Raw genomic sequence first — 56,506 nt, 5'->3', positions numbered from 1 at the left:
CGCGTCCACGAAAGTGAACATCGACTACACGGTGATCCCTCGGGAAAGCGCCTAAACTGGTGAAGCCGCGCGACGCCGCGTGCTAACATTGGAAAAATGTTACCGGTAACGAAAAACTGCCGGAGTCGAACGAACGCACTCGATGCGTCGTCGGAAAACAACTCATGGAGATGAGCACGATGTCCCAGCCCAGCACACCGCGCGGCGCCCGGCGCCTGCGCAGCCAGGAATGGTTCGACGATCCCGCCCACGCCGACATGACCGCGCTCTACGTCGAGCGCTTCATGAACTACGGCCTGACGCGTGAGGAATTGCAGTCGGGCCGCCCGATTATCGGCATTGCGCAGACGGGCAGCGATCTCGCGCCGTGCAACCGCCATCACATCGAACTCGCCGCGCGCACGAAGGCGGGCATCCGCGACGCGGGCGGCATCCCGATGGAATTCCCGATGCATCCGCTCGCCGAGCAGAGCCGCCGTCCGACCGCCGCGCTCGATCGCAATCTCGCGTACCTCGGGCTCGTGGAGATTCTGCACGGCTTTCCGCTCGACGGCGTGGTGCTGACCACCGGCTGCGACAAGACCACGCCCGCGTGCCTGATGGCGGCGGCCACCGTTGACATGCCGGCCATCGTGCTCTCGGGCGGTCCGATGCTCGACGGCTGGCATCAGGGCAAGCGCGTCGGCTCGGGCACGGTCATCTGGCACGCGCGCAATCTGCTGGCGACGGGCGAAATCGACTACGAAGGCTTCATGGAACTGACGACGGCCTCGTCGCCTTCCATCGGCCATTGCAACACGATGGGCACCGCGCTTTCGATGAACAGCCTTGCCGAAGCGCTCGGCATGTCGCTGCCCGGATGCGCGAGCATTCCGGCGGCGTATCGCGAACGCGGGCAGATGGCTTACGTAACCGGCAAGCGCATCGTCGACCTCGTGCGCGAGGACGTGCGCCCGTCGCAGATCATGACGAAAGCGGCTTTCGAGAACGCGATCGTGGTGGCGTCGGCGCTCGGCGCGTCGACCAACTGCCCGCCGCATCTGATCGCGATTGCGCGGCACATGGGCATCGAACTGAGTCTCGACGACTGGCAGCACGTTGGCGTCGACGTTCCGCTGATCGTGAACTGCATGCCGGCCGGCGAGTATCTCGGCGAAAGTTTCCACCGTGCGGGCGGCGTGCCGGCCGTGCTGCGCGAACTGGCTAACGCCGGTCTCGTGCATCGCGAATGTCCGACCGTGTCGGGCAAGAGCATCGGTGAGATTGCCGACGCGGCGCCCGAGGCGGACGGCGACGTCATCATGACCGCCGCCGAGCCGCTCAAGCACGGCGCGGGTTTTATCGTGCTGTCGGGCAATTTCTTCGACAGCGCGATCATGAAGATGTCGGTCGTCGGCGAGGCGTTTCAGCAGACTTATCTGAGCGAGCCGGGCGCGGAGAACACCTTCGAAGCGCGCGCCATCGTCTTCGATGGTCCCGAGGACTATCACGCGCGCATCAACGATCCGTCGCTCGACATCGACCAGCACTGCATTCTCGTGATTCGCGGCGTGGGCACGGTCGGCTATCCGGGCAGCGCCGAAGTCGTCAACATGGCGCCGCCCGCCGCGCTCGTGAGAGAGGGCATCACGTCGCTGCCGACGATGGGCGACGGCCGGCAAAGCGGCACGTCCGCGAGTCCGTCGATTCTCAACATGTCGCCGGAAGCGGCCGTCGGCGGCGGGCTGTCGCTGCTGCGCACGAACGACCGCATTCGCGTCGATCTGAACGCGCGCAGCGTGAACGTGCTCATCGACGAAGACGAGCTCGACAAACGGCGCGCCACGATGCACTTCGAGTTTCCGCCTGCGCAGACGCCGTGGCAGGAACTGTACCGGCAGACGGTCGGCCAGCTTTCGACGGGCGGCTGCCTCGAACCCGCGACGCTGTATCTGAAAGTGATCGCCGAGCGCGGCAACCCGCGCCATTCGCACTGAACCCACTTCATCGGAATATCTCTTCATGTCCGCGACATCCGAACCCAGTTTCCTCCCTGACGATCTCGACCAGGCGCTGCTCGTCGGCCGGGTATGGCGCAAGACCGACCGCTTCGAAGGCCCGTGCGTCGTGGCCGTGCGCGGCGGCGAAGTGTTCGACATCACGTCGGCCGTGCCGACCACCGCCGATCTCTTCGAACGCGCGGATGCGGCCCGCGTCGCGCGCACGGCGCCCGGCGAGTCGCTCGGACGCGTCGACGCATTGATGGCCGCAAACGTGCCCGGCGCCGCGACGCCCGCCGTGCGGCTCCTCGCGCCCTGCGACGTGCAGGCGATCAAGGCGTGCGGCGTGACCTTCGCGGTGAGTCTGATCGAGCGCGTGATTGAAGAGCAGGCGGGCGGCGATCCGGCCAAGGCGCGCGAAGTGCGCGAGATGATCGCCGCGACGATCGGCACGGATCTCTCGAAGATCGAGCCCGGCTCCGAAGCGGCAATGAAGCTCAAGGCCGAACTGGAGCGGCGCGGCGCGTGGTCGCAATACATGGAAGTGGGCATCGGTCCGGACGCCGAGGTGTTCTCGAAGTCGCAGCCGATGTCGGCGGTCGGTTTCGGCGCCGATGTCGGTTTGCTCGCGGCATCGACCTGGAACAATCCCGAGCCGGAGATCGTTCTCGCGGTGAACAGCCGAGGCGAGATCGTCGGCGCGACGCTCGGCAACGACGTGAATCTGCGCGACATCGAAGGCCGCTCGGCGCTGCTGCTCGGCAAGTGCAAGGACAACAACGGCTCGTGCGCGATCGGCCCGTTCGTGCGTCTCTTCGACGACACGTTTACGCTCGATACCGTGCGCGCGTCGAGCGTTTCGTTGCGCGTCGAGGGCACGGACGACGACTTCGTGCTCGACGGCGTGAGCCACATGAGCGAGATCAGCCGCGACCCGGCCGACCTCGTCGCGCAGACCTGCGGCGCGCATCATCAGTATCCGGACGGATTCATGCTGTTCCTCGGCACGATGTTCTCGCCGATCAAGGATCGCGACACGGAGGGCGGCGGATTTACGCACCACCTCGGCGACCGCGTCGTCATTTCGACGCCGCAACTAGGCGCGCTCGTCAATACCGTGCGGCTCTCGACCGAGATCGAACCGTGGACGTTCGGCGTGCGCGCGTTGTACGGGAATCTCGCGAAGCGCGGGTTGCTTGGCGTGGGGTGAAGCAACTTCTTTACAGCATTTCGACGGAGCGCACGAACCGGATGCAATCAAACGCACCCGACGCGCGCCCCGTCGTCGCATCATCGCCTAAATGGCCCATCCGCCAAGATAGAACACCGCGAGCACGAGCGCGATCAGCACGGTCCCCACGTTCAGCTTGCGATATTCCCCCGCGACGACCCGCCCGATCACGAGCGTGCTGAAGCCGAGCATGATGCCCGTCACGATGTTCGCCGAGAGCACGATGAACACCGCGCAGACGAGGCCCGACATCGCATCGACGGTATCGTCCATGTGGAGCTTGCTCACGTTGCCGAGCATCAGCAGGCCGACATACATTAGCGCGGGCGCCGTCGCGTAGGAAGGCACGAGTCCCGCGAGCGGCGAGAGGAACATCACCGCCAGAAAGAGCGCGCCGACCACCGCGGCCGCGAGGCCCGTCTTCGCGCCCGCCGCCACGCCCACCGACGACTCGATGTAGGCCGCCGCCGGCGCGCCGCCGAAGCACGCCGAGAAGATCGAGCTGATCGAATCCGCCGTCAGCGCGCGGCCGCCGTTCACGATGCGGCCGTTTTCGTCGATCTGGCCCGCCTGGCCCGCGACCGCGCGGATCGTGCCGGTGGCATCGAAGACCGCTGTCATCACGAGGGCGAGCACGCTCGGCAGCACCGCCATCGACAGCGCGCCCTTGATGTCCATCGCGCCGATCAGCGAAGCATGGCCCGGTGCAGACAGCGAAGGCAGCGCAAAGATGCCGTGAAAGCGCACGGACGGATCGAAGGCGAGGCCGATCGCCGACAGGCCGACCACCACCAGCAAAATGCCGCCCGGCACGCGCCGGCGCTCCAGACCGAAGATCGCGGCGAGCCCGAGAATCGACATCATCACCGGGAACGCGTTGATGTGCCCGAGCGACACCGGCATGCCCGGCGCGGGATTCTTGACGATCAGCCCGACATCGTTCGACGCGATCAACAAAAGGAACAGGCCGATGCCGATGCCCGTGCCATGCGCGACGCCCGTCGGCAGATTGCGCAGGATCCACGAGCGCACGCCGGTGACGGAGATCGCGGTGAACACGAGGCCCATCAGGAATACCGCGCCCAGCGCGACCGCCGGCGAAAGTCCCTTGCCGAGCACGAGGCCGAACGCCGTGAACGCGGTGAGGGAGATCGCGCAGCCGATCGCGATCGGCAGGCGCGCCCAGACGCCCATCAGGAGCGAGCCGAATGCAGTCGTGAGGCACACGGCGACGAACACGGCGCTCGTGTCGAAGCCCGCCTTGCCGAGCATGCCCGGCACGACGAACACCGAATAGACCATCGCAAGAAACGTCGTTATGCCGGCGACGACTTCGCGTCGTTGCGTGCTGCCGCGAGCGGAAATGCCGAAATAGCGGTCGATGAAGCCGCCGCGTTCGGCGGACTCCACGGATTCCTCGCGATCGATTGATGTGATGTCGGCCAGCGGCCGGGCGGGGGATTCCATCATGAGCTGCTCCTTTATCAGCACGCTGAAACGGCTGGTTCCGGGCGCAGACAAGCGCGCGGGGCCGTCGTCAGGGTCGTCTCGTCTGTGTAGTTTTGGGTTCGATCCGCGCCAGCAGCAGGGCTGGACTCGGTCAGGACAGAGACTAGGGGAACACAAGTCACGATCCAATCTCAAAAAAGGCATGCCGCGCATGCCGGCATCCTTATAAGTCTTGCGGGGCGGGCGCTAGCGGCCGATGCCCCCGATGCAAACCCCAATGAAAAAAGGCCAGGCGCGCGGCCTGGCCTTGCTGCGAACGTCGGGGTTTACGTGGACAAAATCACCGGAACACGCGCGATACGCCTCGTCCGCGCGGATCGGACATCGGCTCGGGCGTATCGCCGTCGATGCGGATCGCCTGGATGTCGCCGTTGAATCCCTGCATCGTGAACGTGTAGCCCTTCGCTTCGAGCGCTTTCACCACTTCCGGATCGAGCGCGTGGTACGGCTCCTGATAGATCGTGTTCGGTGGCAAGAGCTGATGATGAAAGCGCGTCGCGCCGACGGCTTCCGGCAGCGGCATCGAGAAGTCGTATACGTTGGAGAGCACCTGGAAGATCGACGTGAAGATGCGCGAACCGCCCGGCGTGCCGATGACCATCGCGACCTTGTCGTCCTTCGTGAGGATGGTCGGCGTCATCGACGAGAGCGGGCGCTTCTTCGGCGCGATGGCGTTGGCATCGCTGCCGACCACGCCGAACATGTTCGCGACGCCCGGCTTCGACGAGAAGTCGTCCATTTCGTCGTTCAGCACGATGCCCGTGCCTTCCGCGACGACGCCCGAGCCGAAGTAGCCGTTGATCGTGTACGTGTTCGATACCGCGTTGCCCCATTTGTCGACGACGGAGTAGTGCGTCGTCTCGGCCTTCTCGGGCATCGTGGTGCCGAGCCCCGGCTGCACGCTCTTGGTGTCGGAAGGCGTGTCGGGATTCACTTCCTGCGCGCGCTTCAGGATGTAGTCGTCGTTGGTGAGCTGCGCGACCGGCACCTTGTAGAAGTCGGGGTCTCCGAGATACTGCGCGCGGTCCGTGAACACGCGCTTCTCGATTTCCGCGACGAGGTGGATGTACTGCGCCGAATCAAGCGGGACGTTCTCGAACTTGTCCTTCAGGTCCGCCTTCATCTTCAGCAACTGCACGAGGCCGATGCCGCCCGAGCTAGGCGGCGGCGCGGTGATGATCCGATAGCCGTTCCAGCTTGCGAGAATCGGCTGGCGCCACACCGCCTTGTAGTCTTTCAGGTCGCGCTCGGTAATGAGGCCGTGGCCCTTCATCGACGCCGCGATCAGTTCGGCCGTCCGGCCTTCATAGAAGCCTTTCGCGCCGTTGTCGGCGACGCGCTGCAAGGTCGCCGCGAGATCCGGCTGCTTGAAGACCGTGCCCTGTTTCATGCCGCCGAAGTAGAGGTCGAAGTTAGTCTTGCCCGCGAACTCCTTCGACGCCTTGTCGCGCCGGTCCTGCAACTGGTCGTCCACTTCGAAGCCGTTCTGCGCATACGCGATCGCGGGCGCGAGCACCTGCTTCCACTTCAGCTTGCCGAAGCGCTTTTGCGCCTCCCACATGCCCGCGACCGTGCCCGGCAGGCCCACCGCGCGATGGCCGTACAGGCTCATGCCCTTGATGACCTCGCCCTTGTCGTCGAGATACATGTTCTTGGTTGCCGTGAGCGGCGCGCGCTCGCGATAGTCGAGAAAGTACGGTCGATGGTCGACGTAGAGCGTCATGAAACCGCCGCCGCCGATGTTGCCCGCTTCCGGATACGTCACGGCGAGCGTGAAGGCGATGGCGACGGCCGCATCGACGGCATTGCCGCCCTGCTTGAAGATTTGCTCGGCGGTTGTCGCCGCGTATTTGTCCGCGACGGCCACCGCCGAAGCGGTGAGTACCGCCGGCTGGGTATCGGCTTTTGCGTAGGCCGGCGTGGTCTCGACGAAGCCCGTCGATACGAAAAGCGCGGCGGCCGCGACCGCGCCGAGCACCGATGAGCGCATGCGTTGTTCCAGTTTCGACGACATCCCTTCTGTCTCCTTGGCTTGCGGTGAAGATGGGCTTATACCATGATCGCGGCCGCCGTCGGAAATGCAGGAGGCTTACGGCATCAGCTGCCCGCCGTTCACGTCGATGATCTGGCCCGTCACGTAGCGCGACATCGTCTCGGAGGCGAGATACAGGAACGCGCCGCTGCAATCGTCGGGCTCGCCGATGAAGCCCATCGGAATCGACTTGCGGAACGCTTCGAGCTGCTCGGGCGACGTGAAGCGGTCCTGGAACGGCGTCTGGATCACGCCGGGCGCCACGCCGTTCACGCGGATCTTGTCGGCCATGAGTTCCTTTGCCATGCCCTTCGTGAGCGTGCTGACGAAGCCTTTCGACGCCGCGTACAGCAGCGCGCCCGGGCCGCCGCCATTGCGTGCCGCGACCGACGTCACGTTGATGATCGAACCGCCGCCATTGGCGCGCAGCGACGGCAGCGCCGAGCGCGTGAATGCCACGACCGAGCGCGCGTTGATGTGCAGGACTTCGTCGAAGAGTTCGTCGGTCACGCTTTCCAGCGGCTCGCGCTTCACGAGGCTGCCCGCGTTGTTGATGAGCACGTCGAGCTTGCCGAATTCGTCGGCGACTTGCGCGACGGCGGCGTCGATCGCCTTCGTGTCGCGCACGTCCGCGCCGACGGTGATCGCGTTCACGCCGAGCGCGCGCACTTCCTGCGCGACGGCGTCGGCGGCTTCCTTCGACTGGTTGTAGTGAATCGCGACGTTCGCGCCGTAGCGGCCGAACGCGCGCGCGGCCGCCGCGCCGATGCCGGTGCTGGCTCCGGTGATCAGGACCGTTTTGCCTTTCAGATCGTGCATGAGTGCTCCCGAGATGCGTGGATGAAGAAAACAGCCCGCCGCGAGAAGCGGACCGCGATGCGCGGACGAGCGATTCGAAAAATCGTCGCTGCCTATTCTGCACGCACATAACGCGTCGGACTATCATTTGCGCCTAAAATTCATCGGCGATCGGGGTTGCGCCGGGCCGTTCGCCTTAGGCAAAAGCGTTATGCTTGATCGTTGAGCAAGGCGTTGCAATGCATCACGCAAGCGATCCGACAACGAACAGGAGACAGCGATGAATGCGAAGGTCGATCCGATTCCCGAGGGCCGCCACGGCGTGACGCCCTACATGACGGTAGCGGGCGGCGCTGCCGCGATCGAGTTCTACACCAAGGTGTTCGGCGCGACCGAAGCGTTCCGGCTCGCTGCGCCGGGCGGGCGGGTCGGGCACGCGGAACTGTCGATCGGCGGCAACGTCGTCTATCTCTCCGACGAGTTTCCCGAAATGGACGTGCGCGGGCCGCTCTCGGTCGGCGGCACGCCCGTCACGCTGCATCTGTACGTGGAGGACGTCGACGCGGTCGCGCAACGCGCCGTCGACGAAGGCGCCACGCTCGTTCGCCCGGTCGCGGACCAGTTCTACGGCGACCGCGGCGGCAAGCTGCGCGACCCGTTCGGCCATCTCTGGTGGATCGCGACGCATATCGAGGACGTGTCGCCGGAAGAGATGCGCGTGCGCGCCGAGAATCTTTTCGGCGACGCAGGCTGACGACGCGCGAGTCGAGCGCTCAGTCGTCGAACGAGTAACGCTCGATGACGCGCAGCACCGACTCCCTGAACGACGCGACCAGATCCGAACGGATGCCGCTGCTCGGATACGAGAGCGCGTACTCGTATTCGATCGCGTAGTCGGCGGGCGTCTCGAACGGCCGCACGACGACGCCGTGCGCGCGCCACACCTTCGCCGCGAACGGCTCGACGATCGACACGCCGAGCCCGCCCGCGACCATCGCATAGCGCGTATGGGCGGTGTCGGTGAGCACCGTGTAGTTCGGGCGTTCCTCGGCGGCGGAAATGGTCGACTGCTCGGCCTCGTAGGCCTGCCGCGAATTCGGCAGCCAGCCGATGATCCGCTCGCCGCGCAGGTCCTGCGCGCGCACCACTTTCTTTTTCGCGAGCCGATGGCCGGCGGGCATCGCGCATAGCGCACGCATGCGCAGCAGCGTCTGCACTTCGATGCCCGCGATAGCCGGAAACGCCTGGCTGATCGCGACATCGGCCTTGTGGTTCTGCAGGCTCACGAGCACTTCGGGCACCTTCACGGAGTCGACGCGAATTGGCACGCCCGGATGACGCTCGACGAAGTCCGCGAGGATCGGCGGCAGGAGCGTGGTCGCGAGCACCGGCATGCACGCGACGGTGAGGCCTTCGGAGGCTTCGTCGCGGATCATGTCGGCGACCTGCTTGAGCCGCTCCAGCCCGAGGAAATTCTCCTCGACCGACTTGTAGAAGCGCAGCCCCGCGGTCGTGGGATTCAGGCGGCCGCCGATTCTACTGAACAGGCTAAAGCCGAGGTCGGCTTCCAGATCGGCGATCAGGCGGCTGATGGCGGGTTGCGTGACGTGCATCTTGCGTGCGGCACCGACACTCGTGCCGGTCATGATGAGACTTCGAAAGGCTTCGATCTGGCGAAAACGGATCATTCTTGACTGAAAGCATGGATTGCAAATTCGGGACTCGAATCTTATAGGAAACAAAGACTTACTGCGCCGCTCAAATGGCGCTAGCACAACGGAATGCGCGATTTGTCAAGAAAACGTCGCAAGTATGCGCAAATCACATGGCCTATAAGCACATGTGAGTGGATTCCGCCTTATTGTTGTTAAATACTCGCCGCCAAACTGAATTACTGCCAGAAGGCGACATCGGCGGAACGTTAGGCAGGCTAAGAATCGATTCGGTCGAGTTTAGCCAGCCAAGGCTAGACGACGTTCCGTCAATATGAATCGGGCCGATTTCGCTCGGCCTGCTACAACAACATGAGACAAGGCAAGAGGATTCCCATGACGCTTTTCGTCGTTCCCGCCATCCAGCCCGCGCATCGCGCGCGCGATTCCCGCTCAGGCAATTCGACACCGCGTCGCCGCGCCATCTCCGCGATACTCGCTGCCTCGTTCGGCGCCGTCGCCCTGTGCGCGCAAGCCGCCACCGTCCCGCCGGGCGTGCAACTCGCGGCGAAACAGGAACTGGTGCGCAACAACGCGGCGGAAGTCGAAACGCTCGATCCGAATTTCGTGGAATCGGTGCCGGCCAACAACGTGTCCGAGGACCTGTTCGAAGGTCTCACCGCCACCGACAACGAAGGCAACGTGCAGCCGGGCGTCGCAGAAAAGTGGGAGCAAAAAGATCCTACGACGTGGATCTTCCATCTGCGCAAGAACGCCAAATGGTCCAATGGCGAGGCCGTCACCGCAAACGATTTCGTGTACGGCTGCCAGCGTCTCGTCGATCCGAAGCTGGCGTCGCCTTCCGCCGGGACGTTCGGCAAGTTCCTGATGAACGGCGCCGAAATCATCGCGGGGAAGAAGCCCGTGAGCGAACTCGGCGTGCGCGCGATCGACGCGAACACGCTCGAAGTGAAGACGCCGTATCCGGTGCCCTTTCTGCCCAGTCTGGTGTCGAACACGACGCTCGGTCCCGTCAACAAGGCCGCCGTCGAAAAGTATGGCCGCGACTGGACGAAGCCCGGCAAGCTCGTGAGCAACGGGGCGTTCGTGCTGAAGGAATGGCAGGTCAACAGCAAGCTCGTGCTGGTCAAGAACCCGAATTACTGGGACGCGTCGCGCGTGCCGCTGACGCAGGTCACGTATTTGCCGATCGAAGATGAGAACAGCGACCTGAAGCTCTTCCAGTCGGGCGAGAACGACTTCATGATGCAGTTGCCGTCGGGCACCTATGCGAAGTACAAGCAGCAATTCCCCGCCGACATCAAGAACTCGCCGATACTCGGCCTGCGCTATTACTCGTTCAACAATAAGGACCCGCTCCTGAAGGACGTGCGCGTGCGCAAGGCGCTTTCGATGGTCATCGACCGCGACCTTCTCGCGCAGCGCGTGACCGCCGACGGCCAGCTTCCCTCCTACGGCGTGATGCCGAAGGGCATCAAGGGTGCTGACGTGACGGCTTACGACTGGTCGTCGTGGCCGATGGCAAAGCGCGTCGAGGAAGCGAAGAAGCTGCTGGCCGAAGCGGGCGTGAAACCCGGCACGAAGCTGCGTTTCGCGATGAACACGAGCGAATATCACAAGAAGATGGCGATTTTCGCGGCATCGGAATGGAAGACGAAGCTCGGATTGGATACCGAGATCGAAGCGATGGAATTCAAGGTGCTGTTGAAGAAGCGTCATTCCGGCGACTATCAGATTGCCCGCAACGGCTGGGTCGCGGACTACAACGACGCCACGACGTTCCTCACGCTCGTGCAGTGCAATTCGGAACAGAATGACAACTTCAGCTGCAATCCGAAGGCCGACGCGCTTATCAAGGAAGCGAACGCGACGACCGATCAGGCGAAGCGCACGCAACTGCAAACCGAGGCGGCCAAGCTTGCAATGGACGACTATCCGATGCTGCCGCTCCTGCAATACACGCTCGTGCGGCTGGTGAAGAGCTATGTCGGCGGATACTCGCTGAAGAATCCGCTGGACCGCTATAACAGCAAGGACCTCTACATCGTCAAGCATTGATGTCGATGGCGCCGCCCGAGTGCGGCGCCATCCGCGAGGAGAAAAAACATGTGGTCTTACACACTGAGGCGCGTACTGCTGACGCTGCCCACGCTGCTGCTCGTCGTCACGGTCTGCTATCTGCTGCTGCACGCGACGCCCGGCGGTCCGTTCGACGGCGAGCGCAAGGTGTCGGCGGAGGTGCTCGCGAACCTGCAGGCGAAATACCATCTCGGCGAGCCGCTCTGGAAGCAGTACCTGCTCTATCTCGACAGCCTTCTGCACGGCGACCTCGGCGCTTCGTTTCGCTACGCAGACTGGAGCGTGAACGAACTCGTGCTGCGGGCGCTGCCGGTATCGCTTGCGATCGGCGGTATCTCGATGCTGCTTGCGATCCTGATCGGCGTGTCGCTTGGGATTTTCGCTGCGCTTTATCGCAACAGTCCCGTGGATTATTTACTGATGCTCGTCTCCAACGCGGGCAGCGCGTTCCCTTCATTCGTGATCGGACCGGTGTTGATCCTCGTCTTCGCGATCCTGCTGAAATGGTTGCCGGCGGGCGGCTGGAATGGCTTCGACATCCGCTACATGGTGCTGCCGGTCACGCTCCTCACGATGATCAGCGTCGCGACCGTCGGCCGCGTCACGCGCGCAAGCCTGATCGAAGTGATGAACACCAACTACATCCGCACGGCGTTCGCGAAGGGCCTGCCGCGACGGACCGTCGTGCTGCGCCATGCGCTGCGCCCGACGCTGATCCCGGTCGTCTCGGTGCTCGGCCCGCTCGCGATCGCGTCGATCACGGCGGCGGTCGTCACCGAGTCGGTGTTCTCGCTGCCGGGCATCGGCAAGCTGATCGTGAACGGCGCGGCCAATCGCGACTACACCCTGGTACTCGGACTCGTCGTGCTCGTCACGGTCGTGGCCGTGCTGCTCAACCTGCTGGTCGATCTCGCCTACGCGTGGCTCGATCCGAAAATTCGCTATTGAGCATCGAACCCATCATGAAATCTTCTCTCGCGCCGATGCTCGAAAAAGCCGCCGCCGCGCCCGTCGAAGGACGCAGCCCCTGGCAGGACGCGCGCATGCGCTTTCGGCGCAACAAGGCGGCCGTCGCGAGCCTCGTGCTGCTCGCGCTCATCACGCTTGCGTGCATCGTCGGTCCGATGCTGCTGCCGAACGCGTTCGATTCCGCCGACTGGAACGCGATGAGCGCCACGCCGACCTTCGCGAACTGGCATCTGTTCGGCACCGACGAAACCGGCCGCGACCTGCTAGTGCGTTGCCTGATCGGAGGCCGCGTGTCGCTTCTGATCGGCGCGCTCGCCACGCTCACGTCGGTGACGCTCGGCATCGTGTGGGGCGCGGTCGCGGGCTTCGTCGGCGGCCGCGTCGACAACGCGATGATGCGCTTCGTCGACATGATGTACGCGATTCCCTATCTGCTGATCGCGATCCTGATGGTCACGCTGCTCGGCCGCGAGTTCTACCTCGTCGTGCTCACGATCACCGTGTTCTCGTGGATGGACATGGCGCGCGTCGTGCGCGGGCAGACGCTCGCGATCCGCTCGAAGGAATACGTGGAGGCGGCGCGCGCGATCGGCGTCTCGACGAGCGGGATCATCGTGCGGCATGTCGTGCCGAACCTGCTCGGCATCGTCGCGATCTACACGACCGTGACAGTGCCGGGCGTGATTCTCACGGAGTCCGTGCTGTCGTTTCTCGGGCTCGGTGTGCAGGAACCGATGACGAGCTGGGGCGTGCTGATCCAGGATGGCGTCGGCGTGATGGAAAGCTCGCCGTGGATTCTGCTGTTCCCGGCGGCGCTCTTGTCGGTCACGCTCTATTGCATCAACTTTGTCGGCGACGGGCTGCGCGATGCGCTCGATCCGAAGGACCGGTGAGCCCATGTCGACTCTGCTCAAGGTAAGCGACCTCGAAGTTGCGTTCACAACGCCCGACGCCACCGTGCGCGCGGTCAACGGCGTGAGTTTCGATCTGCAAGAGGGCGACACGCTCGGCATCGTCGGCGAATCGGGCTCGGGGAAAAGTCAGAGCGTGCTCGCGATGCTCGGTCTGCTCGCGAGCAATGGCCGTGCGAGCGGCCGCGCGATATATCAGGGCGAGAATCTGCTCGCGATGCGGGCGAAGGCGCTGAACCGCATTCGCGGTAATCGTCTCTCGATGATCTTTCAGGACCCGATGACGTCGCTCAATCCGTATCTGACGATCGAGCGGCAGATGACCGAAGTGCTGGAACTGCACAAGAACATGACGCGCCGCGCGGCGAAAACGCGCGCGATCGGCATGCTCGAAGCCGTGCGCATTCCCGAGGCGGCGCATCGCATCGACCAGTATCCGCACGAGTTGTCGGGCGGCATGCGCCAGCGCGTGATGATCGCGATGGCGCTCCTGTGCGAGCCGCAAGTGCTCTTCGCCGACGAGCCGACCACCGCGCTCGATGTCACCGTGCAGGCGCAGATCCTGCAACTGCTGCGCAATCTCCAGCACGACTTCGGCACGGCCATCGTGCTGATCACGCACGATCTCGGCGTGGTCGCGGGCCTGTGCGAGAAGGTGATGGTGATGTACGGCGGCCGCGTGATGGAGCATTGCAGCGCGACTAACCTGTTCGCGCGGCCATCGCATCCGTACACGATCGGGCTGTTGCGCGCGTTGCCGCGTCTCGATCAGAACGGCGCCGCGTTGCAGGGCATTCCCGGCAATCCGCCGAACATGGCGCATCCGCCGCCGGGTTGTCCGTTTCATGAACGCTGCGTCGATGCGAACGCGCGCTGCGGCGAAGGCGCGCCCGCGCTCGAACCGCTGCACGGCGACGCCGCGTGGCTGCGCGCATGTTATCGCCCCATCGAACAGATGAAGTCGCTGCACGAGGAGGCGCGTCATGTCTGAGGCAACCATCCTGTCCGTGCGCGACGTGCAGGTGCATTTCAAGGTGAAGGCCAAGAGCCGGCTGCCGTGGGCGCCGTCGCGCACGCTCAAGGCCGTCGATGGCGTCAGCTTCGATTTGAAGGCGGGCGAAACGCTCGGCGTGGTCGGCGAATCGGGCTGCGGCAAGTCGACGCTTTCGCGCGCGATCCTCAATCTGATTCCCGCGACGCAAGGCGAGATCGTGTGGATGGGCAACACGCTCTCGGGCGCGTCGCCGCGCGCGTGGCACGACGTGCGCCGCGATATCCAGATGATCTTTCAGGACCCGCTCGCGTCGCTCGATCCGCGCATGACGGTCGGGCAGATCATCGCGGAACCGTTGCGCGAGCATCGGCCGGGGAGGTCGAAGGACGAAACCATGCAGCGCGTGCGCGCGATGATGGCGAAGGTCGGTCTGCGCGAACAGATGATCAACCGCTACGCGCACGAGTTTTCCGGCGGACAGTGCCAGCGCATCGGCATTGCGCGGGCGCTGATCGTGGAGCCGAAGCTCGTCGTGTGCGATGAGCCGGTGTCCGCGCTCGATGTGTCGATTCAGGCGCAGATCGTCAATCTGCTGAAGTCGCTGCAATCGGAGATGGGGCTTGCGCTGATCTTCATCGCGCACGATCTCGCGGTGGTCAAGCACATCTCCGATCGCGTGATGGTCATGTATCTCGGCCACGTGATGGAGCTCGCGAACAAGCAGTCACTCTATGCCGAGCCCCGCCATCCGTACACGCGCGCGTTGCTCTCGGCGGTGCCGGTGCCTGATCCGGCAATCGAGCGCCGCAAGGTCGTGCAGATTCTCTCAGGCGATATCCCGAGCCCGATCAGTCCGCCGTCGGGCTGCGTGTTCCATACGCGCTGTCCGATCGCCGAAGCGCGCTGCGCCATCGAAACGCCCGCGCTGCGCACGTTGTCGAACTCGGTTGCGGCCGCGTGCCTCCTTGCCTGATCCCTTCATCACCCGACGACCCGTGAGCGCCATGAACTAAAGAACGACCCGTCTCGAAACATCCGTCCCCTGTCGTCGCCATCGATGCCCCGACCTTCACCGGTCGCCGGGCACGGCATCGTGCATTCCATCGATTAGCAACGGCGCTAAAGCAAGCAGTAGAAACAAAAATAAGTGGAGATCATTCGTGAAAAAACAAAAGCATTCACTGGCTTTATCGATTTTGCTGTTCAGCGGCTTAATGGCGACGGCGGTTTTCGCGCACGCCGACGAAACCGAAACTGACCCGCCTTCGCGCCATACTGAAGCGCCGCCAAGTTCGCCGCCGAATACGGAAGCCGATGCGCCGATCAGCAATCAGGCGAAATCGAATGGGTTTATCGAAGACTCGCATTTCAAGCTGCTGTTTCGCTCCTATTCGGAGCATTTCGAAATGGAAGGCGCGAAGAAAAAGGATGCATGGGTCATCGGCAATCAGGCGGTGTTCGAATCGGGTTATACGCGAGGATTGTTCGGCGTCGGTTTCGATGCTTCGCTCTTTAGCGCGCTTAAGTTGAATGGCGGGCAGGGCGCGGGAAATCGCGTACATCTGAATGCGGATGGGACGGGACAAAATCAGCTTGCGTGGACCTATCCTGGCGTGTGGGACGTCAAGGCGCGCGTGTCGAATACGGTGGTCAAATATGGTCAGCAGCTTTTCGATAATCCTTTTCTCGTTCCGCACGATAATCGCGCCTTGCCGCCGACTTACCGCGGCTTTTCGCTCGCGAGCGACGAGATCAAAAATCTGACGATGAAGGCGGGCAGCGTCGACGCCGTGCTCGCGCGCGGCATGACGAGCACGTCGTCGCTCTACACGGAATACGGCGGCGTCAAGTTCAGCCGCTTCACCTACGCGGGCGGCGATTACACGATCGGTGACGATACCGCGATCTCGCTTTACGGCAGCCGCGCGGAGAACGTATGGGACCAGTATTACCTCACCGCAACGCACAGCATCGGCAGCCCGTCGACGATTCGCTGGACCGGCGCGCTGAATTATTACTACACGCATGACGTCGGGCAAAGCCGTGAAGGCCCGATCAATAATCATGCATATAGCCTCGCATTGTCGGGACAGCACGGCGCGCATACGGTGCAGGTCGGTTTCCAGCAAATCGCCAGTAATCAGTTCTTCGATTATGTCGGACAGTCTGCCGGCGATTATCTGTCGAACTCGCTCGACGTCGATTACAACGCGCCGCATGAAAAGTCGCTGAGTCTGTCGTATTCGATCAATTTCAACGACTACGGCGCGCCCGGCCTGAAAATGACGATGTGGACGGCCTACGGCTGGGGCGCGGACGCGACGGAATCGGCGAATCGTTATGCCGATCCGGATAGCGCGCTTCACGGTCTGTACTGGAAAAACGGCGAGCCGGTTCACGGCACGCATTACGAATTCGGCGTGATTCCGAGTTACACGGTTGCAACCGGAAAGCTGAAGGACACATCGGTCAAGTTCTATTACATGCATCACCACGGTAGCAAGTACTACTCCGACAGTAGCAGCGACGTCTATCGTCTGATGGTCAATGTGCCGGTGAATGTGTTTTGAGCTTACAGTCCTGAAAGGGGCTTGGAAGCATGCCTCAAACCGCAGCCGGAATCATCCTAGGGAAACCTACAATCACAAACTTTAGCATTACAACAAGCTTTCGACTATAACGTGAGTGCGTGCCGTGGATCGCCATGTCTCGCGTCACGTCTCAGGCCCGTCAGGCTTTCCTGCGGGCCTTTTTTTTCGCCTTGTCGTTTTTGTTAAGCGCTTGCTTTCAAAACCTTACGTTGAGGGGTTTCCTAGTGAAAACCCCATCGATTCTTTCGCTTGACTTACTTGATATATCACATACTGTGTATATCTAATCGCTCAGGAAAATTGGGCAAGACGGAGGGTGCCGGTCGGCATCCCGAACGACAAGGCAATATGCCAAGGAGACAGGCAATGGAAACGGAACGTCAGGCAGGAGCGTCGCGGCTGGCTTCGCCGTGGGTACAACTCGTATTTGGCGTGATCTGCATGGCTATGATCGCGAACATGCAGTACGGCTGGACGCTGTTTGTGAACCCCATCGATGAAAAGTATCACTGGGGACGCGCGGCCATTCAGGTCGCGTTTACGATTTTCGTGGTGACCGAAACCTGGCTGGTTCCGATCGAAGGCTATCTCGTCGACAAGTACGGACCGCGTCCGGTGGTCGTCATAGGCGGCCTCTTGTGCGCGATCGCGTGGGTGATGAACTCCTATGCCTCGTCGCTGCCGATGCTGTATTTCGCGGCAGCCGTCGGCGGCGTAGGCGCGGGCGCGGTGTATGGCACCTGCGTCGGCAACGCGCTCAAGTGGTTCCCGAATCGTCGAGGGCTCGCGGCCGGCATTACCGCGGCGGGCTTCGGCGCGGGATCGGCGGCGACCGTCGTGCCGATCGCGCACATGATCAAGAGCAGCGGCTACGAACAGACGTTCCTCTGGTTCGGCCTCGGCCAGGGCATCATCGTATTCCTGCTCGGCATGGCGCTCTTCGCGCCGCCCGCCAGCATGCTCGCCCCGGCGAAGAATGCGCTCAAGCGCGCCGTCTACAACGCGAGTCCGAAGCAGGTGCTCACGTCGCCGATCTTCTGGGTCATGTACCTGATGTTCGTCATGATGGCGGCAGGTGGCCTGATGGCAACCGCGCAGCTCGGCCCGATCGCCAAGGACTTCGGCCTGCACGATTCGCCGGTGTCGATCCTCGGCCTGACGCTGCCTGCGCTGACTTTCGCGCTCACCATCGACCGCGTGCTCAATGGTCTGACGCGTCCGTTCTTCGGCTGGGTCTCGGATCGGATCGGCCGGGAGAACACGATGTTCATCGCGTTCGCGGTCGAGGCGGTCGGCATCATGATGCTGTCGAAGTACGGGCACAGCCCGGTGGCGTTCGTCGTGCTGACGGGCATCGTGTTCTTCGCCTGGGGTGAAATCTACAGCCTGTTCCCGGCGACTTGCGGCGATACCTTCGGACCGAAGTTCGCCGCGACCAACGCGGGTCTGCTCTACACCGCGAAGGGAACGGCCGCGTTGCTGGTGCCGTTCAGCAGCGTCATCACGACGATGACGGGAAGCTGGCACGCCGTCTTCACGCTGGCTTCGGGGATGGCGGCGCTCTCGGCCCTGCTCGCGATCTTCGTGCTCAAGCCGATGCGCAATGCCCACGTGCAGAAACATTCGCGCGGGGACGTCGACATGACTTACGCCACGACCGTGAAGGACTGACGCGGTTCGCTCTTTCAAGCTTTTCCCCTCGCGGCGGATGCTCACGGCGTCCGCCGTGTTCGTTTACAGCAAGCCTGTCATTGTCGCGAAAACGCGCTCCGCTATTACACTTGGCTTCTGTCCCCGTCAGCCATTCGTGGGCGGTGACGCATGGTTTCGTATGGTTAACCCCGATTTCAACGTAAACGAACAAAAAGGAACATGCTCCTTGTTGTTTTGGGTTCCTTTTTGAAAATCAGGGCCACGAACGCAGCATCGGTGTCCAAATAAAAAACGAACGACACATGGATGAACCCTATGCCCAGCAGCACCTCCAGCCGCCTCTCGCGCGGCTCCTGCGCGCGTCTCGGCCGATTCGTTTCGACCGCCCGTCCGTTCGACTCCTGAGCGCGCCCGACAGCGCCCGGCGCGGGCCGTTTCGATGAACGCCATCTGGCGCCGAGCCGTCGACGATGCGCGCACAGCCATCGGTAGCGACGCGGGCAGCAAAACAGGCATCCACAAGGAGCGGAACTTGGTCTTGGAACTGGAGCGGGTCACCGTCGTTGCAGGCGGACAGACGCATCTGTACGGCGTCGATCTGAGCCTCACGCCGGGCGCGATCAACTTGCTGCTCGGGCCGACGCAGGCCGGCAAGACGACGCTGATGCGCGTAATGGCCGGCCTCGACAAGCCGACGAGCGGCCGCGTGCTCGTCGACGGACGCGACGTGACGGGCGTCGGCGTCAGACAGCGCAATCTCGCGATGGTCTATCAGCAGTTCATCAACTATCCGGCGATGACCGTGTTCGAAAACATCGCGTCGCCGCTCAGGCTGCAAGGCATCGCAGCGAAGGAAGTGAGTGCGCGCGTGAACGAAGTCGCCGCGAAGCTTCATATAGAGCATCTGCTCACGCGCCGTCCGGGCGAGCTGTCGGGCGGCCAGCAGCAACGCTGCGCGCTCGCGCGGGCGCTGGTCAAGCGCTCGTCGCTCGTGCTGCTCGACGAACCGCTCGTGAATCTCGACTACAAGCTGCGCGAGGAACTGCGCGCCGAACTCGCGACGCTCTTCGCCGACGGCAAGACGACCGTCGTCTACGCGACGACCGAGCCGCTCGAGGCGCTCCTGCTCGGCGGCCATACGGCGATCGTCGACAAGGGGCGCGTGTTGCAGTACGGCCGCACGCTCGATGTCTACGACGCGCCCGCAACCGTCGACGTGGCTGCCGTCTTCAACGACCCGCCGATGAACATGCTGACGAGCGAAATCACGACCGAAGGTCTCGCGCGGCTGCCGATCGGCGTCGACGTGCCGGTGCGGCTGAACGCGGGCGGCGGCACCTGTCGTATCGGCGTTCGTCCCGGGCATCTGCGGCTCGCGGCGCGCTCGCCGCGCGCGATCGCCGTGCCGTGCCGCCTGGAACTCGCCGAACTGAGCGGCTCGGAAACCTATCTGCATGTGCGCACGAAGACGGGCGGCATCGATCTCGTCGCGCAGTTGCAGGGCGTGCACCAGATCGCGCTCGGCACCGACCTCGACGTGTTTATCGACCCGGCCGAGCTCTTCGTATTCGACCAGGACGCGAAACTCGTGTCGCACCCGGAGGCGAGCCATGGCGCGCATTGAGTTTCAGAACCTCGCGCACGCCTATCGCCCGCACCCGGCGACGCTCGACGACTACGCGCTCCAGCCGATGAGCATGGTCTGGGACGACGGCGGCGCGTATGCGTTGCTCGGGCCGTCGGGATGCGGAAAGTCGACGCTGCTCAATATCGTCTCGGGGCTCGTCACGCCGTCCGAAGGCAAGGTGCTCTTCGATGGCCGCGACGTGACCGCGCTCTCGGCGCGCGAGCGCAACATCGCGCAGGTGTTCCAGTTCCCCGTGATCTACGACACGATGAGCGTCTTCGACAACCTCGCGTTCCCGCTGCGCAACCGCAAGCTGCCCGCGGCCGAAGTGAAGGCGCGCGTGCACGAAGTGGCCGAGATTCTCGACATGACGCGCGAACTGGGACGCAAGGCGAGCAACCTCGCGGCGGATGCGAAGCAGAAGATTTCGCTTGGGCGTGGCCTCGTGCGCAAGGACGTCGCCGCGATTCTCTTCGACGAACCGCTCACCGTCATCGATCCGCATATGAAGTGGATGCTTCGGCGCCAGTTGAAGAAGATCCATCAGCAACTGAAGCTCACGCTGATCTACGTGACGCACGATCAGGTCGAAGCGCTCACGTTCGCCGATGAAGTCGTCGTGATGACGAATGGGCGCGTCGTGCAGAAGGGCGGCCCCGAGGCGCTGTTCCTGAGCCCGGATCACGCGTTCGTCGGCTATTTCATCGGCAGCCCGGGGATGAATCTCTGCCCGATTGCGCTCGATGCCGATGCGGTGAAGGTCGGTTCGCAGCGCCTGCAAGTCGACGGCAACACGCTCGCCACGCTCAAGAGCGCGAATGGCGAACTGAAGCTCGGCATTCGTCCGGAGTTCACGCGCATCGCGGCAAGCGAAGAGCCGGGCGCGGTGAAGGCGCGGCTGCTGCGCGCGCAGAGCCTTGGCAACTACCAGCTCGTCACCGCCGATTGCGACGGCCACGTGTTCAAGGCGAAGGTCGACACTCATCTCGCGCTCGAAGAAGGACCAGTCTGGCTGAGGCTCGCCGCGCCCGAAACCGTGTTCTTCAGCAACGACGAAAGGATCGGACGATGAAGCCCATCAATCAGAAGGCGTGGCTTTTGGTCGTGCCCGTGTTCATCTGCGTTGCGTTTTCCGCCGTGCTGCCGCTGATGACGGTCGTGAACTATTCGGTGCAGGACATCATCAGCCCGACGCAGCATGTGTTCGTCGGGACCGAATGGTTTCGCAACATCATCAACGATGACGATCTGCGCGGCGCGCTCGGCCGGCAAGTGATCTTCTCGCTGTGCGTGCTGCTGCTGGAGATTCCGCTCGGCGTCGGGCTCGCGCTCGCGATGCCCGCAACGGGCTGGCGCGCGTCGGCCGCGCTCGTGATTCTCGCGATGCCGCTTTTGATTCCCTGGAATGTCGTCGGCACGATCTGGCAGATTTTCGCGCGGCCCGATATCGGCCTGCTCGGCTACTGGCTCAATCATGCGGGCATCGACTACAACTACACGGCGAGTCCCTCGGACGCGTGGGTTACGGTGCTCGTGATGGACATCTGGCACTGGACGCCGCTCGTCGCGCTCCTCTGCTACGCGGGTTTGCGCGCGATTCCCGATGCGTTCTATCAGGCGGCGGAGATCGATGGCGCGAGCCGCTTCGCGGTGTTCCGCTACATCGAATTGCCGAAGATGCGCGGCGTGCTGATGATCGCCGTCCTCCTGCGCTTCATGGACAGCTTCATGATTTACACGGAGCCTTTCGTGCTGACGGGCGGCGGTCCCGGCGATTCGACCACGTTCCTCTCGCAGTACCTCACGCAGAAGGCGGTCGGCCAGTTCGATCTCGGTCCGGCCGCGGCGTTCTCGCTGATCTACTTCCTGATCATCCTGTTGCTCTGTTTCATTCTCTACAACTGGATGGAGCGCGTGGGCAAGGGCGGTCCCTCGACGACGGGAGACGACCATGCGTGACGACCGCCGCTGGATGCGCACGCTGACGATCGTCGTCTACATCCTCTTTGCGCTGATCCCGCTCTACTGGATGCTGTCGATCTCGCTGCGCACGAACGAGGAAACGCTTTCCGCGTTCTCCACGTTCCCGCGCCAGATCACGTTCGAGAACTACAAGGTCATCTTCACCGATCCCTCGTGGTACTGGGGCTACATCAACTCGATCATCTACGTGCTGATGAACACGGTGATGTCGGTGCTGGTCGCGCTGCCGGCGGCTTACGCGTTTTCGCGCTATCGCTTTCTTGGCGACAAGCACATGTTCTTCTGGCTGCTCACGAACCGCATGACGCCGCCCGCCGTGTTCCTGCTGCCGTTCTTCCAGTGGTATTCGAGCGTCGGGCTGATGGACACGTATGTTGCCGTCGCGCTCGCGCACATGCTCTTTAACGTGCCGCTCGCCGTGTGGATTCTCGAAGGCTTCATGTCGGGCGTCTCGCGTGAGATCGACGAGACCGCGTACATCGACGGCTATTCGTTCCCGGCCTTCTTCATCAAGATCTTCTTGCCGCTCATCAAGTCGGGCGTCGGCGTGACGGCGTTCTTCTGCTTCATGTTCAGCTGGGTCGAACTGCTGCTCGCGCGCACGCTCACCACCGTGAACGCGAAGCCGATCGCCGCCGTGATGACGCGCACGATTTCGGCCGCGGGCATGGACTGGGGCGTGCTGTCGGCGGCGGGCGTGCTGACGATCATCCCCGGCGCGCTCGTCATCTATTTCGTGCGCAACTACATCGCGAAGGGCTTTGCGATGGGGAGAGTCTGATGATCACGTGGATGTACTGGACGCCCGAAGTCGCGATCTTCTTCGCGTGCATCGCCGTGATGCTGGCGGGCATGACGGTCTGGGAAATCCGCTCGCCGACGGTCGAGCGCAAGGGCTTCCTGCCCATCGCGACGACGCGCGGGGACCGGCTCTTCATCGGACTGTTGACGGCGGCGTATCTCAATCTCGCGTGGGTCGGCGTGAGCGCGGAGGGCGCGAGCGCATGGCCCGGGTTCGTCATTTCGATGCTCGTGCTTGCGGTGATCATGTGGAAGGGCTAGCACTCCGATATCCGGTTATCCGGTTCCGTTGTTACCCCGAACGGGGGCCGGCAGATGATCCAAGGGGTGTGAGAGTGAGGAGAAGACAATGAAACACAGGAGACGGATCGTCGCGCTTGCAGTCGGAGGCCTCTTCGCGGGGGCGCTGGCGAGCAGCGCCGCCCTTGCGGATACGGCAGCGGCGCAGAAGTGGGTCGACAGCGAGTTTCAGCCGAGCACGCTCTCGAAGCAACAGCAGATGGACGAGATGAAGTGGTTCATCGATACGGCAGCGAAACTCAAGTCGCAAGGCGTGAAGGAAGTGCACGTCGTATCGGAGACGCTCGACACGCACATGTACGAGTCGAAGACGCTCGCCAAGGCGTTCACGGAAATCACGGGTATCGCGGTCAAGCACGACATCATCCAGGAAGGCGATGTCGTCGAGAAACTGCAGACGTCAATGCAGTCAGGACAGAGCATCTACGACGGCTGGATTTCGGACTCGGACCTGATCGGCACGCATTATCGCTATGGCGTGATCGTTCCGCTCTCCGACTACATGGAAGGCGAGGGCAAGGCCTTCACGAATCCGGGCCTCGACATCAAGGACTTCATCGGCACGAGCTTCACGACCGCGCCCGACAAGAAGCTTTACCAATTGCCTGACCAGCAGTTCGCGAACCTCTACTGGTTCCGCGCCGACTGGTTCGCGCGCAAGGACCTGCAGGACAAGTTCAAGGCCAAGTACGGCTATGACCTCGGCGTGCCGGTGAACTGGAGCGCGTATGAGGACATCGCCGATTTCTTTACGAACGACGTGAAGAACATCGACGGCGAGAAGGTCTACGGTCACATGGATTACGGCAAGAAAGACCCGTCGCTCGGCTGGCGCTTCACGGACGCGTGGCTTTCGATGGCCGGCGAAGCGGACAAAGGCATTCCGAACGGGCTGCCCGTCGACGAATGGGGCATCCGCGTGACGCCGGACGGCTGCCATGCAGTAGGCGCTTCGGTGTCGCGCGGCGGCGGCACGAACAGCCCGGCGGCCGTGTACGCGACGACCAAGTACATCGACTGGCTCAAGAAATACGCGCCGCCCGAGGCCTCGGGCATGACGTTCAACGAAGCCGGGCCGGTGCCCGCGCAGGGCAAGATCGCGCAGCAGATCTTCTGGTACAGCGCGTTCACGGCGTCGATGCTCAAGCCCGGCAACGTGACGAATGCGGACGGCACGCCGAAGTGGCGCATGGCGCCGTCGCCGCACGGACCATACTGGAAGGACGGCATGCAGAACGGCTATCAGGACGTCGGTTCGTGGACCTTCTTCAAGTCGACGCCCGCCAACCAGCGCGCGGCCGCGTGGCTCTATGCGCAGTTCGTGACGTCGAAGAGCGTGTCGCTGAAGAAGTCGATCGTCGGTCTGACGTTCATCCGCGATTCGGACATTCATAGCGACTACTTCACGAAGAACGCGGACAAGTACGGCGGCCTGATCGAGTTCTATCGCAGCCCGGCGCGCGTTGCATGGACGCCGACCGGCAACAACGTGCCCGACTATCCGAAGATGGCGCAGTTGTGGTGGAAGAACGTCGCAACGGCGGTCGCGGGTGAGAAGACGCCGCAGGCCGCGATGGACAATCTCGCGAAGGAGATGGACCAGGTGCTTGCGCGTCTGCAACGCGCGGGCATGAAGGTCTGCGCGCCGCAACTGAACGCGGAAAGCGATCCGTCGAAGTGGCTGTCCGACCAGCACGCGCCGTGGAAGAAGCTCGCCAACGAAAAGCCGAAGGGCGAGACGGTGAAGTACGACGAGTTGCTCTCGGCGTGGAAGAGCGGCAAGGTGCGCTGAGTCATCCGCGAAACGGCGACGCAATGTAAAACGGGCGACCCGGCAGGTCGCCCGTTTTTTATATGAGCACGCACGTTGCGCGGTTGGCCCGCCGCGTCTGGAAGTTTCCTCGATGCGCGTTGTCGCTGCTGCCGGCAGGTGGTCTCCTCGCCCGTTTTGTCCGAGCGTTACCGGCGCGAGCGGTTATTCACGTCGGCATGATGCGCGTGAGTTGACTCCCCGATCCACCTGTCACAGCGACTCTTGCGCTCATGCGTTTCTCCAGTGCGTTTCGTTTCTGCCGGGTTACCGGTCGTTGAACCGATGACCCAGTATCGCCGTTCAGGACGCTCGCGGGAAACCCGGCGCGCGCAGGGAACGCGCGCGTATTCGGAGGACTGTCGAAAGTAGGGAAGGGCCGCGTCAACCCGGCTTGCCGTCCGCGCGCGCACGCCAGAGCGGTCTCGCATAGCCCCAAAGGTAGAGCGCAAAGCCGAGAATCCAGCAGGTGCCCGCGATCTCTATCCAGTGCATGGCGAAGTGCGGCGCGAACAGCGGGCCGAACACGCGCAATGCCGATCCGGCCATGACGAGCGCATAGCTCGCGATATCGCGCGTATCCGCGACGAGCGGACGCGCCGTGTGTCCGCGCGCGGTGCGCGTGACCATCGCGATGATCGCGCCGCCGATCACACCCGCCGTGAACGCGTGCATCGCGATCGTGTGCGGCACGCGGCCGGCCGCGCTCAGCGCGAGCAGCGCGAAGCCGAGCGGAATCCACGCATAGGCGAGATGCAGCACCGCGAGGATCGCCGGGCCGCGCACGCGATACGAACGCCAACCGACGAGCCGTGCCACATGCGTCGCGCACGCCAAGGCCGCGAGCACGAAGACGACGCGTGAATCGATGGCGGCGGCATCGGCGAAGAGCGCGAGCACGGTGACGGCCCCGGCCGCGAGTTCGACCGGCCGCCACTTTCGCGCGACGAAACCGGGAATTGCGTTGGCGGTGAACATCGGAATGACGCGCCCGCCGATCACGCTGACAAGCAGCACGACGATGCCCGCGGCGGCATAGACGCAACGCATTGCAAGGTCGGCGCGTCCGCTTGTCGTGAAGACGTGGAAAGCGGCATCGAGCGCGCCGAAGACAAGGAGCACCGGCACGATGAAGTAGTTGCGCCGGTTGCCGGCCTGCATCAGAACCCGCAAGAGCACGAGCGCCGCGACCGGCATGAACGCGCTGTCGACGATCGCGGCGGGCAGCGCCGGACCGCTCCACACGAGCACGCGCGCCGCGAGCCACAGCGCGACGAGTGCGGCGAGCGCAGCGCCTTGCGCGGTGTTGCGCCCGGTCCACGCGCGCACGGCGGTCAAGAGGAAGCCGACGACGACCGCTCCCGCGAATCCGAACAACATCTCGTGCGCGTGCCAGCCGATCGGGCTCGTCTTCAGCAAATAGCCGCCGCCCATCGGCGCGCCGCCGAGCACGAGCAGCCACACGGCGAGTGCGATTGCCGCGCAAGCCGCGCCGCACAGATAAAACGGCCGAAAGCCGAGATTGAAGAGTGCAAAGCGCTCGTGAGGCTGATGCTTGCCGGGCGGCGCGACATACACGGTCGCGGGCTCATGGATTTTCATTGCGATGTTCCCTGGCTGCTCGTCATTCCAGTGCCGCCGCCGGACCGAAGAACTCATAGCGGGTCTGCGATTCCGGTACGCCGAGCGTCTTCAAGTGCTTCTTCACGGCCTTCATGAAAGCGGCCGGTCCAAGGAAATACGCATCGACGTCGCGCGTTTCGGGCAGCCATTGATGAAGGCGCGCTTCGTCGATATGACCGAAACCGTGCGCGTGATCGTCTTCGTCGCGGCGATGCTCGTAGCAATAGAAGCGCTTCAGTTGCGGATGACGTTGCGCCAGCGCTTCGATGTGATCGCGGAACGCATGCGCGCCGCCGTGGCGCGCGGCATGAATGAAATGCACGGCGCGTTGGGTTGCGAGCGCGGCTTGCAGCATCGCGAGCGTCGGCGTGATGCCGACTCCGCCGCTGATCAGGACGAGCGGCTTCTCGCTGTGTTCGAGTCTGAAGTCGCCCGACGGCGCGAAGAGTTCGAGCGCGTCGTTCTCATGCACGTTCGCATGCAGATGATTCGACACCTTGCCGTTCGGCTCGCGCTTCACGCTGATGCGATACTCGCGTCCGTTCGGCGCGGCCGAGAGCGAATAGTTACGGCGCACTTCCTCGCCGTCGATGACGACCCGCAAGCCGATGTACTGCCCCGGATGGAAGTCGAGCAGTGCGCCGCCGTCTTCGGGACGGAAATAGAACGACGTGATCTCGCCGCTTTCCTTGACCTTGCGCGCGACGCGGAACACGCGCGTGCCGCGCCATCCGCCCGGCGCCTGTTCCTTCTCGCTGTAGATGTTTTCTTCGAGCCCGATCAGGATATCGGCGAGCTGGTTGTAGGCCGCGCCCCACGCCTCGATGACGGCATCGGTGGCGATCTCTTCGCCGAGCACTTCGCGGATCGCCTTGAGCAGCGAACGTCCGACAATCGGATAATGCTCCGGCAGGATGTTGAGCGCGACGTGCTTGTTGATGATCTGCGAGACCAGGCCGCCAAGCTTGTCGAGATGATCGATGTGACGCGCGTACATCAGCACGCCGTTCGCGAGCGCGCGCTGTTGCGCGCCGCTTGCCTGGTGCGCCTGATTGAAGAGCGGACGCACTTGGGGATTCTCGTCGAGAAGCATCTTGTAGAAATGCCGCGTGAGCGCTTCGCCGCCGCTTTCGAGCAGCGGAACAGTGGCCTTGACGATTGCACGATGTTCGGATGACAGCATTTTTTGAGTCCTCGCGTCGGTTTGAATAAGCCAGCGTTCTTATCCACGATTCGTGCCAGTTGCGAATACCAGGCGAATCAATGGTTTACAATTTGGCATGGTCAATCCGACTCTGGTCAATAAGACTCCTTTCGTAGTCAATTCGACTGCAAAGGACCTGCTCGATGCACTGGTTCCGCTGATGCAGGACCTGTCGCGCGATCTCTCCGACACCGAGCGCTACCGGCGGCTCCTGCAAAGCCTGCGCGCCCTCTTTCCGAGCGATGCGACGGCGTTGCTGCGTCTGGACGGCGACACGCTCGTGCCGCTCGCCATCGACGGCCTGACGAGCGACACGCTCGGCCGGCGCTTCCGCGTCGCCGAGCATCCGCGCTTTGCGCAACTGCTCGCGCAATCGGGACCGACGCGATTCGCGGCCGACTCGAACCTGCCCGATCCCTACGACGGGCTCGTGAAGGGCGTCAGCGGCGAACTCGAAGTGCACGATTGCCTCGGCTGTCCGCTTTTCATCGGCGGCCGGCCGTGGGGCCTCCTGACCCTCGACGCGCTCGATCCGGCGCGCTTCGACAGCGTCGACATGGGTGCGCTCGAAGCCTTCCTGAGTCTCGCGGCGGCGACGGTGAGCGTGGTCGAGCGCATCGACTCGCTCGCGCGCACGAGCGAGCAAGAGCACGAGCGCGCCGAAGCGTACCGGCAGGCGAGCGCGCCGAGCCGCCGCGAGATGATCGGCGCGAGCAAACAGCACAAGCGTTTGCAGGACGAGATCGCGATCGTCGCGAAGAGCGATCTGACCGTGCTCGTCACGGGCGAGACGGGCGTCGGCAAGGAACTGGTCGCGAGCGCGATCCACGTGCTCTCGCCGCGCGCGGGCAAGCCGCTCATCAGCGTGAATTGCGCGGCGCTTCCCGACACGCTCGTCGAAAGCGAGCTGTTCGGCCATGTGCGCGGCGCGTTCTCGGGCGCTTCGTCGGACCGGCGCGGCAAATTCGAACTCGCCGACGGCGGCACGCTCTTTCTCGACGAAGTCGGTGAACTGCCGCTCGCCGTGCAGGCGAAGCTGCTGCGCGTGCTGCAGAACGGGCAATTGCAGCGCATTGGCTCCGATAGCGAACATACCGTCGACGTGCGGCTGATCGCCGCGACCAACCGCGATCTCGCGCATGAAGTGCGTGAAGGGCGTTTTCGCGCGGACTTCTATCATCGGCTGAGCGTGTATCCGCTCGTCGTGCCGCCGCTGCGCGAGCGTGGCCGCGACGTCCTGCTGCTCGCCGGCTATTTCCTCGAAGAGAACCGCTGGCGGCTCGGCCTGCAAAGCCTGCGGCTCGCCGCCGACGCGCAGACCGCGCTGCTCGGTTATGCGTGGCCCGGCAACGTGCGGGAACTGGAACATCTGATCGGCCGCACGGCGCTCAAGGCGCTTGCGGCGCATCGGGAGCGTCCGCGCATCCTCACGCTGCAGGCGGCCGATTTCGGCTTGTCCGATGCAGCCGGTCAGCTGATTTCGCCGCCGCAGAGCGAGCCCGCACCGCAGGCGCCATCGCCGGCGCAGCGGGACTTTCGCGGCGCGGTGACGTCGTTCGAACGCACGCTGCTCCTCGACGCGCTCGCGCGCCATGAGCAGAATTGGGCCGCGGCTGCGCGAGAGTTGGGCATGGACCGCGCCAATTTGAATCGACTGGCGAGACGACTCGGTCTCAAATAAGCGTCGAGTCGATAGAAATTGATGTATATCAAGAAAGCGCATTAAAGGCGGGCAATTTCCCATCGCTTATTGTTGCCCGCATTAAAAAAGTGGTATTGATTATTCAAGTGCCAAACGGTGCGCGCTTTGGCCGCGTGTGATTTCAGCGTTTTCGCATTCCCGGTTACAGGATTCATGCTGGCAATTTTCGACGAGTCTTCTAAGATCAGTTAAGCAAGCGACACCAGTAATCGTTTTGGCAGTGCCTTAAGACAAGCCTGTTGCCGGATCGCCGCATTCGCCGGCGCTCCCGATGCAACGGATCGAACATGGCAAATCGAAACGGGGGACACGTGGGAAGACGCAGCGCCCTTTTCGTATTCGTGATCCATGCGCTCCTCGCGTTCTTCAGCATGAACGCCTTTAGCGCCGACGCGAAGAACGAGCGCGCGCCCGACACGATGGCTGCCCGCGTGCTCGCCTGCGCCGCCTGTCATGGCCCGCGCGGCGAAGGCACCGACAACGACTATTTCCCCCGTCTCTCCGGCAAGCCCGCCGGCTATCTATACAACCAGCTGCAAGCGTTTCGCGACGGACGCCGCAAGTATCCGCCGATGAACTATCTGCTCGCGTATCTTCCCGATGCGTATCTGCGCGACATCGCCGACTACTTCGCGGCCGAACGCCCGCCGTTTCCGCCGCCGAGCACCGTGACCGTCGATGCGAAGACGCTCGCGCTCGGCAAGGCCATCGTGACGCAGGGCGATCCGTCGCGCAAGATTCCCGCGTGCGTTTCGTGCCACGCGGCCGCGATGACTGGCATGGAGCCCGCCATTCCGGGCCTGCTCGGCCTGCATGCGGACTACCTCAGCGCGCAGCTCGGCGCATGGCGTTACGGCACGCGCAGCGCGCTCGCGCCCGATTGCATGAAGAAGGTCGCGTCGCAGTTGAGCGACCGCGACATCACGGCGGTGGCGGCCTTCCTTGCGTCGCTGCCGGCGCCGGCGAATCCGGTGCCGGTCGCCGCCGGTTCGCTCAAGATGCCGCTCGCGTGCGGCAGCGTTCCCAACTAGCGGAGGAAGAGACGTGCTCATCGACGTGCCCGGTCTCCGACGTCTGCAACTGCCTTCGGCCCGTGCGCTGATCCGGACGATCGGCGCGCTGGCGATGTCCGGCGCGCTCATCGCCGATGCCGGCGCGCAGTCGAGCGCGCCCAAGGCGACGGCAGCGGGCGCGAAGGGCGACGCAGCGCAGATCGCGCGCGGCGAGTATCTCGCGCGCGCGGGCGATTGCGTCGCGTGCCACACGCTGCCGGCGGGCAAGGTGTTCGGCGGCGGCCGTCCGATGGACACGCCTTTTGGCACGCTCTTCACGCCGAACATTTCGTCCGACAAGGCGACGGGCATCGGCAACTGGACCGCCGCCGAGTTCTACACGATGATGCACACGGGCAAGTCGCGCGACGGCGAACTGCTTTATCCGGCCATGCCGTTCGGCTCTTACACGAAAGTGACGCGCGCCGATTCCGACGCGATCTATGTCTACCTGATGTCCACGACGCCGGTGAACCAGCCGAATCGTCCGCATGAACTGCGCTTCCCGTTCAACAAGCGCCAGTTGCTGATCGGCTGGCGTTCGCTCTTTTTCCGCCAGGGCGAATACGAACCCGATCCGAAACAGTCGGCGGAATGGAATCGCGGCGCGTATCTCGTCGAAGGTCTCGGGCATTGCTCGATGTGCCACACCGCGATCAATGCGCTCGGCGGCAACGTCGCGTCGAAGGCGTTCGAGGGGGGGCTGATTCCGCTGCAGAACTGGTACGCGCCTTCGCTCACGTCGAACAAGGAAGCCGGTCTCGGCGACTGGAGCATCGACGACATCGTCGGTCTCCTGCACGCGGGCATCTCGAACCGGGGCGCGGTCTATGGGCCGATGGCGGAAGTCGTCTACAACAGCCTCATGTACCTGAACGAAGACGACGTGCGCGCGATGGCCGTCTATCTGAAGGCGCTGCCGCAGCGCTCCGGCGACAAGTCCGAGCCGCCGACTCCGGCCGTCACCGAGGCGCGCAACGATCTCGCGCCGCTCGGCAAGAAGGTCTACGACGCGCAGTGCGCGCTGTGCCACGCAACCGAAGGGCAGGGCAAGCTGCCGCACTTCCCGCCGCTTGCGAACAACCAGTCGATCGTGATGAACTCCGCGGTCAATCCGATCCGCATGGTGTTGAACGGCGGCTATCCGCCCGGCACCTTCAAGAACCCGAAGCCTTATGGCATGCCGCCGTTCGCGCAGTCGCTGTCGGATGTGGAGGTGGCGGCGGTCGTCACGTATATCCGCACGGCGTGGGGCAATCGCGGCGCGCCGGTTAGCGTGAAGGAAGTGAACGAACTGCGCTCGGCGCCACTTTACTGAGGACGTAATGAGCAAGCCATTCTCCGAGAGGGACGCGAGCGACGAAGCCGCCGTCGACGAGATCGTCGCAAGCGGGCCGACGGGCGCGATCGCGCTCGCGAGCATCGCGACGGCGATTGTCATCGGCCTGTGGTTCGCGTTCTACTTCCTCGTCTTCCTGCCTCGCGGCGTGATTCAATAAAGGCCACGCACATGGCGACGAACCCTCCGCCGTCTCATTCGCACGAAGTCGCCGAGCGCATCGAGAAGCGCTGGGCGATGATCGTAATCGCAATCGTCACCGTGCTGGTCGCGATGGTGATCTTCACCGGTTTGAACTGGGCGATGATGCCGCCGTCGCGCGTCGAGACCGTGCGGCCGGAGACGCTGCACGTCTCGGGCGAATTCATCGAAAGCAATCTGGGGAGCGCGGTGGAAGCGGATGGATCGGTGACGGTACGCATCGTCGCGCAGCAGTACTCGTTCACGCCGCAGTGTCTCCTTGTTCCCGCCGACACGCCGATCACCTTTCGCGCGACCAGTTCGGATGTCGTGCACGGGTTTCTCATCACGAACACGAACATCAATTCGATGCTCGAACCGGGTTACATCTCGACGTTCAAGACCACGTTCAACAAGCCGGGCGACCATCTGATGCCTTGCCACGAATATTGCGGCGTCGGGCATCAGGGCATGTGGGCGCATGTCAGGGTGATCGACAAGTCGGCCTTCATGCAGATGGCAGCCGGCCTGCCGGCGAATTCGCGGAGGTTGAGCTGTGTTAAATAGCAAGCGACTCGTTCTCGCGCACTTCTGGCTCGCGTTCGCGGCGTTCGGCATCGCGCTTCTGCTCGGCGCATGGCAGATGTACGCGCGCAGCCCGCTCGCTCCGTGGCTGCAGGACGCCGAGATCTACTATCGCTCCGTCACGGCACACGGCTCGGCGATGGGCTATGTGTTCCCGACGCTCATCGCGATGGGCTTCGGCTATGCGGTCAGCGAACTCGCGCTCAAGAAGCCGCTGATCGGCGCGGGCTGGGCGTGGGCGGGCTTCCTGCTGGTCGCGGTGGGATCGGTCGTCGCGATGGTGCCGGTCGCGATGGGCCTCGCGTCCGTGCTCTACACCTTCTATCCGCCGATGATCGGCAGTGTGTTCTACTACATTGGCGTGGTGCTCGTGGTGGTCGGATCGTGGATCTGGGTCGCGCTGATGTCGGTGAACCTCAACGCGTGGAAGCGCGAGAACCCGGGGCGCCCGGTGCCGCTCGCGATGTTCGCGACGGTCGCCGGCGCGTATCTCTGGGGCTGGACGGCGGTGGGCGCGGCGATCGAAATCCTGTTCCAGATACTTCCTGTCGCGCTCGGTCTGAAGAGCACGATCGACGCGGGACTCGCGCGCGTCTTCTTCTCGTGGACGCTGCACGCGATCGTCTATTTCTGGCTGATGCCGGCGTACATCGCGTACTACACGATCATTCCGCGCGCGATCGGCGGGCGGCTCTACAGCGATTCGATGGCGCGCATCTCGTTCATCCTGTTCCTCGTGGTGTCGATGCCGATCGGCATTCACCACCTGTTCGCCGATCCGCAAGTCGGCTCCGGCTTCAAGTTCATGCACTCGGTGTTCACGGCGCTCGTCGCGGTGCCGACGCTTCTGACCGTGTTCACGATCTGCGCCTCGGTGGAGATCGCGGCGCGGCTGCGGGGCGGCCGTGGCGCGCTCGGCTGGATTCGTGCGCTGCCGTGGCACAACCCGATGATGCTCGCGGTCGCGTTCTCGTTCGTGATGCTCGGCTTCGGCGGCGCGGGCGGCATCATCAACATGAGTTATCAGCTCGATTCGACCGTACACAACACGCAGTGGATCACGGGCCACTTCCATCTGATCTTCGCGGGCGCGATCGTCATCATGTACTTCGCGATCGCCTACGACCTGTGGCCGCATCTCACCGGCCGCGCGCTCGCGAACGTGAAGCTCATTCGCGCGCAGTTGTGGCTGTGGTTCATCGGCATGATCGTGCTGACGTTTCCGTGGCACTACGCGGGCATCCTCGGCATGCCGCGCCGCATGGCCTTCTACGACTATACGAACCCCGAGATCGCGGCTCAGGCGTTTTCGGTGATCGTTTCGGTGATCGGCGGCTTCATTCTCGTCGTGTCGGCGGTGCTGTTTTTCGTCGTGCTGATTCAGGCGCATCGCGGCGAGCGCATCGTGCCGGAAGAGTTCCGCTTCAGCGTCGCCGTGCACGAGCCGCGTACGATTCCGGTCGCGCTGAACGGCTTCGCACTCTGGCTCGCGCTGATGATCGGCCTCACGCTCGTCAACTACGGCTACCCGATCGCACAACTGATGACGCGCTCGGAGACGTCAGTGCCCGCCGTTCCCATCGGAGCGCAGCGATGAGCGACGAACGTCTTTTCTCGGTCCGCAATCCGTGGTTCAGGACGAGCGTCGCCGCGACGGCGGGGCTCGCGCTGGTATCGGCGATCGTCGGCTTCGTCTGGCTGCCGTCGGCGCAAAGCGATGCGCAGTTCAAGGGCATCTGGAACGCGATCTGCAGCGCGGCGGGCGTGCCGCAGCAATGGTTCGGCGGCGGCGAACCGGTGGCGTCGAAGGTCAAGCTGACGTCGGTCGAAGTGACACCGCAACTGCTCGCGCATCCGAGCAACAATTCCATCGGACGCGGCGCGACGCTCGCGCTTCGCTGCACGATGTGCCACGGCGAACGCGGCATGAGCGATGCGAATTCGCCGAATCTCGCGGGGCAATATGCGGTCGTGATCTACAAGCAGTTGCTCGATTTCCAGCACGGCGTGCGCACCAACGCGGTGATGTCGCCGATGGCGATGAACCTCAGCGACCAGGACATGCGCGATCTCGCGGCGTATTACGCGAGCTTGCCGCGGCCGCCCGCGCAACGCCGCGTGAGCGAGGACAAGGCGCCGGCCATCGTCGCGCACGGCTCGCCGATGCGCAATATCGCGCCGTGCGCGGCGTGCCACGGCGGCATCGACAGCAAGGCGGGCAGCCCGTGGCTCGACGGCCTGCCGGCCGCTTACACGAAGGCGCAATTGCAGGCGTTCGCGAACGGCACGCGCAATAACGACATCAACGAACAGATGCGCAACGTCGCGCGCAACATGACGCCGGACGAGATCGACGCCGCCGCCGAGTATTACGCGGGCGTCAACGCACGGTGAGCGCGCACGGCCGTTCGTCCACACCGCTTGCGGTGTTATCGTTGCTCGCGCGGGGTGCGTTCTGTATCTTGGGCTTGTCGAAACCGTCATCGCAGACAAGGCCAGGATCAACAAATGGAAGCCGAAGCGAACTCCGGCGTGCATGAAGACCCGCGCGCGCCGATACGAACCGACGTCCTGATCGTCGGCGCGGGGCCGGTCGGCCTCTTCGCCGCGTTCGAAGCGGGCGTGATCGGGCTCTCGTGCCAGATCGTCGACGCGCTCGGGCGCGTCGGCGGGCAGTGTATCGAGCTGTATCCCGACAAACCCATCTACGACATTCCCGCGATTCCCTCGTGCACCGCGCGCGAACTCGTCGAGCGGCTGATGCAGCAGTGTCGTCCGTTCGATGTCCCGATCCACCTCGATCAGCGCGTGATGGACCTCACGCAGCGCGACGACGGGCGCTTCACCGTGTGCACGGAGCAGGGCATGACGTTCGACGCGGCGGCGATCCTGATCGCGGCGGGCAACGGCGCCTTCCAGCCGCAACGCCTGATGTTGCCCGAAGCGACCGCGCTCGAAGAACGGCATGTGTTCTACAGCGTCGCGCGGCTCGCGGATTTCGCGGGCAAGCACGTGGTCGTCGCGGGCGGCGGGGACTCCGCGCTCGACTGGGCGCTCGCGCTGTGCCACGTCGCGCAACGCCTGACGCTCGTGCATCGCCGCAACGGCTTCAGCGCGACGGCTTCGTCGGTCGACAGCATGAAGCGCGCGGTCGCGGCGGGCGAGATGGACTTCGTCGTCGGGATGATCGGCGGACTGGACGCGTCAGGCGGCGCGTTGCAGTCGGTTGCGGTCAAGCAGGTCGAGGGCAGCGTCGAGATTCCCGCCGACATGCTCGTCGTGCTGTACGGCCTCGTCGCGGATCTCGGCCCGATTGCGAACTGGGGACTGGAGATTCGCGGCGGCCGTATCGAAGTCGATACGTCGAACTACGAGTCGTCGCGGCAGGGCGTCTTCGCCGTCGGCGACATCGCCAATTATCCCAACAAGCAGAAACTGATTCTCTCGGGCTTTCACGAAGCGTCGCTCGCGTTGCGCAAGGCGTATGCGTATGCGTATCCCGAGAAAAAGCGCATGCACGTGCATTCGAGTTACGACGCAAAACTCGCCGAGCGCGTGCAGGCCACCGCTACGTAATCGCGTTCAGCGCGATCGATTCGCCGCGCGGCGCGGCGGAACGACGTTTAACACCGTTCGTTGTTCCACTATTCGAGACGGCCGGCGCGCGCGCCCGATTCGACCCGATATCAGGACTGGCGCCGCGAGATTATGCTCCGCGAGCATGGCGCCGATATTTCTTACGCGGTAAGGTATGGCCTCGCAGCGCATCACATCGTCTACTACATAACAAACTTCCTTTGCCCGCCGGTCTCGCGTGACGCCTTCGCGCCGCCGGCGCTGCCGCTTCATTTCGGCTTGCAGTCAATGCCCGGTGCGTGCATGCGCCGGGTCTTCCTGATCTGACGAGAAGAGGTGCCACATGGATGGACGAACCATCGGTATCGATCCCTGGTCGCAGACGGTCGGCTGGCTGACGTTGCAGTCGGCCGCGACGAACGTACGTGCACGCGACCCGCAGCGGGAAAACGAAGCAATCGCGACGCGCGCACGGTGCATAGGCGATGCGCCCACGCACGCGAACGTCGTGGTGAGCGTGATCGACCGGCCGACGTCGAGCACCGCGACGGTCGCCTGGTGCGACCCGCGTTCCTGCCGCTACGGCGATCAGGTCTGGCGCGCGAGCGTCGCCCGCCAGCCGGGCGTCTGCGCGCTGAGCGGCAGAAGCATCGGCCGGGGCGACGCGATCTATCGGCCGCGCGCGTGCCGGCCTTCGCCGCTCAACGCGGGCGCGATGATCCTCGCGACCGTTGTCGAGGACGTCCCGCGCGGCTAGACGGGCACGCGGCGTGCTCCGTGGTCCGGTCTGCATCGGACTGCGGAGGCTTTGGTGGGCGCACGCATCGTCGGGTGGCTGCTGCTTGTGCTGGTGGCGGGAGCGACGGCTTTCGGCTACGCGGTGTACCGGGGACGTGTCGCGGTGCCCGATCGCTGGAATCCGTTCGCGCCGCTCGACGTGCGCGCGCCGCGAGGGCCGTTCACCGCGCTCAAGCTGTGGCGCACCGTCCACGATCGCGATCTGTGCGTGGCGACGCTCGAACGCTCCGGCGTCGCGTTTCGTCCAGTCGCCGATTCGACGACGGCCGCCGGTTGCGAACTCAAAGATGTACTCGGCATGACACATTCGGATGTCGACTACGGCGGCGCGTTTCTCGCGACGTGCCCGCTCGCGATCGGCATGGCGTTCTTCGAGCATCAGTATTTGCAGCCGGCGGCGGTCGAGATGTTCGGGCAGCGCGTGCGGCGCATCGAGCACGTCGGCAGCTTCGCATGCCGCAACGTGAACAACCAGGAAGACGGCTCGCGCAGCCAGCATGCGAGCGCCAACGCGATCGATCTGACCGGCTTCGTGCTCGATAGCGGACGGCGCATCACGCTCGCGCGCTGGAACGACGGTTCCGCCGATGCGGCGTTCCTCGAGCGCGTCCACGACGGCGCGTGCCATGCATTCGACACCACGCTCGGGCCGGACTACAACGCGCTTCACCGGATGCACTTTCACGTCGATATGGGACCGTATCGCATCTGCCGATAGCGCGGTCGCGCACATACGCGCGGCCGAGGGCGGGCGGGTTCGTTAAAATCACGCAGTCACTCGACGTAAATCAGCAACATGAATCAATCAGAGGCCGCAATGGACGATCCCTACGAACGACGCGCTCTACTGCTCCATCTCGGCGATGTGCTGGAAGCGATCTTCTGCCTGTCGAAATGCGCCGATAGCCGGGCGAGCATCGGCGAGGCGCTGCAAAAGGACGATGCGCTGGTGAGCTTCGCCATCCTGAGTCAGGTCGATGCCGGGATGCATCCGCAGGCGTTCGTGCGACGCGCGACGGGCGCATTCTTCGTCTGGCCGAAGGCACTGCTCGACGAAACCCTCAACCGGCGCTTGCTGGCGCATACGGTTCAGCATGATCTCTTCGCGGGCAACGAAGCGGGGTGGAACGCTTATCTGAGCGAGCGGCGCAAGGAAGTGCCGTGGTTCGGCGAAGATTTGCCGGACGTGCCGGAATCGAAAAGCGCCGCTGCCGGCGAAACGGACGCGACGGTGGACTCTGAATCCGCATCGGAAGACGCCAGGTCTTCGCGCTATTCGACGTGGCCCTGGCCCGCGAACGAATGATGTTTCCCGCGCCGGCACAGCCGGCACTTCGCCGCTACTGCTTTTTCCCCATGCTGCCCGCTCCCGCGTCCATGCCGAGTCCGTTCGGACGATCGGGCGCCGGTCCTTTCCCCGACGACGTCTTGCCCGGATCCTTTTTCAGCGCGTGATCCCAGGCCGCCGTCGCGCTCGCAGGCGATGTCGTGTTGTGCTCCTGATAGGCGGGCGTGCTGTCCGGCTGGAGCTTGCTCGGCTGCTGTTGCGCGCTGGCGACGATGGCGAGCGTACTGCCGAGCAGGATGGCCGCCGTGCGGCCGAGCGCTGTGGAGATGTGTCTCACGATGATCCTCGCTGATGTGTTGCGCCTGCTGCAAATCCAGCAAGGATCGATCCCGGAAGATGCTGCATACGACCCGTGAGCGTTCCGTCAAGCCCGTGCGTTCATAGCAAGTACGTTGCGCGCCATCAACGTGAAGGACGCCCGCATCTCCAACAATAGGAGGTCTTCACTCAACGGCACGAAACAGCATGAAAAGAAGTATCGCGGTATTCGGTCTGGCTTGCGCGGCAAGCCTTTTTGCCATGCCCGCCATGGCGAGCGACACGACGCAGGCCAGCACGTCGATGACAGGCATCCACGCGGGCGACGTGCTCGTCAGACTCAGGTCGGTCAGCATCCTCCCTTCGGTACGCACGAGCGACACGCTCTCGGCGCTCGACGTGGGCGTGAACAACGCCACCGTGCCCGAACTGGACTTCACGTACATGGTCAGCGACGGTATCGGTGTCGAACTGATTCTTGGCACGTCGCGCCATCAGGTCACGTCGAATCTCGGCGGGCTGGGCGGCGTCGGCGTGCTGCCGCCCACACTGCTGCTGCAGTATCACTTCAATCATGCGGGAACGGTGCGGCCCTATGTCGGCGCGGGGCTCAACTACACGATCTTCTATAACAACGGCCTGCACGCGGGCGAACAGTCCATCTCGGTCCACAACCACAGCTTCGGCCCGGCGCTGCAGGCGGGCATCGATGTCGACGTGACGAAGAACGTGTTCCTCAACGCCGACATCAAGAAGATCTGGATGAAGACCGACGCATCCCTTGGCGGTACGCCGCTCGGCACGTTGCATATCGATCCGCTCGTGCTCGGTGTCGGCGTCGGCATGAAGTTCTGATAGCGGCAATGCCGTTTCGGCGGCGAGGGTAAAATCGAAGGCTTCACATCGATCCGACCTCGTCGCCATGTACATCGAAACACCGCTGCTGGAATCGCGTGCCCTGTCGCAACGGCTTGGCAAATCCATCTGGCTCAAGATGGAAGCGATGCAGCCCACGGGTTCGTTCAAGGCGCGCGGCATCGGCCATGCCTGTTCCGTCTACCTCGAACGGGGCGCGGGGCGGTTGGTATCGTCATCGGGTGGCAATGCGGGACTCGCCGTTGCCTATGCCGGCCGCAAGCTCGGCGTGCCCGTGCGGGTCGTGGTCCCCGAGACCACATCGGAGCGCGCAAAGCATCTGATCGGCATGGAAAACGCCGAGGTCATCGTGCATGGCAAGTCGTGGGACGAAGCGAACCGCTTCGCGCTCGCGTCGTGCACATCCGCCGACGCCTTCCTTCATCCCTTCGACGACCCCCTCATCTGGGAAGGCCATGCGAGCATGATCGACGAAGTCGCGCGCGCGGGATTGAAGCCGGATGCGGTCGTGCTCTCGGTGGGCGGCGGCGGGCTTTTGTGCGGCGTGGCAGAAGGCCTGCGGCGCAACGACTGGGACGACGTGTCGCTCGTCGCGGTGGAAACAACGGGCGCGGCGTCGTATGCCGCTTCGCTCCGTGCGGGCGAACGCGTCGAGTTGCCAGCGATCACGAGCATCGCGACGTCGCTCGGCGCGCGCAGCGTCTGCGCGGAAGCGCTTGCGATCGCGAAACGGCGTGCGGTCACGAGCGTCGTCGTGTCGGACCGGCAAGCGGTCGGCGGATGTCTTGAGATGCTGAACGAGCATCGCGTGGTTGTCGAGCCGGCGTGCGGCGCTTCAGTTGCCGCGCTCGATTCGGACGTGCAATCGTTGCGCGATGCCCGGAATATCTTGCTGATCGTGTGCGGCGGAGTCGGTACGAATGTCGAACAATTGAAGCGTTGGAGCGCAGAATTGCTCTAGGCACCGAATTCGCTTGACAGTGAAGCAGCGAGCACGTAACGTTCGGGTCGAAGTGTTCAAGAAGCCCGATTGTCGTTCATCATCCTCCGCCTGCGGTATTTGTTGTCCTCTCTCCCTTCCTTGATGCTTCTCTCGTCCCGTTCGGGATGGTTTTAATTTTTTTACTCAAGGAATTCTCATGGATACCGGTACCGTCAAGTGGTTCAACGACAGCAAGGGCTTCGGCTTCATCACCCCGGACAAGGGCGGTGACGACCTTTTCGCGCATTTCTCCGAGATCCGAAGCGAAGGCTTCAAGACCCTCGCGGAAAACCAGAAGGTCAGCTTCGAAACCAAGCAAGGCCCGAAGGGTCTGCAAGCGTCGAACATCACGCCGCTGTAATCACGCGCTGTAAGTAGTAGATACAACGCTCGTCGCGGATCGAATCATCGGTCCGCGACTGTAGCTGAACCTCGCGGAGTCTCTTAGCTCCCGCCAAGGTTGCCGCCCAAGCGGCACACCATCGCAGCGCCCCTTCAGCAGATCCCAGCGTTTTTCTCGCGCGTTTTTGTCGCGTCTTTCAGCGGTCATTCAAGCTTTAAATCCAGCGTTGCGCCTGTGGCCGGCATGCTTTGCCGCGACCCCCAGCGTGCGCTCGCACCATCATGCAAAACTCGAATATTCATAACTACAACGGCTACAAAGTACTGCCGTCGGCACATCGTCTGCCCGACGGATCGTTCTCATCCGACCTCCTGCTCGAACGCCGCGACGGCACGGGCGAGGCGACGCGCTACCAGTTCCACGTCCTCGATTGTTTCGACGACGAACAGGACGCGATTGTCCATTCGTGCCGCTGGGCACACGCGTGGGTCGACTGCCGCGGCTGATCGCTGACGGCGGTTGTCGTGCGTGTCGCGGCGAACAGTCGGCGTGCGGCGATTCATGCGGGCGGCCGTCTCATGCAGCCGGAATGCACGAAAATGGCGGAAGAAGCCGGTGCTTCTGGCGTGGCATGCCACGCAGGAACGGTATCCTTGACTGCAGGCCGGGCGGCGAACAAAGGGGGCTCGAACGACAAGCCGAGCCGCCATCTGCCGACCACCGCCGCTACGATTACAAAACACCGCTTCGGGGTTCGCACGCCAATGAGACTGTCCACCTTTGCCGGAATCGCACTGCTCGCCGCCAGCGGCGTCGCGCTCGCGCAGCAGCCGCTGACTTTGCCCGGCCGCAGCCAGAGCGCAGGCCAGCAGGCCGTCGATAACGCCGCCTGCTACGCCTACGCCAACCAGAACACACGCGTCGTCATGGCGCGCGAGCCGCAGACCGCGCCACGCGACCAGCCGCGCGAAGCACGCCCGCTCGTGCCGCCGCGGCCCGTCGAGCCGCCGCTGCCGCCGATTGCATCCGGTGCGGTTGCCGCTTCCGCTGCATCGGCGCCGATGTCCGCCAGCGCCGCGATGCCGGCGAGCGGCGCATCGGCGGCAATGGTCGCGGGTGCGTCGATGCCCGCTGCCGCGTCCGGTCCTGCCGCAGCGTCGGCGGCCGGCGCGAGCGGCGCATCGGATGCCGCCTACGCCGAGATGAAGATGCCGCCGCTGCCGCCGCCCGAGCCGCCGATGGCGCGCTACTGGCGCGCTTACGGCGACTGCATGCAGGGCAAGGGCTACTTCGTGCGCTGAGCGCCGCGTCTCGCCCGATGCGCGCGGACCGGGCCAGCCCGGTCCGCGCGTTTCATCCTCTCGCGCGCTCCAACGCAAGATAATGCAGCAGCATGATGGTCTTGCCGTCGACGATCTCGCCGCGCCCAATCATGCCGATCGCCTGATCGAGCGTCGGTTCGATCACTTCGATGTCCTCTCCCTCGGATGCCACGCCGCCGCCTTGCGCAATCCGCGACGCCGAATCGTAATGGGCGACGAAGAAATACAGCTTTTCGGTCACCGAACCGGGGCTCATGAACGCCTCGAAGACCTTCTCCACGTCGCGCACGCGATAACCCGTCTCTTCCTCCAGTTCCGCGCGGATGCGCTCTTCGGGCGATGCCGCGTCGAGCAAGCCCGCAGGCGTTTCGATCAGCATGCCGTCGTGTCCGTTGACGAACGCTGGCAGCCGGAACTGCCGCGTCAGGACGACCGTCTCGCGAAGCGGATCGAAGAGCAGGATGGTCGCGCCGTTGCCGCGATCGTAGGTTTCACGGCTCTGCCGTTGCCAGACGTTGTCGCGGCGCAGAAAGTCGAAGGTCGTTTTCTTGAGCACATACCAGTCGTCGGAAAGAATCTCGCTTTCGATGATGCGTACTCGCTCTGCGGTCGGTGTCGACATTCACGGGCTCCACTGTGGAAAAGCACCTCCGCATGGTATCGTGCAGTTTCGTGTAAAAACAAGCAATTTCGTGCATGCGCGCATGCACGCGGACGGATGCCGATGCTGACCACACAGAGAAAAAAAGCGATCCTCGAAGCGCTCGCGCGCGACGGCCAAGTGCTGGCGAAAGCGCTCGCCGAGGCATTCGCCGTCTCGGAAGACACCGTGCGGCGCGATCTGCGCGAGATGGCGGGCGAGGGGCTATTGCAGCGCGTACACGGCGGCGCACTGCCGGCATCGCCCGCGACGGCCGATTTCGCGCAGCGCCAATCCATCGAATCGGAGGCGAAGCGCGCCGTCGCGAAAGCGGCGGCGGAAATGGTCGGGGAAGGGCAGGTCGTGATCGTCGACGGCGGGACGACCTGCGTGCAGCTCGCGCGCTACTTGCCGCTTACGCTGCGCGCGACCGTCGTCACCCATAGCCCGAGCATCGCGGTGGAACTGGTCGATCACCCGTCGATCGAGGTCGTGGTGATCGGCGGACGGCTCTTCAAGCATTCGATCGTGACGGTCGGCGCGGCGGCGCTCGAAGCGCTCTCGCACATTCGCGCCGATCTCTTCTTCATGGGCGTGACGGGCGTGCACGCCAGCGCCGGCTTTTCCACCGGCGATCTCGAAGAGGCTTACATGAAGCGCGCACTCGCCGCTCATGCCGCCGAAACGGTCGTGCTGGCTTCGTCGGACAAGATCAACGCGGCGTCGCAGTACAAGATCGGCGAGATCGCGATGGCGAGCACCATCGTGGTCGAGCGCAACACGCCTGCCGCGCTCACCGACCCGCTCGCGGCGGCGGGCGTGTCCATCGTGCGGGCGTGAGCGCCGCGCCGCTTACGGCAGGAGCCCGAACACCGCGACGCCCGTCTGCGTGCCGACGAACACCTTGCCTTGCGCGATCATCGGCGTGATGAACTTGTTGCCCGGTCCCCACTGGTCGCGCGCGCCCGCCTGATTGCTGTTGTAGAGTTCGCGCCCGAGATTGGACGCGTCGTAGGCGTGCAGCGCGCCGACCGCGCCGTTTTCCAGCGCCCACACGATGCCGTTCGTTGCGCCGTTCGCGGAAACCGCCGGCGTCGTGCCGGGATACGGGAACGTGGTGGCGCTGTGGCTGGCGGCGCTGGTCGCGAGCCGCGCGTTCGACAAGGGCAGCGCCTTCAGGCTGTCGTTCAGCCCGCCGTAGTAGACGACGCCGTTGTAATACGCCGACGACCCCCAGATGCCGCCCGCGAGCGTGCCGGTGAGCGTCTGCCAGTTGCCGTTCGCGCCGGGGTTGTACTTGCCCATCGAATCGCGGTCGACGACGTAGATCTTGTTGTCCTTGCCCGCGCCGACCGCCAGCCGTTTCACGGTGCCGTCCGCGAGCGTCTGATCCGGCAGGAGGAGCGGGCCGCCGGAACCGAAGTCCTCGTCGTTGGCCGCCTGCGTGACGTTGTTCATCGTCGCGAAGTAGTCGGTGATCGCGAGGTTCGGCGCGAGCGACATCTTCATGAACGTGTTGCCGAGATTGCCGTCGACCGGAAAGCCGCGTGCATCGAGCGTCGGCGTGAAGCTGCCGTTGCCGTCGATGAACCAGATCGACCCGCCGTCCGACGCCATACCCGATCCCGCCATCCAGATCGAGCCCTGCGAGCCGTTCGCCGTCACGTTGAGGACGCCCGACTGCGCAAGCGTGTCGGCGTTGTAGGACATGACCCAGCCCGTGTACGGGCCGCTCATGCAGTGCGCCGTCCAGCCCATGTAGACATGCCCGTTGACGAGCGTGAGCGCGGCGCGTTCGGTGTGCAGCGCCGGATCGAAGCGGATCACGCCGTTCACGCTGTTGCTGCCGTTGCCGGGATAGCTCGCCGCGATCTCGGCAGGGCCGCCGAAGAGTTCGGCGCCCGTCGCGAGGTCGATCGCGTGCAGACGGTGATGGATGCCGCCGCTTGCGTCCGTGCTCATCGCGACGGCGTAGAGCGCGCCATTCGGGCCGCGCGAACGGTCGATGACTGGCGTCGAGGTGATGCCGATTTCCGGCGTGAAGTCCTGGCAGCCCGTGGTCGTCGATGTTTCGCCGGCGCCGAGCAGCGAGGTTTTCCAGAGTTGCGCGCCGGTGTCGGCGTCGTAGGCGTAGAGGCTGCCGTGCTCCGTCGCGACGTAGACGACGTTGTGTGCCACCGTGCCAATCGTCAGATTCGTGACGTAAAGCGGCTGGGCATCGACCTTGCCGTCCGCGGGCAGAGTGCGCAGTTTGCCGAAACTTGCGGCATTCACATTCGACGGCGTGAGAATCGTCTCGGCCAGCATCTGCCCCGTGCGGGCGAGGTCGTTGTGATGCATCAGGACGTCGGTGGGAAACGTCTTCGCGCTGGCGACGGGAGGCGTCGACGTGCCGGAGCCGGTGCCCGTGCTTGTGCCCGCGCCCGTGGCGCTGCCGCTGCCGCTGCCGGTGCCCGAAGTCGTTCCGGAACCCGATCCCGAAGCGGATCCCGAGCCTGAACCAGAAGCCGTTCCCGTTCCCGACGTGCCTGCTGTCGTCGTGCTGCCGTCGCCGCCGCCCCCGCCGCAAGCCGCGCAACAGATCGCGACGAGCCCCTGCAACCAGAGGTTTCTCCAGCGTCCGCGCGTGCGGAGACGTTTGCCTTGGCCGGCAAGGTCGGTTGATTGCAGCGGGTCCATGCGAGTCTCCGGTGGTGCGAGTCCCGGATTTTTGTCAGTGCGCGTTGCGCGCACCGCTCGGCGCAGGCCGTGCAGGGCGACGGGACTGCGCCGCTGCAATCTCTGCTGCTAGCAAGTTTGGCGCCCGCGACGATCGCCGCGCCGGCCAGACATGTCACGGATTCCGAACAAAAATTTCGTCGGCGATGAATGTAGAAGATGCCGTTGCATGCGCACGCGTGCAATCATCGGAAACGATGCTCGCGCGCCCCTGAACACGAGCATCCGTCAGCAGAATGAGCAGGCAAAGGAGCAAGAGAATGGACGAACCGACCCGCCAGCAAACCATTCACGAAGGCGGCTGCGCATGCGGCGCCGTGCGCATCCGGGTGAGCGCGGCGCCGCTCGAAGTGAACCTGTGCCACTGCATGACGTGCAGGAAGATTCACGGCGCGCCGTTCGGCGTCTATGCGATCTTCGCGCGCGACGCCGCGCAGTTCGCCGGCGAGACGCGCGCGTGGTCGAGTTCGGCGACGGGCCGGCGGCATCACTGCGCGATCTGCGGGTCGCCGGTGTATCTCGCGTTCGACGGCGTGCCCGAAGTCGAAATCCCGACCGGGCTCTTCGACGAAGTCGGCCTCTATCCGCCGACCTACGAAATCTGGACGAAGCACCGCGAACCGTGGCACGACGCGCAAGGACGCCCGCAGTACCCGGAAGCGGCGCCTTAGCGCGACGCGCGGCCGCGCCTCAGCACTCGACGATCGCCTTCACGACGCCCGCCTTCGGATCGAGCAGGCCGGAGAATTCGGCGGGGACGTCGGCGAGTTGCAGCCGGTGCGTGTTGAGCGCGGCACTCGGCACTTCGCCCGCGCGCATCGCGGCGAGCACGGTTTCGAAGTCTTCCGGCGTCGCGTTGCGGCTCGCGATCAGCGTCGCCTCGCGCTTGTGAAACTCCGGATCGGCGAACGAAATGCGCTCCGGCACGATCGACACCAGCACGTATTTGCCGCCGTGCGCGATGAATTCGAAGCCGCGCTCCATTGCGCGCGCGTTGCCGGTGGCGTCGAAGACGACGTCGAAGAATTCGCCGTCGGTGAGGCGCGAGAGTTCGTCCTTGTCGCCATCGCCGATCTGCACGGTCGCGTGCGCCTTCAGTTCGCGGCGGCAGAACGCCAGCCGGTCCTCACGCGTGTCGAGCGCGGTGACGGTCGCGCCGCGCAGGCGGGCGAACGTGAGCGCCGCCATGCCGATCGGCCCCGTTCCCACGACCAGCACGCGCTGGCCCGCCTGCACGTCGGCGCGGCGCACGGCGTGCGCGCCGATCGCGAGGAATTCGATCATCGCGGCTTCGTCCAGCGAGACGCCGTCGGCCTTGTGGACGAACTGCGCGGGCAGCGTGAGATATTCGGTGAACGCGCCGTCGCGATGCACGCCGAGCACCTGGATGTTCACGCAGCAGTTCGTCTTGCCCTGCCGGCACGCGATGCATTTGCCGCACGACAGGTACGGCATCACGTAGACCGGGTCGCCGGCCTGGAGTCCGCTTTTCGGATCGGCTTCCTCGATCACGCCGGACAGTTCATGCCCCATCACGCGCGGATAGGCGAGATACGGCTGGTTGCCGGTGAAGATGTGCAGATCGGTGCCGCAGACGCCGACACGCTTCACGCGCAGCAGCACTTCGTTCCCGCCGCGTTGCGGCTTGTCGCGTTGTTCGGCGCGCAGCAGGCCGGGCGTTTCGCAAATCACAGTCAGCATGTTTTGTCTCGGAATAATGTGGGGCGACGCCTAATCTAGCGATCTCGCGCGATTTGGTCAAGCCAGTTGTGCTGTAAATCAAATTGGTAAGGCCGGTAGGGCGGCCAAGCGCGACGCGTGGCTTCGTCATATATTGCAACGAGTCGCAAAGCAGAGGACCCGGCAGTGAACGATCTTTTCGATTTTGTCGCGCGGCATCCGCGTCTTTTCGTGCTTTCCGGCGCGGGCATCAGTACGGATTCCGGCATTCCGTGTTACCGCGACCGCGAAGGCCAGCGCACCGGCCGTTCGCCGATCCTGCTGCAGGAATTCCTTCATTCCGATCACGCCCGGCGCCGCTACTGGGCGCGCAGCCTGATCGGCTGGCCGGTGGTCGCGGACGCCGAGCCGAACGCGGCGCATCACGCGGTGCGCGCGCTGGCGTCGCGCGGGCGGGTTGCGCGGCTCGTGACGCAGAACGTCGACGGACTGCACACGCGCGCGGGCAATGCCGATGTCATCGAACTGCACGGCAATATCGGGCGCGTGCGTTGCCTCGACTGCGGCGCGCAACATCCGCGGGCGGCGGTGCAGCGCATGCTGGAGGCGGCCAATCCGGCGTTCGCGGGCCTCACCGCGCCCGCGGTGCCGGACGGCGATGCGCAAATCGAAGACCTCGATTTCGCCGCGTTCGACGTGCCCGCCTGCCCGCTTTGCGGCGGCGTGCTGAAGCCCGATGTCGTGTTTTTCGGCGAGAGCGTGCCGCGCGCCGTCGTCGACGACGCCGCCCGCGCGCTCGAAGCCGCCGACGCGATGCTCGTGCTCGGGTCGTCGCTGATGGTGTATTCGGGGTATCGCTTCGCCGAGTGGGCGCATCGCGCGGGCAAGCCGATCGCGGCGATCAACATCGGCCGCACCCGCGCCGATGCGCTCTTCGCGGTGAAAGCGGAACAGCCCTGCGCGGCGGCGCTCGGCGCGCTGATCGAGCGGCTGGACGCGCGCGAACTGGCGCGCTAGCCCTCGCGCGCCAGCACTGAAAGACCTTCGAGCAGGCGCTCGACGTCCTGCATGCGCGTGAAAATGCCGGGCGTGACGCGCACGACTTCGCCGGCGTCAGGCCCGGGACGCGCCACGGTGAACACGCCGAAACGCTCGCGCAGCGCCGCGACGATTCTCTCGTTGTCCGCCTTCGACGTGCGTCCGTGCAGCCGGAACGACGTAATGCCCGCAGTCATCGAGGGATCGGCGGGCGTCATGATCTGCACGCCAGGCAAGGCGCGTGCGGGCTCGGCCCACGCGTTCCTCAGCGCGCGCAGGCGCGCCTCTTTCGCACGCGCGCCGATTTTCCCGTGCAAATCCAGCGCGGCGGGCACGGTCAGCCAAGCCGCGAAATTCGGCGACCCGGTATGCACGCGCGAGCGGATGTCGCTGGCGGGCCAGGTGCGGTCGCCGAGATAGGGGTCGATCGCATCAAGACTGCCGCGCCGGATGTACACCGCGCCGCAACCGAGCGGCGCGCCGATCCACTTGTGCAGGTTCAGCGCCGCGAACGGCGCGCCGAGATCCGGCACGTCGAAGTCGAGCATGCCCCACGAATGCGCCGCATCGACGATCACGCCGGCGCCCGCCGCCTCGGCCATCGCGGCGATGTCGCGCACCGGCATCACCAGACCCGTCGCGAAGCACACATGCGAGAGCAACACGAGCCGCGTGCGCGGATGCGCGCGCAGCGCGGCCGTGTAAGTGTCGAGGACATTTTCGCGCGTGGCGGGCTCGGGAATCGTCAGGCGCACGGGCGTGACGCCCCGGCGCTCGCGCAGCCACTCCATCGCGTCGCGGCCGCACGGGTAGTCGAGGTCGCTGTAGAGCACGGTATCGCCGGGTTCGAGCCGGTTATAGCCGCTGACGAGCGCGAGCAGCGCTTCGGTCGCGTTGCGCGTGAGCTCGATTTCGTCGATCCCGCAGCCCATCGCTTGCGCCACCTTGGCGCGCACGCCATCCATGATTTGCGGCCAGTGCTGCCGCACGAGCAGTGTGGTTTCGAAGTTGACGCGTTCTGTCCAGTGCAGAAACATCGCCTTCACCGGCTCTGCCATCGCGCCCCAGAAGCCGTTCTCCAGATTGACGAGCGCGTCCGACTGGCGGTAGAGCGCGCGCACCGCGCTCCAGTACGGTTCGTCGCCGGCGATGTTGCCTGTCGGCGTGGCGGGCAGCGCCGCGAGTGCGGCATCGAATTCGGGCAGGCGGTAGTCGAGTTGCGGCATGCTGGACAGTGTCGTTTAGGGTGGACAAAGGAACGCCAGGAAAGATAGCACCCCGCATCGCGTGTCCGCAAACGATGCGATATGGTGTGTCCACCCTCCCTTCAGACATTTGGATCGGTGTCGTTATATCCCAATAAGAGCACCGGATCGGACCGCAGGGCCGCGGCACCCGGTCGGACATCGACAGCCGGCCTTTTCGGCCGACGGATAGGTGCCTTCGTCCCAATGGACACGGAGAGAAACGTGGGTCTGAAGAACATCACAATCAAGAACAAGCTCATCGCGGGCTTCGGCGTCATGGCGGTGCTCGTCCTTTTGATCGCGGGCATGTCGCTGAGCGCGCTCGGCACCGCCACCGACGGATTCTCGCACTACGTGAACGGCATCAACGCGCGCGCCGACGTCGCAGATCAGTTGCGTGCCGCGGTGGACCGTCGCGCGATCGCCGCGCGCAATCTGGTGCTGGTGAAGACGCCCGCGGACGTCGAGCTCGAGAAAGCCGAGGTTCTGCGCGCCCACGACGACGTGAAAGCAAAGCTCAAGCAGTTGAAGGACATGATCGCCGCCGCCACGGACACGAGCGAAAAGGCGCGCAGCCTCGTGGCGGAGATGGATCGTGTGGAAGGGCTTTATGGTCCGGTTGCGACCAACATCGCCGGCCTCGCGCTCGCCGGCAACCGCGAAGAGGCGATCGCGAAAATGGACGACGAGTGCCGCCCGCTCCTCGCCACGCTCGTGAAGGCGACGGATGCCTACGCCAGCTACACGCGCGAACGCCGCGAAGCGATCGTGAACGACTATCAGCGCGCCTACGAGACGCGGCGCGACGTGCTGTTTTCGCTGTCGGTGTTTGCGGTGCTGCTCGCGGTCGTGGCCGGCGTGTCGATCACGCGTTCGGTCACGCGGCCGATCGGCGTCGCGGTCGACATCGCCCGCACGGTGGCACGCGGCGACCTGCGCAGCACGATCGTCGTGGATTCGAAGGACGAAGTCGGCGCGCTGATGTACGCGCTGCGCGAAATGAACGACCGCTTGACCGAGACCGTCGGCCGCGTACGCGACAGCAGCGGCGCCATCGGCGGCGCGGCAAAGGAAATCGCGACGGGCAACACCGACCTCAGCCAGCGCACCGAGGAACAGGCCGCTTCGCTCGAGCAAACCGCCGCGAGCATGGAAGAACTCACGTCGACCGTGAAGCAGAACACCGAGAACGCCCAGCAGGCGAGCACGCTCGCGCTCAACGCGTCGGCGGTGGCGAAGAAGGGCAGCGAAGTGGTCGGGCGCGTGGTCGACACGATGCATGGCATCAGCGAAAGCTCGTCGAAGATCGCGGACATCACCGGGATCATCGAAGGCATCGCGTTCCAGACCAACATCCTCGCGTTGAACGCGGCCGTCGAGGCGGCGCGGGCGGGCGAGCAGGGACGCGGCTTTGCCGTGGTCGCAAGCGAAGTGCGCAGCCTCGCGCAGCGCTCGTCGACGGCGGCGAAGGAGATCAAGGACCTGATCGCGAACTCGGTGGAAAAGGTGCAGGACGGCTCGACGCTCGCCGAGGACGCGGGCAAGACGATGGCGGAAGTCACGCAAGCGGTCGCGCGCGTGACCGACATCATGCAGGAGATCGCGGCGGCATCCGACGAACAGGGACGCGGCATCGAGCAGGTGAATCAGGCCATCGCGCAGATGGACCAGGTGACGCAGCAGAACGCGGCGCTCGTGGAAGAGGCGGCGGCCGCCTCGCACGCGCTCGACGAACAGGGCCGCCAGTTGAACGAGACCGTGGCGTTTTTCGTTCTCGCCGGGTCGTCGCAGGGTTCGTCTCACGCTGCGCCCGCGCGCGCGGCCTCGACGCCGCCGGTTGCCGCGAAGCACGTCCGCGCGCCGTCGCTGCGCCCGGCGGCGAGCGGTAACGACGGCTGGAGCACGTTCTGACGCGAACGCGCCGCCATGCTCATGGCGGCGCGTGCGGGTTCATCGATTCACATCGACGATCACGCGGCCTTTCACTTCGCCCTGCAACAGGCGGTTCGCGACATCGACTGCTTCGCCGAGCGCGATTTCCCCTGCGACCTGCTCGATGGTTTGCACCGGCACTTCGCTCGCGATGCTGGCCCACGCGCGGAGCCGCCGCTCGCGCGGCACATACACGCTGTCCACGCCGAGCAGCGCCACGCCGCGCAGGATGAACGGCGCGACCGTCGCCGGCAGATCCATGCCCTGAGCGAGTCCACACGCCGCCACCGCGCCGCCGTAATGCAGGCTCGCGCACACGTTCGCGAGCGTGTGGCTGCCGACGCAATCGACCGCCGCCGCCCAGCGCTCCTTTTGCAGCGGCTTGCCGGGCGCCGACAGCGTCGAGCGGTCGATCACGTCGGCCGCGCCGAGTTCGCGCAGACGCGCTTCCTCGGAACTGCGCCCCGTCGATGCCACGACGCGATAGCCGCGTCGCGCGAGTATCGCGATGGCGAAGCTGCCGACGCCGCCGTTCGCGCCCGTCACGAGCACGTCGCCGTCACCCGGCGCGACGCCGTGGCGTTCGAGCGCCTGCGCGCACAGCATCGCGGTGTAGCCCGCGGTGCCGACCGCCATCGCCTGGCGCGCGGTGAGGCCTTCGGGCAGCGGAATCAGATGATCGCCTGACACGCGCGCCTTCTGCGCAAGGCCGCCCCAGTGCGTTTCGCCGGCGCCCCAGCCGTTGAGCACGACGCTGTCGCCGGGTTTGAATTCCGCATGCGAACTTTCCTCGACGACGCCCGCGAAATCGATACCCGGCACCATCGGAAATGTACGCACGACCGGGACCTTGCCCGTGATCGCGAGCGCGTCCTTGTAGTTGAGCGTGGAATACGCGACGCTCACGAGCACGTCGCCATCGGACAGACGCGCTTCGTCGATGGACTGGACCGACGCCTTCGTGCGGTCGTCCTCTTTTTCGAGCAACAGTGCATTGAACATCCGCGAAACTCCATGTCTCCGGCTTGCGGTCCGCAAACGCGGCAACGAAGCGCTTATCTGGTTGCATAGCTAATCAAATCGCTGCATGAAGCGATGACCCGTCGAGCCATCGCTTCATGGGCCGGGCTTGTCAGTGATGCTCGAACTGGGCGCGCGGCACGGGTGCTGCTTTCACTTTCGTGTACTGGAACTCCGGCAACGCCTTGATCGCGGCCTTCGTCGCGCCTGCGAGCACCAGCTTGCCACCGACGAAGTCGAGCTGCTCGACCGGGATCGCCACGTCATGATGCGAGACGCCGAGGAACTGGTTGGCCGCGATGATCGCGAACGACACCGAGCGATCGGGCGCCACGATGATGTCGTGCACCACGCCGACGCGCGCGCCTTCGTCGTTCACGACCGGTTTGTTCAGAATGGACTTCTTGACGCTCCAGCCTTCCACGATGGCCGTCGATACTTCGACGGACACGCCGAGCGGCTGTGCTCCTGCGACCTGCGCGAATGCGGAGGAGGACGCCAGGCCCATCGCGGAGGACGCGATCAGTAAAGCGAGGATTCTCGATTTCATGTGTCCATTTCCTTTAGGTTGAAAGAGCAGTGAATCCGGAACGCGCGAGAGAGCGCGCTAGCAGTTTGACGGATTCGCGTGCGCTTTGCAGATATGGCGTCATGCACCGAGATCGAGCAAGGCGACGAGGCGTTCGGTACGTCGTCACCCCGCGCGACGCTTGAGCGCGCTTCCTTTATGCACCGCGTGCTTGCCGCTCTTTTCGCTCTCCACTTCATAGTGCGGCTCGGAAGCGGACGCGTCGACGGTATGGCCGGCGACGGTCGTGCGCTCCGTGATGACGCGCACGATGTGGCCCGTCGTCTCGCCTTGCGGCGTGTTCCAGGTGACGTGATCGCGTACCTTGAAGGCGGTTGTCATGTGCTTTCCCTTCGTGAATGTGAGGGGTTTATCTCAGCCGGTCGAGCGTCCCAGTATCGGGCTTGCCGCCGAAGTATTTGTTGAGCGCTTCGTCGAACTCGGCTGTATCGGTCGAGCATTGCGCGAAGAGTGTCATCGACGAATGGAATTTCATGTCGTCGGGGTAGCCGAAGATTTGATCGACCGTGCGCTCACGCACGTCGTTCACGATGCGCGTGAGTTCGCGCAAGCGCGCGCCGAGCACCGGATGCGCGAGGTACGCTTCGGCTTCGGCAAGTGACGAAATCGCGTAATGCTGCGCCATCGCGCTATGTCCGAGGCCCGCGATCTGCGGGAACATGAACCACATCCAGTGCGTGCGCTTTCTTCCTGCCTGCAATTCGCTGCGGGCGTCGTCGTAGGCCGTGCGCTGCGCATCGACGAAGCGCTCCAGATCGTAGTCGTCGCTCATGTCATCTCCTCCTTCGTGGGTCGACGAGGGTCGCATTCGAGCAGCAACGCTTATTCCCGGCGCGAGCCGCGACCACCGGCTCAACCGGCAACCGCTTCGACGATGCGTTTGCGCAGCGCGGTGTCGGGATAGGCGCCGAAGCCCGCCTGCACGTTGTCGAGCATGTGCTCGCGACGGCCCGTGCCCGGAATCACGCAGGTGACGGCGGGATTCGCCAGCACGAACTTGAGCAGCAACTGCGCCCAACTTCCGCAGCCGATGTCCTGTGCGAACGATGGCAATGGACGGCCCTTGAGCCGCCCGAGCAGTCCGCCGCCGCCGAACGGCTGGTTGACGATCACGGCGACGCCGCGTTCGGCCGCGAGCGGCAGGATGCGCCGCTCGGCCTCGCGGTCGTCGGCTGCGTAGTTGGTCTGCACGAAGTCGAGCTTCTCCGAGCGCAATACCGCTTCGACATCGCCGAACGCACTCGACGTGTAATGCGTGATGCCGATGTAGCGAATGCGGCCGCTGGCTTTCCAGTCGCGCAAGGTCGCGAGCTGGGTGCGCCAATCGAGCAGATTGTGGATCTGCATCAGGTCGATGCGAGGTTGCTGCAGCCGCCGCATCGACTGCTCCATCTGCGCGATGCCCGCTTCGCGTCCCTGCGTCCACACCTTGGTCGCGACGAACGCCTTGCGATGAGCATCGAGTTGCGTGAGCAGCGCGCCAGCGACTTCCTCGGAAGAGCCGTACATCGGCGACGAATCGATCACGGACCCGCCCGCTTCGAACAGCACACGCAGCACGTCGGCGAGACCCGCGCGGGCGCTGGCGTCGCCGCCGACGTCGAACGTGCGCCATGTACCGCAGCCGACGACGGGAAGCGCCTCGCCCGTCGATGCAATCCGACGCTTGAGCATGGTGTGAGTGTCGGGCGTCTGGGCGCGAGCGACGTGCGTGAGCGGCAGCGCGAAGGCGGCCTGGGTCGTGAAACGCAGAAAGGCACGGCGATCGTGCTTGGATAAAGTCATCGTGACGAGGCTGAAGCGACGCGGGATCGAATGCTTGCAAGCGGTCTGGGTCGCGCATCACAGGCGCTTGGGAGAAATGATGCGCTATTTCGACAGCAGGCGCTGGTCGGTACGACCGTGCCTTTTCGCATTGTCCAGATGCTGCCTGGTGACTCCCTTCAACCGCTCGCCGGTGACATCTACGCGTGGCAATCCTGCGCCCGCCGCGCGAAAGGGCTACAGTGATCCCGACACCGAGAGCCCACGGGAGACGAATCTTGACCTTACGACCCTCAGGCGCCATGCCGGAAGTCTCGGCTGGCGAGCCGCTTGTTCCCTCTGCCTTTTTAGCCACGGTCGCGAAATGATCAAGGCGACCGATCCGCAACGCTTCGTCGTGCGGCACCTGAGCGCGTATCGCTACTCGGAGCCGGTCGAGTTCGGCGAGCATCGCATGATGTTCCGGCCGAGATCGAGCCACGATCTGCGACTCGTCACGACGCACCTGCACATCACGCCGACGCCCGCGCATCTTCACTGGCTGCACGACGTGTTCGACAATTCCGTCGCCGTGGCGACGTTCGCCGGCGAAGCGCCCGAGCTGATCTTCGAAAGCCACGTCACGCTGGAACACTACGAGGCGCCGCAGCCCGACTACGCGCTCGAGCGCTATGCCGCGACGTACCCCTTCGCCTACACGAACGAAGAGGCGTCCGATCTCGTCAACGCGCGCAATCGCCAACATCCGGACGAAGACGTGAGCACGTGGGCGCGCCAGTTCCTTTCGTCGGGAACGGCGACCGGCACACTCTCGATGCTGCGCGCGATGACACTCGGCATCGCCAACGACTTCAAGTATGTGCGCCGCACGGAGAAGGGTGTGAACCGTCCGGCCGACACGCTGCGTCACAAGAGCGGCAGTTGCCGCGACTTCGCGGTGCTGATGATGGATGCGGTGCGGTCGCTGGGGCTCGCGGCGCGTTTCGTGAGCGGCTATATCTTCGTGCCGGACCATTCGACGACGCAGGGCGGCGGCGCGACCCACGCATGGCTTCAGATCTATTTGCCCGGTGCGGGCTGGGTGGACTTCGATCCGACCAACAGCATCATCGGCAATCGCCATCTGATACGCGTGGCGGTTGCGTGGAACCACTATCAGGCGTTACCGCTCTGGGGCACGTGGAACGGCACGCCCGGCGCGTTTCGCGGTCTCGAAGTCGAAGTGAGCGTGACGGAGATTCCCGCCGAAGACGTTTCAAGCCAGGAAAATAAGAAAGACGCGGTTGCAGCGAAAGTGTCGAAATAAAGCAGACGAAACACGGTCGATGCTGGCGGCGCGTGCGCTACGGCAGGCGTCCCCGCGCCCCCGCATGAACTACGGTACGATGGCTCGTCCCCTTGAGCGTGCGACGCAAGGACCGGCGAGCCATGCATCACCCTTCACACCATTTCGCGCGGCGTATCGCGTTCGCATGCATGCTGGCGGCGGGCGGGGCGTTGCCGGCAGCGGCGGTGTCCGGGCCGCAAGAGCCGTCGACGGTCGTGAGCGACGTGCACGTCTTCGTCGTGGCGGAGGACGGCTCGCTCACCGAAGACGACGAAACCGTCCTGCGCGCGAACACGCCCGCCGGCATCGACGAAATCGCGCAGCGCTACGTCTGGTTCGACAAGAGCGTGTCGAAGGTCGATATCGTCGACGCCTATGCGATCGACATGAACGGCGTGCGCCACGCCGTGATGCCCGACCAGA

The 56,506-nt window shown here is 64.3% G+C and carries 55 protein-coding genes (2 of these 55 only partly in view); 39 read left to right on the top strand and 16 right to left on the bottom strand.

All coding sequences use genetic code 11. The features are described from left to right. The 3 genes from QCE48_RS20860 to QCE48_RS20850 all read left to right on the top strand — a co-directional run. Positions 1-55: the 3' portion of a LacI family DNA-binding transcriptional regulator gene (locus tag QCE48_RS20860; RefSeq protein WP_309785036.1), read on the top strand. The gene continues 938 nt to the left of window position 1, outside the view; 55 of the gene's 993 nt are visible here — the last part of the coding sequence; its start codon lies off the left edge, out of view; the stop codon is at positions 53-55. 124 nt (positions 56-179) lie between these two features. After that, complete coding sequence (locus tag QCE48_RS20855; protein ID WP_309783872.1) at positions 180-1,976, top strand: IlvD/Edd family dehydratase; 1,797 nt, start codon at positions 180-182, stop codon at positions 1,974-1,976. A gap of 25 nt (positions 1,977-2,001) precedes the next feature. After that, complete coding sequence (locus tag QCE48_RS20850) at positions 2,002-3,189, top strand: fumarylacetoacetate hydrolase family protein (RefSeq protein ID WP_309783871.1); 1,188 nt, start codon at positions 2,002-2,004, stop codon at positions 3,187-3,189. A gap of 87 nt (positions 3,190-3,276) precedes the next feature. Here the strand turns inward: QCE48_RS20850 and QCE48_RS20845 are convergent, their stop codons facing one another. The 3 genes from QCE48_RS20845 to QCE48_RS20835 form a co-directional block, all read right to left on the bottom strand. Next, positions 3,277-4,680, bottom strand: coding sequence for an NCS2 family permease (locus QCE48_RS20845; RefSeq protein ID WP_309783870.1), 1,404 nt, complete (start codon positions 4,678-4,680; stop codon positions 3,277-3,279). Between the two features lie 319 nt (positions 4,681-4,999). Further along, on the bottom strand, positions 5,000-6,733 hold the full coding sequence (gene ggt, locus QCE48_RS20840) for a gamma-glutamyltransferase (RefSeq protein ID WP_404982340.1): 1,734 nt from the start codon (positions 6,731-6,733) through the stop codon (positions 5,000-5,002). A gap of 75 nt (positions 6,734-6,808) precedes the next feature. Beyond that, the gene (locus QCE48_RS20835; protein ID WP_309783869.1) at positions 6,809-7,570 is read right to left on the bottom strand and encodes an SDR family NAD(P)-dependent oxidoreductase; all 762 of its coding nucleotides are present in this window, start codon (positions 7,568-7,570) and stop codon (positions 6,809-6,811) included. Between the two features lie 259 nt (positions 7,571-7,829). On the opposite strand from QCE48_RS20835, the gene QCE48_RS20830 reads away from it, so the two are divergent. Continuing rightward, positions 7,830-8,303, top strand: coding sequence for a VOC family protein (locus tag QCE48_RS20830; protein WP_309783868.1), 474 nt, complete (start codon positions 7,830-7,832; stop codon positions 8,301-8,303). 19 nt (positions 8,304-8,322) lie between these two features. Here QCE48_RS20830 and QCE48_RS20825 read toward each other — a convergent pair whose 3' ends face one another. Continuing rightward, positions 8,323-9,195 carry a LysR substrate-binding domain-containing protein gene (locus QCE48_RS20825; RefSeq protein WP_404982338.1) on the bottom strand — a complete coding sequence of 291 codons (873 nt, stop codon included), beginning with the start codon at positions 9,193-9,195 and terminating at the stop codon, positions 8,323-8,325. A gap of 402 nt (positions 9,196-9,597) precedes the next feature. On the opposite strand from QCE48_RS20825, the gene QCE48_RS20820 reads away from it, so the two are divergent. The 13 genes from QCE48_RS20820 (at position 9,598) to QCE48_RS20760 (ending at position 24,922) form a co-directional block, all read left to right on the top strand. Continuing rightward, on the top strand, positions 9,598-11,280 hold the full coding sequence (locus QCE48_RS20820; RefSeq protein WP_309783866.1) for a peptide ABC transporter substrate-binding protein: 1,683 nt from the start codon (positions 9,598-9,600) through the stop codon (positions 11,278-11,280). 48 nt (positions 11,281-11,328) lie between these two features. Beyond that, a complete protein-coding gene (locus QCE48_RS20815) occupies positions 11,329-12,249 on the top strand; it encodes an ABC transporter permease subunit (protein WP_309783865.1) in 921 nt (306 codons plus the stop codon). A 14-nt stretch (positions 12,250-12,263) separates the two neighbouring features. Beyond that, positions 12,264-13,163 carry an ABC transporter permease subunit gene (locus tag QCE48_RS20810; protein WP_404982335.1) on the top strand — a complete coding sequence of 300 codons (900 nt, stop codon included), beginning with the start codon at positions 12,264-12,266 and terminating at the stop codon, positions 13,161-13,163. Between the two features lie 4 nt (positions 13,164-13,167). Then, on the top strand, positions 13,168-14,172 hold the full coding sequence (locus QCE48_RS20805) for an oligopeptide/dipeptide ABC transporter ATP-binding protein (protein WP_309783864.1): 1,005 nt from the start codon (positions 13,168-13,170) through the stop codon (positions 14,170-14,172). Continuing rightward, positions 14,165-15,148 carry a murein tripeptide/oligopeptide ABC transporter ATP binding protein OppF gene (gene oppF / locus QCE48_RS20800; RefSeq protein WP_309783863.1) on the top strand — a complete coding sequence of 328 codons (984 nt, stop codon included), beginning with the start codon at positions 14,165-14,167 and terminating at the stop codon, positions 15,146-15,148. The genes QCE48_RS20805 and oppF overlap by 8 nt, the downstream gene beginning before the upstream one ends. 187 nt (positions 15,149-15,335) lie before the next feature. Beyond that, positions 15,336-16,745: an OprD family outer membrane porin gene (locus QCE48_RS20795; RefSeq protein WP_309783862.1), complete on the top strand. Its 1,410-nt coding sequence runs from the start codon at positions 15,336-15,338 to the stop codon at positions 16,743-16,745. Between the two features lie 387 nt (positions 16,746-17,132). Then, positions 17,133-18,437, top strand: coding sequence for an oxalate/formate MFS antiporter (gene oxlT, locus QCE48_RS20790; RefSeq protein WP_309783861.1), 1,305 nt, complete (start codon positions 17,133-17,135; stop codon positions 18,435-18,437). A 514-nt stretch (positions 18,438-18,951) separates the two neighbouring features. Then, complete coding sequence (locus tag QCE48_RS20785) at positions 18,952-20,043, top strand: ABC transporter ATP-binding protein (RefSeq protein ID WP_309783860.1); 1,092 nt, start codon at positions 18,952-18,954, stop codon at positions 20,041-20,043. Beyond that, positions 20,030-21,118 (top strand): ABC transporter ATP-binding protein, encoded by a 1,089-nt coding sequence (locus tag QCE48_RS20780; protein ID WP_309783859.1) that lies wholly within the window; start codon positions 20,030-20,032, stop codon positions 21,116-21,118. Before QCE48_RS20785 ends, QCE48_RS20780 begins: the two co-directional genes overlap by 14 nt. Then, complete coding sequence (locus QCE48_RS20775) at positions 21,115-22,005, top strand: carbohydrate ABC transporter permease (RefSeq protein WP_116561549.1); 891 nt, start codon at positions 21,115-21,117, stop codon at positions 22,003-22,005. The genes QCE48_RS20780 and QCE48_RS20775 overlap by 4 nt, the downstream gene beginning before the upstream one ends. Then, the gene (locus QCE48_RS20770; protein ID WP_087631367.1) at positions 21,998-22,810 is read left to right on the top strand and encodes a carbohydrate ABC transporter permease; all 813 of its coding nucleotides are present in this window, start codon (positions 21,998-22,000) and stop codon (positions 22,808-22,810) included. Before QCE48_RS20775 ends, QCE48_RS20770 begins: the two co-directional genes overlap by 8 nt. Beyond that, positions 22,810-23,091: a DUF2160 domain-containing protein gene (locus QCE48_RS20765; RefSeq protein WP_309783857.1), complete on the top strand. Its 282-nt coding sequence runs from the start codon at positions 22,810-22,812 to the stop codon at positions 23,089-23,091. Before QCE48_RS20770 ends, QCE48_RS20765 begins: the two co-directional genes overlap by 1 nt. Positions 23,092-23,179: 88 nt before the next feature. After that, on the top strand, positions 23,180-24,922 hold the full coding sequence (locus QCE48_RS20760) for an ABC transporter substrate-binding protein (protein ID WP_309783855.1): 1,743 nt from the start codon (positions 23,180-23,182) through the stop codon (positions 24,920-24,922). A gap of 402 nt (positions 24,923-25,324) precedes the next feature. On the opposite strand, the gene QCE48_RS20755 is transcribed toward QCE48_RS20760, so the two are convergent. After that, entirely contained in the window at positions 25,325-26,542 is a 1,218-nt protein-coding gene (locus QCE48_RS20755) for an NnrS family protein (protein WP_309783853.1), read from the bottom strand. 22 nt (positions 26,543-26,564) lie between these two features. Next, positions 26,565-27,746: an NO-inducible flavohemoprotein gene (gene hmpA, locus QCE48_RS20750; RefSeq protein WP_309783852.1), complete on the bottom strand. Its 1,182-nt coding sequence runs from the start codon at positions 27,744-27,746 to the stop codon at positions 26,565-26,567. Positions 27,747-27,843: 97 nt separating this feature from the next. On the opposite strand from hmpA, the gene norR reads away from it, so the two are divergent. The 11 genes from norR to QCE48_RS20695 all read left to right on the top strand — a co-directional run bounded on the left by norR (position 27,844) and on the right by QCE48_RS20695 (position 38,305). Further along, complete coding sequence (gene norR, locus QCE48_RS20745; protein WP_309783851.1) at positions 27,844-29,448, top strand: nitric oxide reductase transcriptional regulator NorR; 1,605 nt, start codon at positions 27,844-27,846, stop codon at positions 29,446-29,448. 392 nt (positions 29,449-29,840) lie between these two features. Beyond that, the gene (locus QCE48_RS20740; RefSeq protein ID WP_309785033.1) at positions 29,841-30,500 is read left to right on the top strand and encodes a c-type cytochrome; all 660 of its coding nucleotides are present in this window, start codon (positions 29,841-29,843) and stop codon (positions 30,498-30,500) included. Between the two features lie 94 nt (positions 30,501-30,594). Continuing rightward, a complete protein-coding gene (locus QCE48_RS20735) occupies positions 30,595-31,839 on the top strand; it encodes a cytochrome c (protein WP_309785032.1) in 1,245 nt (414 codons plus the stop codon). Positions 31,840-31,846: 7 nt separating this feature from the next. Then, complete coding sequence (locus tag QCE48_RS20730) at positions 31,847-32,020, top strand: hypothetical protein (protein WP_309783850.1); 174 nt, start codon at positions 31,847-31,849, stop codon at positions 32,018-32,020. Between the two features lie 11 nt (positions 32,021-32,031). After that, positions 32,032-32,607, top strand: a complete 576-nt coding sequence (locus QCE48_RS20725; RefSeq protein WP_309783848.1) for a cytochrome C oxidase subunit II — start codon at positions 32,032-32,034, stop codon at positions 32,605-32,607. After that, positions 32,597-34,222, top strand: a complete 1,626-nt coding sequence (locus QCE48_RS20720; protein ID WP_309783847.1) for a b(o/a)3-type cytochrome-c oxidase subunit 1 — start codon at positions 32,597-32,599, stop codon at positions 34,220-34,222. Before QCE48_RS20725 ends, QCE48_RS20720 begins: the two co-directional genes overlap by 11 nt. After that, entirely contained in the window at positions 34,219-35,019 is an 801-nt protein-coding gene (locus QCE48_RS20715; RefSeq protein WP_309783846.1) for a c-type cytochrome, read from the top strand. Before QCE48_RS20720 ends, QCE48_RS20715 begins: the two co-directional genes overlap by 4 nt. Positions 35,020-35,133: 114 nt before the next feature. Beyond that, on the top strand, positions 35,134-36,201 hold the full coding sequence (locus QCE48_RS20710) for an NAD(P)/FAD-dependent oxidoreductase (RefSeq protein WP_309783845.1): 1,068 nt from the start codon (positions 35,134-35,136) through the stop codon (positions 36,199-36,201). 343 nt (positions 36,202-36,544) lie between these two features. Next, positions 36,545-36,958: a DUF3331 domain-containing protein gene (locus QCE48_RS20705; RefSeq protein WP_309783844.1), complete on the top strand. Its 414-nt coding sequence runs from the start codon at positions 36,545-36,547 to the stop codon at positions 36,956-36,958. 54 nt (positions 36,959-37,012) lie between these two features. Beyond that, the gene (locus QCE48_RS20700; RefSeq protein WP_309783843.1) at positions 37,013-37,717 is read left to right on the top strand and encodes an extensin family protein; all 705 of its coding nucleotides are present in this window, start codon (positions 37,013-37,015) and stop codon (positions 37,715-37,717) included. Positions 37,718-37,816: 99 nt separating this feature from the next. Continuing rightward, complete coding sequence (locus QCE48_RS20695) at positions 37,817-38,305, top strand: hypothetical protein (protein ID WP_309783842.1); 489 nt, start codon at positions 37,817-37,819, stop codon at positions 38,303-38,305. Positions 38,306-38,339: 34 nt separating this feature from the next. Here the strand turns inward: QCE48_RS20695 and QCE48_RS20690 are convergent, their stop codons facing one another. Then, positions 38,340-38,624 (bottom strand): hypothetical protein, encoded by a 285-nt coding sequence (locus QCE48_RS20690; RefSeq protein ID WP_309783840.1) that lies wholly within the window; start codon positions 38,622-38,624, stop codon positions 38,340-38,342. Between the two features lie 188 nt (positions 38,625-38,812). Here QCE48_RS20690 and QCE48_RS20685 point away from each other — a divergent pair, with 188 nt between their 5' ends. From QCE48_RS20685 to QCE48_RS20665, 5 genes are all read left to right on the top strand, one after another. Next, positions 38,813-39,460, top strand: a complete 648-nt coding sequence (locus QCE48_RS20685) for an OmpW family outer membrane protein (RefSeq protein WP_309783838.1) — start codon at positions 38,813-38,815, stop codon at positions 39,458-39,460. Positions 39,461-39,527: 67 nt separating this feature from the next. Then, a complete protein-coding gene (locus QCE48_RS20680) occupies positions 39,528-40,442 on the top strand; it encodes a pyridoxal-phosphate dependent enzyme (protein ID WP_309783837.1) in 915 nt (304 codons plus the stop codon). A gap of 178 nt (positions 40,443-40,620) precedes the next feature. Further along, entirely contained in the window at positions 40,621-40,824 is a 204-nt protein-coding gene (locus QCE48_RS20675) for a cold-shock protein (protein ID WP_062633897.1), read from the top strand. 263 nt (positions 40,825-41,087) lie between these two features. Then, positions 41,088-41,312: a hypothetical protein gene (locus QCE48_RS20670; RefSeq protein ID WP_309783834.1), complete on the top strand. Its 225-nt coding sequence runs from the start codon at positions 41,088-41,090 to the stop codon at positions 41,310-41,312. Between the two features lie 258 nt (positions 41,313-41,570). Further along, complete coding sequence (locus QCE48_RS20665; protein ID WP_309783832.1) at positions 41,571-42,107, top strand: hypothetical protein; 537 nt, start codon at positions 41,571-41,573, stop codon at positions 42,105-42,107. Positions 42,108-42,159: 52 nt separating this feature from the next. Here QCE48_RS20665 and QCE48_RS20660 read toward each other — a convergent pair whose 3' ends face one another. Further along, positions 42,160-42,750, bottom strand: coding sequence for an NUDIX domain-containing protein (locus tag QCE48_RS20660; RefSeq protein ID WP_309783831.1), 591 nt, complete (start codon positions 42,748-42,750; stop codon positions 42,160-42,162). Between the two features lie 102 nt (positions 42,751-42,852). Here QCE48_RS20660 and QCE48_RS20655 point away from each other — a divergent pair, with 102 nt between their 5' ends. Further along, on the top strand, positions 42,853-43,608 hold the full coding sequence (locus QCE48_RS20655) for a DeoR/GlpR family DNA-binding transcription regulator (RefSeq protein ID WP_309783830.1): 756 nt from the start codon (positions 42,853-42,855) through the stop codon (positions 43,606-43,608). Between the two features lie 12 nt (positions 43,609-43,620). Here QCE48_RS20655 and QCE48_RS20650 read toward each other — a convergent pair whose 3' ends face one another. Next, positions 43,621-45,447 carry a PQQ-binding-like beta-propeller repeat protein gene (locus tag QCE48_RS20650; RefSeq protein WP_309783827.1) on the bottom strand — a complete coding sequence of 609 codons (1,827 nt, stop codon included), beginning with the start codon at positions 45,445-45,447 and terminating at the stop codon, positions 43,621-43,623. Positions 45,448-45,746: 299 nt separating this feature from the next. Between QCE48_RS20650 and QCE48_RS20645 the strand changes: the two genes are divergently transcribed. Further along, complete coding sequence (locus tag QCE48_RS20645; protein ID WP_309783826.1) at positions 45,747-46,157, top strand: GFA family protein; 411 nt, start codon at positions 45,747-45,749, stop codon at positions 46,155-46,157. 19 nt (positions 46,158-46,176) lie between these two features. On the opposite strand, the gene QCE48_RS20640 is transcribed toward QCE48_RS20645, so the two are convergent. Beyond that, a complete protein-coding gene (locus QCE48_RS20640) occupies positions 46,177-47,187 on the bottom strand; it encodes a zinc-binding alcohol dehydrogenase family protein (protein WP_309783824.1) in 1,011 nt (336 codons plus the stop codon). Between the two features lie 117 nt (positions 47,188-47,304). Between QCE48_RS20640 and QCE48_RS20635 the strand changes: the two genes are divergently transcribed. Further along, positions 47,305-48,183, top strand: coding sequence for an NAD-dependent protein deacetylase (locus QCE48_RS20635; protein ID WP_309783823.1), 879 nt, complete (start codon positions 47,305-47,307; stop codon positions 48,181-48,183). Here QCE48_RS20635 and QCE48_RS20630 read toward each other — a convergent pair. After that, positions 48,180-49,430 (bottom strand): aminotransferase class V-fold PLP-dependent enzyme, encoded by a 1,251-nt coding sequence (locus QCE48_RS20630; protein WP_309783822.1) that lies wholly within the window; start codon positions 49,428-49,430, stop codon positions 48,180-48,182. The two genes, QCE48_RS20635 and QCE48_RS20630, sit on opposite strands and share 4 nt — an antisense overlap. 297 nt (positions 49,431-49,727) lie before the next feature. Here QCE48_RS20630 and QCE48_RS20625 point away from each other — a divergent pair, with 297 nt between their 5' ends. Then, positions 49,728-51,362, top strand: coding sequence for a methyl-accepting chemotaxis protein (locus QCE48_RS20625; protein WP_404982618.1), 1,635 nt, complete (start codon positions 49,728-49,730; stop codon positions 51,360-51,362). A gap of 39 nt (positions 51,363-51,401) precedes the next feature. Here QCE48_RS20625 and QCE48_RS20620 read toward each other — a convergent pair whose 3' ends face one another. From QCE48_RS20620 to QCE48_RS20600, 5 genes are all read right to left on the bottom strand, one after another. Further along, positions 51,402-52,385 (bottom strand): MDR family oxidoreductase, encoded by a 984-nt coding sequence (locus tag QCE48_RS20620; RefSeq protein WP_309783820.1) that lies wholly within the window; start codon positions 52,383-52,385, stop codon positions 51,402-51,404. Between the two features lie 130 nt (positions 52,386-52,515). Further along, positions 52,516-52,953, bottom strand: a complete 438-nt coding sequence (locus tag QCE48_RS20615) for a PRC-barrel domain-containing protein (protein ID WP_309783819.1) — start codon at positions 52,951-52,953, stop codon at positions 52,516-52,518. Positions 52,954-53,097: 144 nt separating this feature from the next. Further along, positions 53,098-53,313, bottom strand: coding sequence for a DUF2945 domain-containing protein (locus QCE48_RS20610; protein WP_309783817.1), 216 nt, complete (start codon positions 53,311-53,313; stop codon positions 53,098-53,100). Positions 53,314-53,341: 28 nt separating this feature from the next. Then, positions 53,342-53,764, bottom strand: coding sequence for a DUF1810 domain-containing protein (locus QCE48_RS20605; RefSeq protein WP_309783815.1), 423 nt, complete (start codon positions 53,762-53,764; stop codon positions 53,342-53,344). Positions 53,765-53,844: 80 nt separating this feature from the next. Next, positions 53,845-54,777, bottom strand: a complete 933-nt coding sequence (locus tag QCE48_RS20600; RefSeq protein WP_309783813.1) for an aldo/keto reductase — start codon at positions 54,775-54,777, stop codon at positions 53,845-53,847. 343 nt (positions 54,778-55,120) lie between these two features. On the opposite strand from QCE48_RS20600, the gene QCE48_RS20595 reads away from it, so the two are divergent. Together QCE48_RS20595 and QCE48_RS20590 are read left to right on the top strand one after the other, a co-directional pair. Then, positions 55,121-56,062, top strand: coding sequence for a transglutaminase family protein (locus QCE48_RS20595; protein ID WP_309783811.1), 942 nt, complete (start codon positions 55,121-55,123; stop codon positions 56,060-56,062). A 170-nt stretch (positions 56,063-56,232) separates the two neighbouring features. After that, a protein-coding gene (locus tag QCE48_RS20590) for a DUF3857 and transglutaminase domain-containing protein (protein ID WP_309785031.1) crosses the window boundary here: on the top strand, positions 56,233-56,506 show its 5' portion. The gene runs 1,565 nt beyond the window's last position; the window shows 274 of its 1,839 coding nt (coding positions 1-274); its start codon is at positions 56,233-56,235; its stop codon lies beyond the right edge, outside the window.

Source organism: Caballeronia sp. LZ024, assembly GCF_031451455.1.
GTDB classification, from domain to species: Bacteria; Pseudomonadota; Gammaproteobacteria; order Burkholderiales; family Burkholderiaceae; genus Caballeronia; species Caballeronia telluris.
This window is presented reverse-complemented; position numbering and strand designations above follow the sequence as displayed.

Coding starts and splice junctions, on each gene's coding strand:
- QCE48_RS20760 (WP_309783855.1), top strand. CDS start 23,180: ATGAAACACAGGAGACGGATCGTCGCGCTTGCAGTCGGAGGCCTCTTC.
- QCE48_RS20820 (WP_309783866.1), top strand. CDS start 9,598: ATGACGCTTTTCGTCGTTCCCGCCATCCAGCCCGCGCATCGCGCGCGC.
- QCE48_RS20650 (WP_309783827.1), bottom strand. CDS start 45,447: ATGGACCCGCTGCAATCAACCGACCTTGCCGGCCAAGGCAAACGTCTC.
- QCE48_RS20680 (WP_309783837.1), top strand. CDS start 39,528: ATGTACATCGAAACACCGCTGCTGGAATCGCGTGCCCTGTCGCAACGG.
- QCE48_RS20805 (WP_309783864.1), top strand. CDS start 13,168: ATGTCGACTCTGCTCAAGGTAAGCGACCTCGAAGTTGCGTTCACAACG.
- QCE48_RS20710 (WP_309783845.1), top strand. CDS start 35,134: ATGGAAGCCGAAGCGAACTCCGGCGTGCATGAAGACCCGCGCGCGCCG.
- QCE48_RS20845 (WP_309783870.1), bottom strand. CDS start 4,680: ATGATGGAATCCCCCGCCCGGCCGCTGGCCGACATCACATCAATCGAT.
- QCE48_RS20830 (WP_309783868.1), top strand. CDS start 7,830: ATGAATGCGAAGGTCGATCCGATTCCCGAGGGCCGCCACGGCGTGACG.
- QCE48_RS20825 (WP_404982338.1), bottom strand. CDS start 9,195: ATGACCGGCACGAGTGTCGGTGCCGCACGCAAGATGCACGTCACGCAA.
- QCE48_RS20615 (WP_309783819.1), bottom strand. CDS start 52,953: ATGAAATCGAGAATCCTCGCTTTACTGATCGCGTCCTCCGCGATGGGC.
- QCE48_RS20770 (WP_087631367.1), top strand. CDS start 21,998: ATGCGTGACGACCGCCGCTGGATGCGCACGCTGACGATCGTCGTCTAC.
- QCE48_RS20705 (WP_309783844.1), top strand. CDS start 36,545: ATGGATGGACGAACCATCGGTATCGATCCCTGGTCGCAGACGGTCGGC.
- QCE48_RS20725 (WP_309783848.1), top strand. CDS start 32,032: ATGGCGACGAACCCTCCGCCGTCTCATTCGCACGAAGTCGCCGAGCGC.
- QCE48_RS20675 (WP_062633897.1), top strand. CDS start 40,621: ATGGATACCGGTACCGTCAAGTGGTTCAACGACAGCAAGGGCTTCGGC.
- QCE48_RS20765 (WP_309783857.1), top strand. CDS start 22,810: ATGATCACGTGGATGTACTGGACGCCCGAAGTCGCGATCTTCTTCGCG.
- QCE48_RS20655 (WP_309783830.1), top strand. CDS start 42,853: ATGCTGACCACACAGAGAAAAAAAGCGATCCTCGAAGCGCTCGCGCGC.
- QCE48_RS20685 (WP_309783838.1), top strand. CDS start 38,813: ATGAAAAGAAGTATCGCGGTATTCGGTCTGGCTTGCGCGGCAAGCCTT.
- QCE48_RS20645 (WP_309783826.1), top strand. CDS start 45,747: ATGGACGAACCGACCCGCCAGCAAACCATTCACGAAGGCGGCTGCGCA.
- QCE48_RS20595 (WP_309783811.1), top strand. CDS start 55,121: ATGATCAAGGCGACCGATCCGCAACGCTTCGTCGTGCGGCACCTGAGC.
- oppF (WP_309783863.1), top strand. CDS start 14,165: ATGTCTGAGGCAACCATCCTGTCCGTGCGCGACGTGCAGGTGCATTTC.
- QCE48_RS20810 (WP_404982335.1), top strand. CDS start 12,264: ATGAAATCTTCTCTCGCGCCGATGCTCGAAAAAGCCGCCGCCGCGCCC.
- norR (WP_309783851.1), top strand. CDS start 27,844: ATGGTCAATCCGACTCTGGTCAATAAGACTCCTTTCGTAGTCAATTCG.
- QCE48_RS20620 (WP_309783820.1), bottom strand. CDS start 52,385: ATGTTCAATGCACTGTTGCTCGAAAAAGAGGACGACCGCACGAAGGCG.
- QCE48_RS20695 (WP_309783842.1), top strand. CDS start 37,817: ATGGACGATCCCTACGAACGACGCGCTCTACTGCTCCATCTCGGCGAT.
- QCE48_RS20610 (WP_309783817.1), bottom strand. CDS start 53,313: ATGACAACCGCCTTCAAGGTACGCGATCACGTCACCTGGAACACGCCG.
- QCE48_RS20630 (WP_309783822.1), bottom strand. CDS start 49,430: ATGCCGCAACTCGACTACCGCCTGCCCGAATTCGATGCCGCACTCGCG.
- QCE48_RS20605 (WP_309783815.1), bottom strand. CDS start 53,764: ATGAGCGACGACTACGATCTGGAGCGCTTCGTCGATGCGCAGCGCACG.
- QCE48_RS20670 (WP_309783834.1), top strand. CDS start 41,088: ATGCAAAACTCGAATATTCATAACTACAACGGCTACAAAGTACTGCCG.
- QCE48_RS20600 (WP_309783813.1), bottom strand. CDS start 54,777: ATGACTTTATCCAAGCACGATCGCCGTGCCTTTCTGCGTTTCACGACC.
- QCE48_RS20850 (WP_309783871.1), top strand. CDS start 2,002: ATGTCCGCGACATCCGAACCCAGTTTCCTCCCTGACGATCTCGACCAG.
- QCE48_RS20855 (WP_309783872.1), top strand. CDS start 180: ATGTCCCAGCCCAGCACACCGCGCGGCGCCCGGCGCCTGCGCAGCCAG.
- QCE48_RS20715 (WP_309783846.1), top strand. CDS start 34,219: ATGAGCGACGAACGTCTTTTCTCGGTCCGCAATCCGTGGTTCAGGACG.
- QCE48_RS20730 (WP_309783850.1), top strand. CDS start 31,847: ATGAGCAAGCCATTCTCCGAGAGGGACGCGAGCGACGAAGCCGCCGTC.
- QCE48_RS20660 (WP_309783831.1), bottom strand. CDS start 42,750: ATGTCGACACCGACCGCAGAGCGAGTACGCATCATCGAAAGCGAGATT.
- QCE48_RS20740 (WP_309785033.1), top strand. CDS start 29,841: ATGAACGCCTTTAGCGCCGACGCGAAGAACGAGCGCGCGCCCGACACG.
- QCE48_RS20780 (WP_309783859.1), top strand. CDS start 20,030: ATGGCGCGCATTGAGTTTCAGAACCTCGCGCACGCCTATCGCCCGCAC.
- QCE48_RS20665 (WP_309783832.1), top strand. CDS start 41,571: ATGAGACTGTCCACCTTTGCCGGAATCGCACTGCTCGCCGCCAGCGGC.
- oxlT (WP_309783861.1), top strand. CDS start 17,133: ATGGAAACGGAACGTCAGGCAGGAGCGTCGCGGCTGGCTTCGCCGTGG.
- QCE48_RS20775 (WP_116561549.1), top strand. CDS start 21,115: ATGAAGCCCATCAATCAGAAGGCGTGGCTTTTGGTCGTGCCCGTGTTC.
- hmpA (WP_309783852.1), bottom strand. CDS start 27,746: ATGCTGTCATCCGAACATCGTGCAATCGTCAAGGCCACTGTTCCGCTG.
- QCE48_RS20735 (WP_309785032.1), top strand. CDS start 30,595: ATGTCCGGCGCGCTCATCGCCGATGCCGGCGCGCAGTCGAGCGCGCCC.
- QCE48_RS20755 (WP_309783853.1), bottom strand. CDS start 26,542: ATGAAAATCCATGAGCCCGCGACCGTGTATGTCGCGCCGCCCGGCAAG.
- QCE48_RS20625 (WP_404982618.1), top strand. CDS start 49,728: ATGGCGGTGCTCGTCCTTTTGATCGCGGGCATGTCGCTGAGCGCGCTC.
- ggt (WP_404982340.1), bottom strand. CDS start 6,733: ATGTCGTCGAAACTGGAACAACGCATGCGCTCATCGGTGCTCGGCGCG.
- QCE48_RS20835 (WP_309783869.1), bottom strand. CDS start 7,570: ATGCACGATCTGAAAGGCAAAACGGTCCTGATCACCGGAGCCAGCACC.
- QCE48_RS20815 (WP_309783865.1), top strand. CDS start 11,329: ATGTGGTCTTACACACTGAGGCGCGTACTGCTGACGCTGCCCACGCTG.
- QCE48_RS20640 (WP_309783824.1), bottom strand. CDS start 47,187: ATGCTGACTGTGATTTGCGAAACGCCCGGCCTGCTGCGCGCCGAACAA.